Origin of the sequence: Psychrobacter sp. AOP7-B1-24, assembly GCF_052376215.1 — a bacterium.
Taxonomy (GTDB): domain Bacteria; phylum Pseudomonadota; class Gammaproteobacteria; order Pseudomonadales; family Moraxellaceae; genus Psychrobacter.
In genome coordinates, this window is sequence record NZ_JBQSVL010000022.1 from 1 (window position 1) to 41862 (window position 41862).

The 41862-nt window shown below is 43.1% G+C and carries 26 protein-coding genes; 12 read left to right on the plus strand and 14 right to left on the minus strand.

Translation table 11 applies throughout. The features are described 5' to 3' along the window. Positions 1–261 precede the first annotated feature (261 nt). Positions 262–738: a ribosomal protein S18-alanine N-acetyltransferase gene (gene rimI / locus ACT3QP_RS06605; RefSeq protein ID WP_444524923.1), complete on the plus strand. Its 477-nt coding sequence runs from the start codon at positions 262–264 to the stop codon at positions 736–738. 67 nt (positions 739–805) lie between these two features. Here the strand turns inward: rimI and ACT3QP_RS06610 are convergent, their stop codons facing one another. The 3 genes from ACT3QP_RS06610 to trxB are packed head-to-tail and all read right to left on the minus strand — an operon-like array spanning position 806 to position 3066. After that, positions 806–1195, minus strand: coding sequence for a MerR family transcriptional regulator (locus ACT3QP_RS06610; RefSeq protein WP_444524924.1), 390 nt, complete (start codon positions 1193–1195; stop codon positions 806–808). A 50-nt stretch (positions 1196–1245) separates the two neighbouring features. Beyond that, positions 1246–2043 (minus strand): leucyl/phenylalanyl-tRNA--protein transferase, encoded by a 798-nt coding sequence (gene aat, locus ACT3QP_RS06615; RefSeq protein WP_444524925.1) that lies wholly within the window; start codon positions 2041–2043, stop codon positions 1246–1248. Next, on the minus strand, positions 2044–3066 hold the full coding sequence (gene trxB, locus ACT3QP_RS06620) for a thioredoxin-disulfide reductase (RefSeq protein ID WP_444524926.1): 1023 nt from the start codon (positions 3064–3066) through the stop codon (positions 2044–2046). A 739-nt stretch (positions 3067–3805) separates the two neighbouring features. Between trxB and ACT3QP_RS06625 the strand changes: the two genes are divergently transcribed. Continuing rightward, positions 3806–7123 carry a DNA translocase FtsK 4TM domain-containing protein gene (locus tag ACT3QP_RS06625; RefSeq protein ID WP_444524927.1) on the plus strand — a complete coding sequence of 1106 codons (3318 nt, stop codon included), beginning with the start codon at positions 3806–3808 and terminating at the stop codon, positions 7121–7123. A gap of 462 nt (positions 7124–7585) precedes the next feature. On the opposite strand, the gene ACT3QP_RS06630 is transcribed toward ACT3QP_RS06625, so the two are convergent. The 8 genes from ACT3QP_RS06630 to dapC all read right to left on the minus strand — a co-directional run bounded on the left by ACT3QP_RS06630 (position 7586) and on the right by dapC (position 16847). After that, positions 7586–8464 carry a DODA-type extradiol aromatic ring-opening family dioxygenase gene (locus ACT3QP_RS06630; protein ID WP_444524928.1) on the minus strand — a complete coding sequence of 293 codons (879 nt, stop codon included), beginning with the start codon at positions 8462–8464 and terminating at the stop codon, positions 7586–7588. Between the two features lie 114 nt (positions 8465–8578). Beyond that, on the minus strand, positions 8579–9067 hold the full coding sequence (gene rlmH / locus ACT3QP_RS06635) for a 23S rRNA (pseudouridine(1915)-N(3))-methyltransferase RlmH (protein WP_444524929.1): 489 nt from the start codon (positions 9065–9067) through the stop codon (positions 8579–8581). A 204-nt stretch (positions 9068–9271) separates the two neighbouring features. Further along, positions 9272–9805 (minus strand): DUF421 domain-containing protein, encoded by a 534-nt coding sequence (locus tag ACT3QP_RS06640; protein ID WP_444524930.1) that lies wholly within the window; start codon positions 9803–9805, stop codon positions 9272–9274. Positions 9806–9909: 104 nt separating this feature from the next. Then, positions 9910–10392 (minus strand): ABZJ_00895 family protein, encoded by a 483-nt coding sequence (locus ACT3QP_RS06645; RefSeq protein ID WP_444524931.1) that lies wholly within the window; start codon positions 10390–10392, stop codon positions 9910–9912. A 199-nt stretch (positions 10393–10591) separates the two neighbouring features. Continuing rightward, positions 10592–12616: a D-alanyl-D-alanine carboxypeptidase/D-alanyl-D-alanine-endopeptidase gene (locus tag ACT3QP_RS06650; RefSeq protein WP_444524932.1), complete on the minus strand. Its 2025-nt coding sequence runs from the start codon at positions 12614–12616 to the stop codon at positions 10592–10594. Between the two features lie 108 nt (positions 12617–12724). Beyond that, the gene (locus ACT3QP_RS06655; protein ID WP_444524933.1) at positions 12725–13330 is read right to left on the minus strand and encodes a 3'-5' exonuclease; all 606 of its coding nucleotides are present in this window, start codon (positions 13328–13330) and stop codon (positions 12725–12727) included. A 17-nt stretch (positions 13331–13347) separates the two neighbouring features. After that, complete coding sequence (locus tag ACT3QP_RS06660) at positions 13348–15318, minus strand: DUF294 nucleotidyltransferase-like domain-containing protein (protein WP_444524934.1); 1971 nt, start codon at positions 15316–15318, stop codon at positions 13348–13350. Between the two features lie 296 nt (positions 15319–15614). Beyond that, positions 15615–16847: a succinyldiaminopimelate transaminase gene (gene dapC, locus ACT3QP_RS06665; protein WP_444524935.1), complete on the minus strand. Its 1233-nt coding sequence runs from the start codon at positions 16845–16847 to the stop codon at positions 15615–15617. 157 nt (positions 16848–17004) lie between these two features. On the opposite strand from dapC, the gene ACT3QP_RS06670 reads away from it, so the two are divergent. Further along, positions 17005–17676: a hypothetical protein gene (locus ACT3QP_RS06670; RefSeq protein WP_444524936.1), complete on the plus strand. Its 672-nt coding sequence runs from the start codon at positions 17005–17007 to the stop codon at positions 17674–17676. Positions 17677–17815: 139 nt separating this feature from the next. On the opposite strand, the gene glnD is transcribed toward ACT3QP_RS06670, so the two are convergent. Beyond that, on the minus strand, positions 17816–20563 hold the full coding sequence (glnD, locus tag ACT3QP_RS06675) for a [protein-PII] uridylyltransferase (protein WP_444524937.1): 2748 nt from the start codon (positions 20561–20563) through the stop codon (positions 17816–17818). A gap of 163 nt (positions 20564–20726) precedes the next feature. Beyond that, complete coding sequence (map, locus tag ACT3QP_RS06680) at positions 20727–21518, minus strand: type I methionyl aminopeptidase (protein ID WP_444524946.1); 792 nt, start codon at positions 21516–21518, stop codon at positions 20727–20729. 689 nt (positions 21519–22207) lie between these two features. On the opposite strand from map, the gene ACT3QP_RS06685 reads away from it, so the two are divergent. The 9 genes from ACT3QP_RS06685 (at position 22208) to ACT3QP_RS06725 (ending at position 37338) form a co-directional block, all read left to right on the plus strand. Continuing rightward, positions 22208–22693, plus strand: a complete 486-nt coding sequence (locus tag ACT3QP_RS06685; RefSeq protein ID WP_444524938.1) for an META domain-containing protein — start codon at positions 22208–22210, stop codon at positions 22691–22693. Positions 22694–22951: 258 nt separating this feature from the next. Continuing rightward, positions 22952–23953 carry a Xaa-Pro aminopeptidase gene (locus ACT3QP_RS06690; protein WP_444524939.1) on the plus strand — a complete coding sequence of 334 codons (1002 nt, stop codon included), beginning with the start codon at positions 22952–22954 and terminating at the stop codon, positions 23951–23953. A gap of 110 nt (positions 23954–24063) precedes the next feature. Beyond that, positions 24064–24723: an OB-fold-containig protein gene (locus ACT3QP_RS06695; RefSeq protein ID WP_192518247.1), complete on the plus strand. Its 660-nt coding sequence runs from the start codon at positions 24064–24066 to the stop codon at positions 24721–24723. A 217-nt stretch (positions 24724–24940) separates the two neighbouring features. Next, positions 24941–27019: a flotillin family protein gene (locus ACT3QP_RS06700; RefSeq protein WP_192518248.1), complete on the plus strand. Its 2079-nt coding sequence runs from the start codon at positions 24941–24943 to the stop codon at positions 27017–27019. 411 nt (positions 27020–27430) lie between these two features. Beyond that, positions 27431–33601: a DNA repair ATPase gene (locus ACT3QP_RS06705; protein ID WP_444524940.1), complete on the plus strand. Its 6171-nt coding sequence runs from the start codon at positions 27431–27433 to the stop codon at positions 33599–33601. A 116-nt stretch (positions 33602–33717) separates the two neighbouring features. After that, the gene (locus tag ACT3QP_RS06710) at positions 33718–33888 is read left to right on the plus strand and encodes a DUF2256 domain-containing protein (protein ID WP_444524941.1); all 171 of its coding nucleotides are present in this window, start codon (positions 33718–33720) and stop codon (positions 33886–33888) included. Positions 33889–33939: 51 nt separating this feature from the next. Then, a complete protein-coding gene (locus tag ACT3QP_RS06715) occupies positions 33940–34092 on the plus strand; it encodes a DUF2256 domain-containing protein (RefSeq protein WP_444524942.1) in 153 nt (50 codons plus the stop codon). A 214-nt stretch (positions 34093–34306) separates the two neighbouring features. After that, on the plus strand, positions 34307–35887 hold the full coding sequence (locus tag ACT3QP_RS06720) for an AAA family ATPase (RefSeq protein ID WP_444524943.1): 1581 nt from the start codon (positions 34307–34309) through the stop codon (positions 35885–35887). Then, positions 35878–37338, plus strand: a complete 1461-nt coding sequence (locus ACT3QP_RS06725; protein WP_444524944.1) for a VWA domain-containing protein — start codon at positions 35878–35880, stop codon at positions 37336–37338. The genes ACT3QP_RS06720 and ACT3QP_RS06725 overlap by 10 nt, the downstream gene beginning before the upstream one ends. 228 nt (positions 37339–37566) lie before the next feature. Here ACT3QP_RS06725 and metH read toward each other — a convergent pair whose 3' ends face one another. Further along, positions 37567–41373: a methionine synthase gene (metH, locus tag ACT3QP_RS06730; protein WP_444524945.1), complete on the minus strand. Its 3807-nt coding sequence runs from the start codon at positions 41371–41373 to the stop codon at positions 37567–37569. Positions 41374–41862 lie beyond the last annotated feature (489 nt).

The window sequence follows — 41862 nt, forward strand, 5'->3', positions numbered from 1 at the left end:
CGCTATTCGTGAAGGCGGCCGTACTGTAGGTGCTGGTGTTGTTGCTAACGTACTTGACTAATGATTGATCCCATCAGTGTATGCTGATGTCGGTTAAGCCGTTAGTGAAAAGCCATCCTCTTAGAGGGTGGCTTTTTTTATTGATATAATTAATCAATTATCAAAGAGTGCTACTATCAAAGAGTGACAGTATTAATCTTGCTAGAAGATTCTCATAGAGTAAATCAACGATAATACAATTTTTACAGAAAAAGAGAGCTGATGTTTACTACAAAAATATTGGGATCTGAGTCGGATGATCACGCAGAAGTTATTAAAGCAGTTGCAATGATTGAAGCTATTGTACAATTGCAAGAGCCATGGAATGAACAGACTTTGAATGATTTACTGACACAAGATAGTATCAGTTTGATGGTCGTAAGTGCTATAGGTAGTGATGAAACGGTTGGTTATTGTTTGTACCAAGTAATATTTGAGCAAGCAGAAATTCTACGTATTGCTACTCATCCAAATAACCAACGGCAAGGTATTGCCTCGCAAATTTTTGCCAACTTAAATACAGTGTTAATGAATGATCAGGTAGAGAGCTTATTGTTAGAAGTACGAGCAGATAATATGCCCGCGATAGCTTTATATGAACAACAAGGGTTTGCTGTGATTCATAAGCGTAAAGGATATTATCAGCAATCGTATCAACCAGCAGTTGATGCTTTAATCATGCAGCATGTTTATCGTTAGTGGCATGTGATTTTAGGTGGTTTTATTGCTTTTAGAAGGTTTGTTCCTCCGTTTCGGTAGGATAGCTTTAGTCGCTGTTTGCCAGCATAGATTGAAGCTCTTTGATATGTCCGGTCAATAGCTCAATCATGATGCTAGTATTTTCTTGTTGTTTTTGGACTTGCTCCAGTTTGTTTTGATGAAAATTTAACTGCTCATCGAGTCCCATTTTTCCAGTATAGAAATCATTGAAGCCATCTTTAATTTCATTGAGAGTGAAACCTACCGTTTGTGCGCTTTTGATTAGTTTAATACGTTCTACACATTCTGGATGAAATTCGGTATAAAATCGAGATCCTGCTTGACGCTTACGCGATTTTAGCAAACCCAACTGATCATAATGGCGAACGGTATCCTTAGTAGTATTGGCTTTTTTTGCGAGTGCACCAATTAACAGGAATGATTTATCAGATGCCATAGTAGTCTCATAGGTCTATAGGTAAGAGTTTATTAATAGCCATGATGCTCTCATCGTAACTTGAGCTGCCAAGGTTCTGTATTCTCTAGTAACGATACTGCCAATGGTTTATGCGAATCATTTTGCCATCTGACTGAATGACCAGCTATTAAACTGTCTAACTGAATTAAAAAATCAGTGCGCGGTAAGGTGACAGCACCTAAGCTCATCAGATGCTCGTTCGGTAATTGACAGTCGACAAGCCCTACATGGCTTTGCTCACATAAGCGCATTAAGCCCCAAAATGCCAGCTTTGAGGCATTGGACGTATTATGAAACATAGACTCACCAAAATACAGGTTACCTATCTTTAAACCATAAAGTCCACCAATTAGCTGTCCTTTATCATCCCAAACTTCGATACTGTGTGCAAACCCTTTAGCATGCAACTCAGTATAGGCTTGAATCATGTCATCATGAATCCAAGTATGTTCGCCTTCAGGCAGTCCGTCATTACGGGGCAAACTACAGGCATGTATTACGTCATCAAATGCTTGATTGAGTGTCAGTTGCCAACGTGCGCGACTGGCCTGTTTGCGTAGTGATTTACTCGGTGTATAGTCGGCGGGCACAATCACACATCGTGGCTCAGGGCACCACCAAGCGATAGGCTCATCTTCATTAAACCAAGGAAACAACCCCTGTGCATAAGCAGAAATCAACGTTTCTGGTGCCAAATCCCCACCTATAGCGATGATTCCTATTCCTTCAGGGTCGATAGAAATAGGGTCAGGAAAGTCATAACGCCCAAGACTTTTTAATGTCTCAGGCGTGATATCTTTGTTATTTAGTTGAGAGAAATTAACCATTTAGGCTTCTTTATCAGCAGTTGATGTTGATGCATAAGTATGATCATGTGCGATGGTCTCTCCTAATGCATCCAAGTATTTTTCAGCATCAAGCGCAGCCATACAGCCGGTACCAGCAGAAGTAATAGCTTGACGGTAGACATGATCAGCGACGTCACCTGCGGCAAACACACCCTCAATACTGGTTTGAGTGGCGTTACCTGCAAGGCCACTTTGGACGACCAAATAGCCATCTTTCATGTCTAGCTGACCTTTGAATAAGTCTGTATTGGGCTTATGGCCAATCGCCACGAACATACCAAATACGTCTAACTGTTTAGTGCTACCATCTTCAGTAGATTCAATAATGACACCATTGACGCCTGAATCATCACCAACGACCTCTTTGACGTGGTGGTTCCATTCAATCTTAACATTGCCATGTTTGGCTTTTTCAAACAGTTTGTCTTGTAGGATTTTTTCTGAGCGCAAGCTGTCACGGCGATGCACTAGTGTCACCTCTGCTGCAATGTTAGACAAATACAAGGCTTCTTCAACAGCAGTATTACCACCACCAATGACAGCGACTTTTTGATTTTTATAAAAGAAACCATCACAAGTGGCACAAGCGGAAACACCCAAACCTTTAAACTTGGTTTCTGACTCTAGTCCTAAATACTGAGCCGATGCACCAGTCGAGATAATCAAGGCATCACAAGTATAGCTGCCGTTATTACCAGTCAGTTCAAAAGGGCGTACATTTAAATTCACCGTATTGATATGATCATAAACCAATTCTGTACCAAAGCGTTCAGCATGTGCTTTCATGCGCTCCATAAGGGCAGGGCCTGTCAAATCATGGGCATCGCCTGGCCAGTTATCAACTTCAGTCGTGGTTGTCAGTTGTCCACCAACTTCCATGCCAGTGACCATGACTGGTTTTAGGTTGGCGCGCGCAGCATAAACGGCAGCAGCATAACCAGCAGGACCTGAGCCTAAAATAATGAGTTTTTCGTGGCGTGTAGCGGTGTTGTCAGTTGTCATGAGTTGTTCCTTGCTAAATATAAGAGTTAAAAATGTGAAGAATCAATATAATCAGAATATTCTAAAGTTCGTCATTAGGATATGTTCTTATTTTAAAAATGGTGATAAAAATGAGATAAATTGTTGTTAAAAAAGAAAAATAGCACCGATAATATCGGGATATTGACTAGCTATTTGACGATGTTTAGGCAAATTCAGCCGTTTTTAGTCCATTGGGGTGACTATCGATTAAATTGAAGACATGCCCTAATACCGTTTTTATCATTGTTGTGCGATAGTAACATAAGGGTAGTGGTCGAAAAGTGCAAGTTTGCTAAAACAAAGATGGGTATCATTAGAATCAAAGCACGTTTGCCTTGAAATATTATAGCGATGAAACATGACTATTTTATAGCGTTTCTACAAATTTATAGCGTTTCTGCAAAATTTATAGCAATTATTCTGTTAGCTGTATGTCTAAAATATGGTTTTTTGTTTAAATTCGATATTGACTGACTTTCTTGGACTCTTTCTTGATAAGACTGTCGCCACTACGGCTATGTATTTGTTATTATAAGAAGTTATGCCAAGCGTGGTATGAGTCAAAAACAGTTGCTAACGATAGCTTTTATTTATGGCTTTTAAGACGATCAATATCTTTGCAATACTTCGCTAACCATTTTATATCAGCACTTTATGTCAGCATGATTAGGATTAGTCATGTATTGACGACCATCTTTAATAACAAGGCAGATCTTACGTGATATCAGCACCGCTTATTGAGTATTTAAAAAAAGGAATATTTACCCTTATTGGGTTAATACTGGCCGTTTATCTGTTTGTCATTTTAATGACCTATACAGGTAATGACCCTAGCTGGTCACATATCAGTAGTGATATGACCACGATTAATAATGTGGGTGGCGCATCGGGTGCTTGGTTGTCTGATTTGCTCTATAGTTTTTTTGGTTTTGGTGCATGGTGGCTGTTAGCATTTTTGATTTATGAGTCCGTCCTTATCTGGTGGGACAATAAGCCAACATTTTGGTTGATGCGTTTGATTGCTTATGTCTTCTTGTTATTAAGTGCCAGTGCCTTGTTTGCGCAATTGGTTGCCTTGGTTCAGCAAGTAACAGATGCAACAGTGACAAGGCTTGAGGGTGTGGCTGGTGGTATTATTGGACTTGAGCTACAGTCGCGATTGGCTCAGCTTTTATCGCAGTGGGGGAGTGTGATCTTCTTGACTGCTTTCGTTATTATTACCGCTACCTTTGCCTTTAATATTCACTGGCTTACGATTTATCAAAAGGTTACAACGTTGTCATGGCTTGGTTCAGGAGTAAAACAAAAAGATATCACATCTGATACTCGATCAACATCTCAAGCAGATATGATCTCTGAGAAAAATAATGAAGGCAGAGAGAAAGAGAAGACCAATAAAGAAACGGCGGAATACGAGCAGTTGCCACTTGAGTTACAGTCTGCGGATAGCGCTCAAACATTGGATAATAAAGGTCGGTTTGGTAATGTTTTATCAGACTTCTTAGCGACATCAGGGCTTGCGGATAGCGTGAAAGCCTCTGTGGTAGCGGCAACACAAACAGCGATGTCTAGCGCTTCTAGTAATGACAATAGCGAACATTTTCAGACGGCAGAATCGATACCTAGCAGCACTGTAGATAATACAGCTCACCATGCGAATGTATCGTCGATGTCAAATGCAGCAGCGACTTCGGTTCGTAAAGTTGAACCTAGCTTTGCTTGGAATGATGCCAATACCGTGGATGACTTGTTGGCCAGTGAGCAAATGACTTATCACGCTGATATTGTGAATGATTCGGCTTCTACTATATCGGTACCTAATAATAGTAACACTGAGTCGCTAAATATGGCAGATTCAGTCTCTACAACGATGTCAACCACAGAAATATCTGACGCTCAACCAACGATTAGTTCAGAGACAAAACCGATTCAGTCGCCAATTGAGGCGTCAGAATCAACAACAGAGAGTATTGATACATTGGCAGATGCTTGGCTAGCAGAGCATGCAGGGGCTGTAACACCTATCGTTGATAAATCTATGACAGCGCTGCAATCAGATAATATGGCTAAACAGCCAGTACGAGAGGCATCTGTAGAATCTGAGCGAGACTTGTCCAGTGAGACTCCGATTAATAACGCTACTGCAGCTACCAGTATAACACCGCCATCTTTTGATAAATTATCTAATGATCAAGTGGAAGTATCTAGTAACGTTATAGCGTCGACTGTGATTGAAAAGCCTATCACTGAACCAGTACGAGCAGTCAGCGAGCCGGTGTCTGCTGCGGTCGATATGACGCCAACCAACACGCCGCCTGCCAATCCAACCCTGCCACCAGCCGCCGCGCCTGAAGCCACTGTTGCACCAGCCGCGCCTAAAGCCAGCTTTGGTTTTGCAGTGCCCGAGGGCGATTCCGGCAATCACATTACCGACATGATGCCAGACAATGACACCACTGCCGATAATGATACCGCGCCTGTGATGCCGCACATTAGCGACGATGCCGCGTTTAGTACCAAATCACGCTCAATGCAAACCGCCGCTTATCGCAGCAGTTTAACGCCGATTCCTGAAATGTCGATTTTAGACAACCCAGACCCAAACCGTCAGCCAAGTTACACCGAAGAAGAGCTGATTCAGCTGTCAGAATTACTGGAGATTAAGCTGCAAGAGTTTAATGTGAAAGCGGCGGTGGTTAATGCGATTCCGGGGCCAGTCGTTACTCGTTTTGAGGTCGAACTTGCAGCAGGCGTTAAAGCCAGTAAAGTGACCGGTATCTCTCGTGATTTAGCACGCTCGCTATCGATGGCATCTTTACGTGTGGTTGAGGTGATACCAGGCAAACCTTATATTGGTATTGAGGTGCCAAACAAACAGCGCGAAATGGTGCGTCTTATCGAGCTGCTCAACACCGAAAAATTTAAAGACCCCAAAGCGCAAATCAGCATGGCCATGGGTAAAGACATTGGTGGCAATCCTATCATTACCGACCTTGCGCGTGCACCGCACATGTTAGTAGCAGGTACGACAGGGTCTGGTAAGTCAGTATTGGTCAACTCAATGCTGTTATCGATGTTACTCAAATATGAGCCTAGTGAGCTGCGACTTATCTTGATCGACCCTAAGCAGCTAGAACTTGCCAACTATAATGATATTCCGCACTTACTAACGCCTGTTGTAACAGATATGACAGAGGCAGCGAGTGCACTATCCTGGTGTGTCGCAGAGATGGAGCGCCGTTATCAATTAATGAGCTTGCTCAAGGTTCGTAAGCTGGATGAGTTTAATAAAAAAGTACGGGCTGCTGAACAATCAGGTAATCCAATGCTTGATCCATTATGGCGTCCAAATGACAGCGTTAGCATCAGCCAAGCACCGAAGCTTAAAACGTTACCGATGATTGTGATTGTCGCGGATGAGTTTGCCGATATGATTATGCAGGTTGGTAAACAAGCAGAAGAACTAATCACGCGCTTGGCACAGAAATCTCGGGCAGCAGGTATTCACTTAATGCTAGCGACCCAGCGTCCATCAGTGGATGTTATTACTGGTTTGATTAAGGCCAATATTCCAGTACGTGCCGCACTGCGTGTGAACTCAAAAGTCGACTCACGGACGATTTTGGACAGTGGTGGTGCAGAAGATATGCTGGGCAATGGTGATATGCTATTTCTAGGCCCAGGCCAAATTGAACCAGATCGGGTACATGGCGCCTATGTCAGCGATGAAGAAGTCAACCGTGTATGCGATGCATGGCGTGAACGTGGCGCTCCTGACTATATTGATAATATGGCGGGTAATTTTGAATTATCGAGTCCTGGTGGTGGCAGTTCTGCTAGTACATCGGGTGAAGATGATGACCTTTATAATGATGCCGTGGCATTTATTATGGAAACTCGTAAAGTATCGGCTTCTAGTATTCAGCGCAAATTTAGCATCGGCTATAACCGTGCAGCGCGCATCGTCGACTCTATGGAAGAAGCAGGGCTGGTCAGTTCAATGGGCAAAAGTGGTAAACGTGAGCTGCTAATGTAGTGATGGATATACTTTATATGGTCAATAAAAAGTAAAACCAATACGACTGTATTATCATGCTACTGGTACAAACTTTACTTGCGTACTGTATTTACAAATGCTGCGAAAAACTCAACCCAGTAGCACGGTAGCGATTTTCAAATACTTTGACTATAGCGCTGTATATATAGTCGGTTCAATTTAAAAATAGTACAAGGCAGGCGAGTGTCGATGTGTACGTGATACTTCAAGCGAAACGCTGAAATACTTTGATAGTGGAGTGATTATAATACAGAGTTCAAGCTGAATATTAGTGGATATAGCAACCACTCAATACCTGTATAGCGCACTGAACATGATTTGAATGAATATCATACCAATAAAAAAACAGACAACATCTATCACCGTTACTTTAGTTGTCACTAGAAAACCCAGTTTTTTGAACCAATTAATTGCGATAAACGATCTGTAGCACACCTATACTCAATCAAAGCGATAAATATCCATCCCCAAACTGTGATGCGCCATGCCCTCATGAATAACAGACACTCGCTGACCTGCCCCTAAAGCAAAAAATAACGGCAATAGATGTTCATCACTTGGGTGAACGTTATGATAATTGGGATACTGCTGCCAGTCTAACGCTGTTGGAATATCGGTTTTAAGCTGTTGTAATAGCCACTGCTTAAAGTCTTTTGCGGCCTCGTCAATCGTGTCAGATTGCCACTGCATGGCTCGTAAATTATGGGTAATACTGCCTGAGCCAATCACCAATATTTGCTCGTCACGTAAGCACGCCAGTTGCGCCCCTAACTGGTAGCAAGCCACGCTGTCGTAATGCTGCGGCAGCGATATTTGTACAATCGGCACGTCTGCCTCTGGGTACAAGTGTTTAAGCGGCGCCCATACCCCGTGGTCGCAGGCACGTAACGGGTTGACACTACAAGTAATACCACGTGCCGTGAGCTGTTGTGCCAATGATTCTGCAAACACTGGATGACCAGCAGCTGGGTATTGTATTTCGTACAGTTCAGGCGAAAAACCTGAAAAATCATGCCATGTTTTTGGTTGTGGGTTGCTATTGGTTTCAAGCTTAGATGATTGCCAATGTGCCGACATAATAACGATGGCGCGAGGTTTGGGTAAATTGTGCCCAATACGTGCCAGCGCACTGGTGGTGGCTGATTGCTCAAGCGCCAATGTGGGCGCACCATGCGATATGAATAAGGCAGGTAAGCGCGCGGCATTTTTGAGTGCAGTAGGCACATCACCCCACGCAGCCTCAGCATTGATGGGGGTTGTGGCATCAGTCAAGCTTGGCTGATGGCTTGCTTTAAGCGTGGGGATGTTTGAATAAGTCATGTAGCGTTTATTAGGGCGGGTAATGGTTTTTCAATCCAGTTTTTAATCAATTTAAAGGCAGCATGGCATTTTTACATCAGCATGCCCACCTCAAAACCATGAATCAAACACGCCCTAATTACCACGGTGATAAGGGTGATTATTATTAATACTCATTGCTCGGTATAGCTGTTCCATAAGCACAACACGTACTAATGGATGCGGTAAGGTGAGTGCCGATAACGATAGCTTAACGTCTGCCTTTGCCAATACTTCTGGTGATACACCATCAGCGCCGCCGATCACTAATGCAATATCATCTCCTTGCTGCATGGCATCGGCAAGTTTGTCTGCCAAGCCTTCGGTCGATATCGCTTTACCTTTAACATCTAACACCCATAACTGCTCGCGGGTGGCAGCGGCATTGGCGGCCAGTATGGCCTGACCTTCTTGCTCACGGTATTGTGCCAAGTTGGCATCGGACGGGTTTTTGGCACGCTTGGCTGCGCTTAGCTCAATGATTTCGGTGCTGAGCATGGGTTGAATGCGTTTATAGTATTCATTAAAACCGGTTTGTACCCAGCTTGGCATTTTATTACCAACGGTTAATAATCTTACTTTCATGAGGGCTGTCCTATAAAGTTTATAACAGGCTTGCTGTTGCTAATTGATGACACGACCTAACCGCGCTATTTTTTGTTTGACTGCCATTTATCTCATTTTTATTGCCGTTTTTAAAATGAGAATACGCACTAGGGTCTGTTTGATATTCAAATGTGGTGCTGGCAGTGACTATTTTTAGACAATATGCAGTGAAATTTTTGATGCTTAGTCATTCATGAGTGGCAACAAGGTTTCAGACACCGTGCCATCTTTTACGCTGTTTTGGGTATTAGGAATGATAGTGAGTTTGGCATCAGATTCAAATACAATCGCTTCAACATCAGCAAAGCTATTTATGCCATCTGCCCGCATGGCAGATTCAAGTTCTTGCCGCGTTAAGCGTTCATCACGCATGGCATCATATAAAAATTGGCCTTGGTAAAAAACAATACGAGGCTCGGATAGTATGACATCGCTAAAGGGCGGCGAGATAGAAGCGTACTTGGTGACCAAAAATTGTAAAACATACAGCGTAATAATAGAGGCTGCGCCTTCTACAAAAGGGATGTCTTTTAGTAAAATAGTGCTGGCACCCAGTGAGCCAATCATCACCGTCACAATCCAATCAAAATTGTTTAGCTGAGAGGTTGAGCGCTTGCCCGATATTTTTGTGGTAATCACAATGAGCATATAAACCATGACAGCGGTTAAAACGATGCGCCCAAGCTTGTCGATATTATCAAAAAAGATGATGTCCATCGTGTTGACTCCTCATTGTTTTGAAAACTGGGTTTTTCATGCCGGATTTCAATGCTAGTTTTTCATGCCAAATTGTGCCAAACCGTTTAATGGCATCGCTGTATTTATTTGGGCGCTAATAAGCGATTAAACCCCCATAACCCTAACCGCGCGCTAATCAAGGTCAGCACTATCATCATAAGCAGGGCGCCAAGTAACGGCAAGGGCTGCTGTGTGGCCATGTCTGTTAATACTTCGCGGCTAATTGGCGTAAACAAGAAAAACCATAACCCTGCCATATACAGTACGTTTAACAACCACATGGCGGCCACGTTGCCAACGGTTATGCGGTTCATCTCACTAATGGTGAGTGTGCGCTGTTTATATTTGATGAATTTGTGTGCCGCAATATAAGCGCCAACCAGCACCGACACCGTCATCACAACGTGTGGGCTGAGCGTTAGTTTGATTTGTATAGCCATAAAAATAGCGTTGGCTAAAATGTAACCAATCACAAAAAACCCCACATACAATGGCAGCTTGAATGCTGACGGCGTGCGTGCCTGCGGTTTATTTTTTTTACGTAAGCTGGCGGTAGCGTGTGGCATAAAATGGCCTATATCAATGTAAAACAACAAGGGGTTGGTAAGTTATTATCGTGCGGGCGTGTCATCGTTGCTAGCCATTTTAAGACTGCTGTTTAAGACCACTGAATGTATCCATGTGATTGTTGACGACACGCCTTAGCATGAGTAGATATGCCCTATCATATGGGCACGATTATACAGCCACTATGTTGCACTATTTTTAGTGCTGTGCTGTCCAATCTAACATGGCATCTAATACGGTTCTGGCCGCGTATATATTGAGCGCCTGATCGGTGTTAATCAGCCCGACCACGGTATAATCTTGCCCCGATTGCCCTTTAACATAACCGGCCATTGAGGTCACGTTGTTTAAGGTGCCGGTTTTAATCCACGCCCGCCCAATAGCAGCCGAGTCAGGTAACCGCTCGCCATGGGTGGCAATGGTGCCATTAACGCCTGCCACCCCTAAAGAGTCTACATACACCCCAAAGCTTGGGCTGTCGTATGCATAGCTTAGCAGCTCGCTTAAATTGGCGGCACTGATGGTACACGTACGGCACAGGCCAGAACCGTTGGTGAGGTGTGGTGGCGGCGTTTTTAAATGCGTCTGCCACCACTCATTAATGGTTTGTAGCGTTGCAGGGTAATTGGTGTGATGCGGGCTGCCAAAGTTATATAGGCTGGTGGCGCCTTGTATGGTAACAGGTGTGCCTACATTAGTAGCAGTTGCTTGGCTAGCAGCGGTTACCTGACTGGTAGCGTTGGCCGCCACTGAGGTTGCGTGATACGCTCCAATAGACAATGCCACTTGTTCGGCCATGACATTGTTTGAAAAATGGTTAATGTCATAAATTTGCTGTGCCAATGTGAGCGACGGGTAGCTGACAATAGGCAGTGGCGATAATGGTAGCGCGGCTAGGCTACCTGCTTTATGAGTATTAATTAAAGTGCTGTAAGGGCGTTCTTGGCTGATGACTTGACCACTTAGCGTGTTGCCTAGCGCGTGCCATTTGTCTGCCAGTACGCGAGCGGCAAAATCTTTGGCATCAGGATAGGCAATATAAAAAACATGCTCGCCGCAGCTACTTGGCAGCTCAGAATTTATCTGCAGCCGATTGGTTTGCCACTGCGGGTTTAAGCTGTAATTGGCAGATGCACACGCCCCTGTACGAGTATCGACCACACTTGGCAGCTGATAATTGGCCAATTGCGGCGTATAGGTTAATTGCGCTTGCCCATTGTTTAACGGCTGGCTTTTAATACCGATACTGCTAAAGTTAACCAAAAAGCCATCTGGGCTGGCGTTATAAGGGCGTAGCGGCGCATTATCAAACGCGGCGGGGTCTTTAGCCACTTGCTCAAAAATTGCCGTATCTACAATAATATTGCCATCAATATGTTTAATGCCTGCTTGTTTTACATGGTAAAGCAGCTGATGTAGCCGCTCGTGCGTCATTTTTGGGTCGCCGCTGCCCTGAATCACCAAATCGCCGTATAAGCGGTCGCCTACAATAATACCGGTATGGTACACCCGAGTGAGCCAAACAAAATCAGCGCCTAAGGTGTCTAGCGCAATAAAGCTTGGCACCAGTTTCATGGTGCTGGCAGGTGTGCGCGCCGTGTTTGGCTGGTGGCTAATTAATGGCGAAAACGAGATATGAGTCGAGCCCGTATTGGTGTTTTTGCCGTTTGCATCGCGACTCTCATGCGGGTTGATAGCCGCTTTGGGTTGGTCGTCAAGTACATCGGGAATGCTTTCTACGCTTTGGTAGGTATAAGCATCATCGGTATAGGCATGTATTTTTTTCTCATGTTGCTCAATGGTTCGCCGTTCAATGGTCACTAAGGCGCTTTGTTGGGTAATGCTATTGCTATTGTTTTTATTACTGTTTTGATGATTGTCTTTTTGAGCGTTTGGCTGGCTGTCATCAGTATGGTTTTGTGCACTATTTGCCACAGCTTGTTGGCTGCTATCAATCACTTGAATGGGCGTAGGTAAGTGGCTGTCATTTTTATCACCCACCGGGGTGATGACCATGCTGATATCCGCTTCTGTTAAATTGGCGCGCGCTAAGGCTGCCTGAATCGCCTCTGGCAGTGCTGCTTGCGCATATAGTGGCGTTACTGTTAAGGCCAGCACCGCCAATGACTTACTAGCTTGACTGAACGGTCGTAGATGATGAAGTATTGGTGAAATTTTAGTAGCAATGGCAGAGTAACGAGAGCGTTCAGAAATAGGTCGCATGAGCATCTTTTAGTAAGTGGTAAAAGCCGACTATACTAACATGAGTTAAGGCTTTCTCGTAGATGCAGAGGCATGTTAACAGTTTGATTTTTTCGTCAAACAGCGTGCTTAGCGTACGTGCAAAAACGCCATTGCGGTCATAATGGCATCGTTGTAAGCATCATGAGCACCCAGTTCAGGAATATTGTAATGGGCTAAGATATTGGTTAGATGCTGATGTTGGCTAGAAAGACCTTGAGTATGACCACTCATACGGCGACTGTATAAATGACGTACATCTATGATTTTATTTGGTAGTGTCGAGCCCATATACTTTTTAACCAATGGGTTTAAAAAAGCGGTGTCAATTTGCGGGCAAAAACCCACTACAGGGCGGTTGTTTATAAATGGTAGCAATAGCGCTAACATCTCCTCATAGCTCATACCATGTTCAACATCAGCGGTACGTAAACCGTGAATTATAATCGTATCGCGGTCTGGCATCACAGGTGGTCTGCAGACTAAATGCAGACCATTACTTGTGTCGATCGTATTACCATTGATATGAATAGCCGCAACCGATAATAAATGGTGTTTTTTAGGATTAAGTCCTGTCATCTCGCAGTCAATAGCGACCCACTGCTCAGCCATAGGTTGGCTAAACATCGATGCCAGTTCTGGACGTTGTAGTTGAGTCTTTTGCCAAGTGCAAGACAACTGCTGTAGCCAACTCATAGTGGTTGTTCATCCATTTATGAAATCTCTAATTGATAGTGCTGGCGTAGTTGAGCTTTAAAGCTTTTTACCACAGCTAGACACTCTTTTAGCAAGTCACGCTCAAGCGCAGTTAACGTCATTGGATTTACTTGCCGAGCATACTTATCGTCAGTAGAGAGCGCAACGGATAAGCGCTGCGCCATAAAAAACTCTAATGCTTCTAATAAAGTGTCGGCACGCTCTTGTGTCAAGGCTTGAGTTTGTACCAAGGCTTTGAGTCGGTTTTTGGTGCTGGGTGCTTCTAAAATGTTATTTTCTAATGCCAAGGTTCGGATACCATGAACCAGCGGAAAGATACCGGCTTTTTTTAGATCAATATCTTGCGAGTTTGACTTGCTACCCAGTAGTGGGACAAACTTTTGCCACCATTGGTTTACGTCACCAAACTGCAGTGCGGCGCGTGCGAACTGACGTACAAACATAGGGTCTGACTGTCGGTGGGCTACTTTTAAATGTTGGCGTATTTGCATCAGGAGCGACTCATCACCGCAGACGTATTCAGCATCGAAGATGGCAGATAAATAAATGCCATGCATCGGATCAGTATTTCTAAACCAGAGACCAATTTGAGCTTTAAAGCTGCTAATAGGTTGCCGCCACATAGGGTTGGTCATCATGATATTACCATCACATAGAGGATAGCCAAGGTTTGCTAAATGATGATTAAAAGAATCGGCAAACTGTGCTAAATCAGGATGTGTGTATCCGTCACGTATGATGAGCGCATTGTCTTGGTCAGTACGCATGATTTGCTCACCACGACCTTCTGAGCCCATGACGATGAGGCAGGTATTGTTCATGACCTCATCTGGTACGATAAGTTGCCAAAGCTTGGTAAATACTTGTGCATTGAGCGTTTGTACCATGCGACTGATATTGCCGATTTTGACGCCATTTTGATGCTGTGCACGAATATAACGACCGATAAGTTCGACTGCGGTATCTAGACTAGTCACATCTTTTGCTTGTTCAATTTGAATACTGATGAGCTGTGAATGATGGCTGATATGAGCGAGCATGTCGCTTTGTCCAAGGATACCTATAACTTTACCTTGATAATCTAGTACAGGCAGTCTATGGATACGATAGCGAGTCATGGTCAGTAGCGCATCGCCAATCTCATCATCAGACTGGATGGTGCGCAGGTTAAAATTGGCATAATCTTGACATGGCGTAGTGGCAGGGTTTTGCTGTTCGCTCACGGCGCGGCAAATATCGGTATCGGTTAAAATACCTAGTAGATGACCTATACCGTATGATGTCTCTTGTACATCTTCTTTTATCGTTTGTACATGATTTGAAGGTCTGACCAGTACGTGCTTTATTCCTATTTGAGTCATAACGCTAGCAGCGTCATACAGGCTATTATTGGCATCAACGATATGTACTGGAAGTAAACGGACATCAATCACTGGTTGCAGCATGATCTGCTGCACTTCTTGTTGATTGGTATAGATGGTTGGATGAGCTCCTGTGTTATGACGACGCTGGTGTAGTGCTTTGAGCCGCTCAGGAAGCTTGTCTGATAGCATTTGGCGAACTAGATGGTTTTGAGCGCTGATTTTGTCAACTGTGCTACCAGCTACTTGGAGAAGCAAGGTATCTTCGGCTGCTCGAAATTGATAAGTTCTAGCTGTATCTGCAAGCCCTGTCGCCTCTTTGGTGAGAGTGTTATCAGTCAGTGACTCAGGCTGGCGACGGCTATCGAACCAATCATTGTTATTAAGGTGATCAGAATGATTGCTACCTAAATAAGAGACGACAAACTCACCGTCGAGTAATTGCTCAACATGTCCTTTAATGACTACATAAAGGTACTGTAAGTCTTCTGCAAGCAAACTTTCATCTTTAGCAAGATAGCGTATTTGCGTGTTTTTTCTGATGCTTTGGCGTTCAGCCAAACTGAGTACATCGAAGGGCGGCTGGGTAAAATCAAGATGGGGCATGGCATCATCCTTGATGACCTAGGTAAAAGATAATTTACTATAGCACTATAATCAGTCCCAAATAAAAGAGATACAACCACGCGATACGGATTACATTTTACTCGTTTGCTGTGCCTACGCAGACAGAGGCGGCGCAAAATGTAATCCGTATCTCTGTATTTATTTTATAGTAGATCGACTATATTATAGAAAAAAACCTCTGATAACCATATTTATATTGTGGCTATTAGAGGTTTCTATGATTCTTGAAAATTAAGGCATGTAAAGCGACTGTTTGACGCAACTATTTATAGACGCTATGCACCAAGCAATTTTTGAATACGGCTTATCGCTTCACGGCTTTCATCGACACTAGCGACCAGAGCAACACGTACATATCCGTACCCAGGATTTTTACCATTTATTTCACGTGAGAGGTAGCGCCCTGCTAATGCATGAATATTTGCCTGCTCGTATAGCGCTTTGACAAACAGCTCATCATCACCATTGAACTGCTCAGGCGCTTTTATCCAAAAATAAAATCCTGCATCAGGCATCCGTAACTCTAATAGCTCACCAAGCTCAGACATCCATAAGGCAAACTTTTCTTGATAGAGTGAGCGATTATTTGCCACATGTTTTTCATCTTGCCAAGCAGCGATAGAAGCCAGCTGATGCGGTATCGGCATCGCACAGCCCTGATAGGTACGATATTGTAAATAAGCCTGCAAAATATTGGCATCACCGGCTACAAAACCCGAGCGTAAACCTGGTAGGTTTGAGCGTTTAGATAAAGAATGAAAAACGATGCAGTTTTTAAATTTATGACGACCCAGTGTCGCGCAAGCCTGTAATAAGCCAATAGGTGCGCTATCAAAATACAGCTCGCTATAACATTCATCGCTGGCAATGATAAAGTCGTATTGATCTGACAGACGAATCAGATACTCCCAATCATCCATTGTCATGACAGAGCCAGTTGGATTGTTAGGACTACAAACGAATAATAGCTGAGTACGCTCCCACACTTCTTTGGGTACTGCTCGGTAATCTCCTTTAAAGTCATTATCTACTGTGCAGGGTATAAAGTAGGGTGCTGCTTGTGCCAGTATCGCTGCGCCTTCGTAGATTTGATAAAACGGATTGGGCATCACAACCACAGGAGGCTTGCCTGATACAGACAACGAATGGTTTGCTGTGTCGATGACTTTATGATCGACAACTGCTTGTACCAAGCTAAAAATAGCCTCACGCGTACCCATTACCGGTAATACTTCGCTATTGGCATCGACATGATTTAAGAAAAACCGCTTTTCTAGCCAATGAGCGATGGTCTGACGCAGTTCAAACATACCGTTGGTGGTTGGATAACGACTTATTTTGTCCAAATTTTCTTGTAGTACGTCCAGTACAAATGCTGGTGGCTCATGTTTTGGTTCGCCAATGCCTAGTTTGATTTCACTGTAGCTATCGGCTGGCGTGCTATTGGCAAGTAACGCTGCCATTTTTGCGAAAGGGTAAGGATGCAGATACGTTAAGTTGTGATTCATAAGTAGGGTAACTATAATAGACAATTAATAATAAAGTTATAAAGAAAAATTACATTCAAGCAGTGTAGCACTTCTCTTGTTTTTTGTCTTTTTCTTAATAGCAGTACAATAAGCCGCTGTCAGCCTTGATGATAGTTTATGGTAAGGATAATTTGATATGCCTAGTGTTACACAACCCGATAGTCCAAACGCTAAAGATATCAATGATAAAAATTCTGACGATAACTTATCGCGAGATAAACTATATGAGCTATTAAAACAGCGTGAACAATGTTGGTGGCAAGCGCGTCAGCAGCTCATTAGCCGTAAAGAGAGAAAACTGTTTTGGTACGGTGAAAATAGCTTGATGATGTGGTTTTTATGGCAGTTGGTCAGCTATGTCATCGTGGCGATGTTATTGATGCTGCTCAGTAAGTTGTTGGGCATGATGCTGCCTGTATGGCAGTACATTGCCTTGTTTGCTGTGCAGACAGTGATTTTTATTGTCATGTTGTCACTAAAAGGTCGCATGGCTAATATTTTGCAACGCAAGATTGATAAAGATGAGTTGCAACGTGAAGAAGCGCTGAATGAGATGATTATCTTGGCAGAAGACAGTCTTTATCCAGACGTACATGCCAATTCACCTATTTCCTTAAGACAGCTGTATGAGTATTTTGATCAAAGTTTTCATTTGGCCAGTTTACATTGTTTGTTACAAAGAGAGGTCGATACTGGGCGTATAATTCTGACGCAAAAACAGACTGAAGCAGAGGTTCTACCGCCAGACCTCGCTGATGATGAACTTAATGAACATGCTAGTGAGATTATATACAAAAGTACTTTATAGGAATTAACTTTGCTCTGAGGTGCGCCTTAGATGTTAAAAAGATTAGATATTAAAAAAATTAGACAGAAAAAGCATGACACTGATTGTTTTATCAATGTCATGCTTTTTTATTATGTTTTTATTAACTCTTGAGTGATATTTAATAAAGAGGGCAGTCTTTTTGCACACTTAGGCTGGCAAGCAGTGCTGCTTTCAGAGATTCAAGTCTGTCAGTAGATAGCGGCTTATCGTTATGATCACTGATATAAAACATATCTTCTGCACGCTCGCCTAAGGTGGTAATACGGGCAGCATGTACCTCAATTTTCTCTTCCAAAAATACTTGTCCAACTCGTGCCAATAGTCCAGGCTGATCCAGCGTTTCCAAGCTCATGACGTGTTGATCTGAGGCTTCATTGAATTCAAAATTGATAACCGTGGTTACCTCAAAGTTTCGAAGCTGACGTGGAATCCGCTTGTTTGTGATTTTTAGTACTGTTGGATCTTTAAAGGCACTAATCAAACGTTGTTTGAGGTCCTTTTGGCTGTCTTCGTCAATTAATAGTGTACCGTTAGGATCTAGTAGCACATAAGAGTCCAATGCAAAATCACGGGTAGCAGTGATGATTCGTGCGTCTAAGACGTCCAGATTCATCTGATCGAACACTGCCATGGTAACCGCAAATAAGTTTTCTTGATCTTGGGTGTAAACAAATACCTGAACGGCATCAAGTGCCAGCTCTCTATGCTCACGTAGCACGACTAGCGGTGGACTATCTGTATTGGATGCAAGTCCAATGGGGGGGTGATTCAAGATAGCCTCGGTATGCCATAAAATATCCTCAGCGATCTCACGCAAGAAATACTCATCACCCAAATCATCCCATAACCTCAGGACTTCATCGCGATTCATATGCTGATTGTTCACATTATCTAGCATGGTTAAGGCTTGTTTACGTGTGGCACTGATCATATCTTGGCGGTTGGTGGGTGCATCAATATCAGCACGCAAAATACGACGAGTCTGTGAGTATAGTTGTTTCATTAGAGTGGCGCGCCAACTGTTCCATAATTGTGGATTGGTGGCATTCATGTCAGCGACGGTTAGCACGTATAGATGATTGAGATGGGTAACATTGCCTACCAGATCCGAGAATATGGTCACAATCTCTGGGTCTGAGATGTCTTTTTTCTGAGCGGTCATCGACATTAATAAATGGTAACGTGTCAGCCAACCAACCAAGTTAGCATCCGCCAAACTCATGCCATGAGTCAAGCAAAACTCAATGGATTCGGTTTGACCGAGCTCACTATGATTGCCACCACGTCCTTTAGCAATGTCATGGAACATTGCTGCCAGTACCAAGATTTCTTTTCGTTCGATACGTTGAAAGATAGAGCTGACCAGCGGGAAGTCTTCATAAAACCGTGGGTCAGTGAAACGATGTAGGATACGAATCAAAAACAAGGTATGTGCATCAACGGTATAACGATGAAATAAGTCATACTGCATCAGCCCCGTCACTTGTGAAAATGCAGGAATATAGTTACCTAAAACGCCGTAACGATTCATCGTACGAAGGCGATGAAAAAGATAGTTTTGTTCTTTTAGATTGGCTAAAAACAGTGCCTGGTGAGCGGGGTTGTCACGGTAAACTTGATCGATACCACGTGCAGCAATTTTTAGCGCGCGTAGGGTATGGGTGCGGACGTTTTTAATATTGTGCTGACCCATCAATAAAAACATCTCTAAAATAGCGTCAGGGTGCTGAGCAAAGACGCGATGATGCGCCATGGATATTTGATCACCGATTTGGTTAAAGCGTGCATTGATAGGATGTTTTTTTGGACGCTCATCATCGGTCAGTCTTGGTTCTATAATCGTTTCGTAATAATGATTGGTTAGCATCTCGGACAGCGTTGATATCTGCATGGCGCAGCGATAATAATCGCGCATAAAGCGTTCTACCGCGGCATTAGGTTCATCATCTGGCTGAGTCTCATAGCCCATCAGTTGGGCAATCTCACGCTGATAATCAAACAGTAACTTGTTTTCGTTACGACCGGTCAATACGTGCAAATAGTGACGTATTTGCCAGAGGTAACCTTCTGCAAAATTTAGCTCGTCAAACTCTTTTTCCGTCAAAAAATTTTGCTGCACCAAGTCATATAATTTGCCAACTCGAAAGTAGCGTTTGGTTACCCAACCGATGATATGAATATCGCGTAAACCACCAGGCGCCGTCTTGATATTTGGCTCAAGATTGTACTCTGTGGCATTGTGCTGTAAGTGGCGTGCCTTAGCCTCTTCAATTTTCACTTCAAAAAACTGACGGGGCGACCACTGCTCATTGACAATTTTTACTGGAACATCTTGCAAGTCTTCATTGCCAATCAACAGTCGAGCTTCTAACTGAGCACTGGCAATGGTGTGATCGAGTGCCGCTTCTAAGGCATCTTCAACCGTACGCACAGAAAGTGCAGGATCCAATCCTATGTCCCATAGCAACGCTACCAAGCGATCAATCTTTCCACTAGTATCAGTGTCAATTTCATCAGGAGATAGTAGTAAAATATCGATGTCTGAATACAGAGACAACTCGCCACGCCCATACCCACCAGTAGCAAAAAAAGCCAAGTCAGTTTTATCTAACTCAAAAAATTTAAATAAAGCAATCAGTAACTCATCGATGGCACAGGAACGAACCTCAACCAATTGACGAATATTGACACCACGCTCAAGTGCTCGATTGATGTCTTCATTAATTTGAGTCAACCATTTAGGTATCTCCAGTAGCCATTTTTCGGCCGCGTCGTTATCCATTAATACTGATGTATCTGTTGCTGCATCATCAGGTAGCAAAGGTAGGGACGTTAGGTCAATAGAAGTGATATCACAATTAAACATAAGTGTTATCCAGTTAAGAGTTTAAAGGCAGCTGTTTGAGCTTAAGGTTGTTTTATTATTTGAAGGACATGGTTATTAGAATTATAAAAATCAGTAAGCATAATACTTAATTCATCTTGATTATAGTCTAAAAAAAAGACCGCCTAAGCGATCTTTTATTATATTACTGAGTTAAAAAGCTTAAATCTTCTTCAGGGCGGGCAGTAAATACTTCACAGCCATTATCTGTGACGACCATCGTGTGCTCCCATTGAGCAGATAGCTTACGGTCTTTGGTAATGGCCGTCCATTCATCTGGCAAGATTTTGGTTTGCCATTTGCCTTCATTAATCATAGGCTCAATGGTGAATGTCATGCCCGTCTTTAACTCAAAGCCAGTGCCTTTTTTGCCATAGTGCATAACTTGTGGCTCGTGATGGAATTCATTACTGATGCCATGTCCACAGAACTCACGCACAATACTGAAACGCTCAGGCTCGACCACTTCTTGAATGGCAGCACCAACATCGCCCAAACGCGCACCGTCTTTGACGACACTCATACCTGCATAGAGGGCATCTTGTGCCACTTTACAGATACGTTTGGCCATAATAGAGCCATTGCCAACGATCCACATTTTTGAGGTGTCGCCATAATAACCATCTTTAATCACGGTCACATCAATATTAATAATATCGCCATCTTTTAGCAGTTTTTTCTCACTTGGGATACCATGACAAACCACGTGGTTGACCGAGGTGCAGATTGATTTTGGGAAACCATTATAGTTGAGTGGAGCAGGGATGGCACCTTGTACATTGACAATATAGTCATGAGCAATTTGGTTTAACGCTTCGGTGCTAACGCCTACTTTTACGTGCTCGTCCAACATAACCAACAAATCACTGGCAAGTTTACCGGCGACACGCATTTTTTCTATGGCTTCTGGAGATTGGATAAGGGATTTTTTAGTCATCATAATCGTACTTATAGTTATGGAATGAATAGGGTGGATTATAGCATAAATGCATCCATTACTGCTTTGGAAGATTGGTTGGCAAGTCTAACCGCTTATCTGCCTGCTTTTAAAAAGTGTTAGCAGCTCGCGCTATATCTGGCAAGCTAGGTTAGCAAAAAGCTTTCAAGCAGTACTAGGGTCTGTTGAACATTCAAATATTAGGACTGCTGATCGCTAAAATCGCATCAAACTAGGCGTAAACCGACGATAATGTCGAGACCTTGGCTAGGTTTATAACAACGTTTGGGGTGGTTTTAGCATCAGCCTTTCAGGGCAGGGCTATTTTTTGCCAATACATGGTGAAATTATCTAACCTAGAACGACTAGGTATCAAAAATTTCACTGCGTATTGTCTAAAAAATAGCTACTGCCAGTACCACATTTGAATGTTCAACAGACCCTAATGATTGTTGCAATCATATACTCAATCTATAATGACAATCAGGTATTCGTTATGCATAATGGTCTACATTATTTTGGTCAATGAATAAAGCAATAAGTCCATTATAATAAAGCGTGTTGAACATGCAGCAATAGTCGTTGTCAGTGCTATGGTTGAATATCAAACACGCGCTAACGATAACGTTCATTGAGCGTACGTAATATTGTTTTTTAATCTGTTGAATAAAATCACTATAGGAGTTTATATGAAGAACATAACTAGCATGATGATGGCGGCAACACTGGCGATAGGCACACTGGCTGCTGGTTGCCAGACCACAAGTATTACCGCGCCAGTCACTCAACCAGTCACATCAGACCTCCTGCAAGCCAATAATTGGCAACTGGTCGATGCTAAGAATACTAATGGTGAACGTATAAATTCTTTGTTTATTGATGAGAGTAAACCACTTACTTTAAAATTTATGACCATCGAAGGTAACAATCGAGTTGCGTTTATAAATACTTGTAACAGCATGGGTGCAGGCTATAGTGTGACAGATGGTGAGGTAATCCTCAGTCAAGGTATGAGCACAATGATGGCATGTCCTGAGCCTCAGGCTAGTTTTGATGCGGCAGCTTTAGCGACTGTAGATGGCAAGTACAGTATTAATAACAATGTCAATAATACGCCTATTCTGACTATTAAGAACGACAGCCAAGTTGCGCACTTTAAAGCCGTTTCTGAATAAATCTACCTATAAATGACTCAGTCATTACAGGTAGTTTGGGTACAACGAGTATTATCTAAAATTATTGTTTAACACGATATATCTGTTTAAAAAAGCCTCACGAATAGTGGGGCTTTTTTTGTCTAAAATCAAAGTTAAATGTACGTTACACTAGTGTAACTTTTTATATCTAAACACTATCGTGTAGCGTAGCTATCGATAACTTATAAATGTTTATTTATAACAAATCTATCTATGAACGACTATTGGACTTGTCTTATGCTAAAAGCTTTTGTATTAAAACCAACGATAAATGTGCGTCTGACAAGCAGCACCGTTATCATCGCTGCGATTAGTGTTTTAGCGGGCTGTCAGACATTGCCGAGTAGCGTATCGAAAACATCGGTAGATATGACTGCGAGCAACCCACTAACCGCTCAAATGCCAATAATAGATCGCCAAGGGCGTATTGCTTATGTAGAAGAGCATGGCATGGGTGCCGCAAAAATATCGACGCTTTATAGTATCCGTCCCGACGGTAGTGATCGCCAATTAATTGATCAGTTAAAGGGATATATCTATGCGCCTGCGTGGTCAGCTGATGGCCAAATGCTTGCTTATAGTAAACAAGTCGCTCGTCAACACCCCTATATTTATATCTATGATCAAAAAAGCAACACTAAAAATCTGGTGGTGACTGCAGAAGGCAGTAACTTGTCTGCGTCATTCTCACCTGATGGTCAAAAGATGCTCTATAGCTCTACCATTGATGGTAATGCAGATATTTATGAGATGCATCTCAGCGACGGTAGTACCAAACGGTTGACGACACTGCCGAGTACAGAAGTACAGCCAAGTTATGCGGCAGATGGCAAAAGCTTCGTTTATACCAGTGACAAAGTACGTGCTGGACGTCCAAGTATCTATCGATACCGTTTCGATGATGGACAGGTCAAGCGTTTATCCACGGGCAGCTATGCCGCCAGTCCTCAGCTCAGCTCAGATGGGCAGCAATTGGCTTATCTTGATGGCAGTAAAGCTGCAATTATGACATTGGCTACAGGTCAGATACTATTTCTAGCAGAAACAAGACTCGATGAGCCTGCACGATTGTCCCCATCTGGACAGTATGCAGTCTATCCGATGAGCGCTTCTGCAGTGAGTAATCAAGGCTCTATTAATATGGGAAATTTGGTTATTCAATCACTAACGGGTAACACCAATTTTACGATTAGCAGTGAGGCTGGCGGGGTCATTCGCTCTCCCGTTTGGGGCCGATAATGACGAAATCTATATATTATATAGTGAGATATCTATATAATTATTAATAAAGAAACATAAGTTGATTCTGAAAACCTAGGTTATAGGTACATAAAAGGAGAAAGCGTGTAATGCAAGAGTCGTTTTTAGTATTCATTACTAACATCAGTCTATACCCTACGGTGATTTTTACTGGATTGGTGATGTTTGTGACCTTGTATTGGATAGTTTCCTTACTAGGTATGGCAGATATGGATACAGTCGATATAGGTGATGCAACTGGAGACGGTGGTGACTTAACTTCATCGGGTTTTGTCTCTGGACTTTTACTCAAATTTGGTTTGTATGGCGTACCTCTCATCATTATTCTTAGTTTAATCAGTTTGATTGGTTGGTTGTTAAGCTATTTATACACCAGTTTTTTACACCAAAATTTTGATTCTGGTCTTTGGTATTACGTCTTTGGCACTGGTGCATTTGTTCTTGTCTTGGTGGTATCTATGTGGTTAACAGGTCTCATTATTTCACCCATTCGCAAAAACATTGCCAGAATTCCTAAACGTAATGCTTCTAGCAATATAGGTAAAATTGCTGTGGTACGCACACTTAGCGTGACACATAAGCATGGCGAAGCAGAGCTTAATGATGGCGGTGCAGGGTTGATACTAAAGATACGCTCAGATATCGATGATAATTTGCTAAAGCAAGGGGATAAAGTGATGTTGGTTGAGTATTTAACAGATGCCAATACTTATCGAGTTGCTGTTGTGGAAGATAAAGAAGCATTGTAAAGGTATGAATAGCACTATCTATTTGGAAGAATGAGATTAACAGTTTTAAATTTGATTATAGTCGGTTCAAGGTGACTCAGATATAGCGACGGTGATTAGCAGGGCTGCAAAGCGCACGTGCTATAAAAAGCACGGTAAACACTAGGTTTAGCACGCTTGCCACCGTATCTGATTTACATGGAGTTGATTATAGAATGTTTTAATTAAAGGAATGAATATGGACATACTCATTATCGTCGGCGTGGTGGTTGTGCTGGCGTTTGTTTTCGTCATGGCAGCGCTGCTGATGCTCAAAGCCTTTTATGTAAAGGTTGAGCAGGGTAAAGCGCTGATTATTAACGGCGTTAGTAAAATAGCCGTACGTTTTGATGGTGGTTTTGTTTGGCCAGTTATCAATAAAAAAGAATTGATGCGCATATCGCTCATCACATTAGAAGTGGACAGACGCGGTAAAGAAGGTTTGATTTGCGCAGACAACATGCGTGCTGATATTACCGTGGCATTTTATTTACGCGTCAATGAAACCGAAGAAGATGTGCTAAAAGTCGCCAAATCGGTTGGGGTAGATAGAGCATCAGATAAAGTCGCTGTTAATGAGCTGTTTAATGCAAAGTTCTCTGAAGCATTAAAAACCGTTGGTAAACAGATTGATTTTGTCAAACTTTTCGAAAATCGCAGCGAGTTTCGTGACAGTATTGTCAAAGAAATTGGTAATGATCTAAATGGTTATGTCCTAGAAGATGTTGCGATTGACTATCTGGAGCAAACGCCAAAAGTATCATTAGATTCAAGCAATATCTTGGATTCTGAAGGTATCAAAAAGATTACCCAGTTGACGGCTACGCAAAATGTTATTACTAATGAACTTGAGCGTGATGAAGAGCTAGCGGTTAAAAAGAAAAATGTTGAAACTGTTGAAGCCATGCTTGAGCTTGAGCGTCAACAAGCTGATGCAGAAGCCAAGCAGAAGCGTGAAATCTCGTCAGTGATTGCACGCGAAACTGCCGAAACTCGCAAAATTGAAGAAGAAGAGCGTAAAAAGTCTGAAACCGCTATTATCACGGTTGAGCAAGACTTGGCCATTCAGCGTGAGAATCAGCAGCGTGAAATAGAAGTGGCTGGACAGAATCGTCTGCGTGCAGTCGTGATCGAAGAAGAAAAAGTCACGCGTGCTCGTGATTTAGAAATCGTCTCTCGTGAGCGTGAAGTTGACTTGCAACGTATCGAAGCTGAACGCGCGATTGAGCTTGAGAAAAAAGAAATCGCTAACGTCATTCGTGAACGTATCGCAGTGGACAAAACCGTTGCGCAAGAAGAAGAGCGTATCAAAGAAGTTCGAGAAGTTAGTGAAGCGGATCGAAATAAGCAAACACGCGTCTTAGCAGCAGAAGCCGATGCCGAAGAGCTCAAAGTACGTCAGGTCAAAAAAGCCGAAGCAGAAGAGTTGTCTGCTAAGCACAAAGCTGTTGAGATTACGACGCTTGCTGCCGCTAATCTTGAAGCATCAGCCAAAGATTCAGAAGCCAAAATTAAAATGGCCGAAGGTATCAAAGCAGAAGAGTCGGCACATGGTTTCGCCGAAGCCGCTATTCAAGAAGCCAAGGCTTCATCGCTTGAAAAAGAAGGCATTGCTAAAGCCAACATCATCAAAGCGACAGGACAAGCCGAAGCGCAATCAGAACGTGAAAAAGGCATGGCAGATGCCGAAGTTATCGCTGCTCGCGGCGAGTCTAAGGCAAAAGCTGAGCGTGATATCGGTATGGTAGACGCAGAAATCATCGCAGCTCGCGGTGAATCTACCGCCAGAGCTGAGCGCGAAAAAGGCATGGCCGATGCTGAAATCATTGCAGCTCGCGGTGAGTCTAGTGCCAAAGCAGAACGCGAAGTTGGATTGGCAAAAGCCGAAGTTACTCGCGCGCACTTCCAAGCCGAAGCAGATGGTTTGGTCGAAAAATTCAATGCCATGGGTAGCATGAGCAAAGAAGCACGTGAACACGAAGAGTTCCGCATGGGGCTTGAAACTGCCTTGCAAGAAGCGCTTGCCTCTATTGACGCTGGTAAAGAGATTGCGAAAGAAAATGCTGAAGTATTGGCAGTGGCGCTACAGAAAGCCAAAATCGATATTGTTGGCGGCGAAGCGCATTTCTTTGACAACTTTGCCAAGTCACTGTCTATCGGTAAAGCCATTGATGGCTTAGCGGGTAAGTCAGACACATTGAGCGGTATCATCAATGGCGTGATGGCCAGTCAAGCTATGAAATCTAACCAGCAAAATGATGATAAAACGACTTACTAATAGGGTCTAAATGCCTAGTCTTAACGGGTAAGTATTAGTGAGTAAGTTTTTTACCAATAAGCAAGTTTTTATCGAACAGTATAAATAAGTAATATTCTCTGAAATTCAAAATCTGTCGTTTAGGCGGCAGATTTTTTTGGCTAACTCACGGTGATTCAGAACGATGAATAACGATGAGTTGGCTAATCTAAAAAAACAGCAGTGACGACTCGTTTTCTTAGATTAGCCAAGTGCTTCTTTACTTTCAATGATCCTTTATTGCCCAAAATTCTCTTATAGTGGATTCAGTTTAAAAGAGATACAAGGCAACCGAGTGCAGATGTATATGTGATACTTCAAGCGAGGTTAACGCTGTAGCTCTTTTATAAAGGATTGACTATATTATGTAAAAACAGAAACGGACGAGTAACGATGGCGGATACGCAAACTTCAAAGAACTCAGATAGCAACGATAATAGCAACGACAATAATAATGCTAATCAAGCAAACCAAACCGATCAGGCAGTTGCTTCAGGCAATGCTTATGAGCTCATCAAAAAACGTCTAACGGAACAAGGCGGCCGTTTAGGGCAGCAGACGCAGACGCTAAATAATGCGCGTCTCGAAGAGTTTGGCAGCACCCAGATGCAAGTCATCGCCCGTACTCGTATTCGTACCGAGCACAACTGTGTGGCGCAGGATATGGTGCAGGTTGGTGATTATCTGCTATTTGGTTATAACGTCTTTATGGGGCTCAAGCGTGCGAGCAATATTAAGGATGTATTGTCGCTATATCGTCTGAACGAGCCAGCTGGTAACGAAGAAGAGTATCAGCTCGAAGAAGTCGATTTAAAGGGTACTTTTTTAGATCAAGATGCCTTTGTCCAAGACTTCAATGAGTTATATCGCTATTACAAGCAAACGCGCCTGATTCAAATAACAGTGAAAGACAGCAAGCTACTGTTGGCGTTTCAGATTGGTGAGCGCATCACTGATATTCGAGTGTTCCGTTTCGCATTAGATTTTAGTCAAGGTACGCCAGAGTCGGCGCAAGTCGCTTATGTGGATAATCGAGGCGAGCGTGATATCGAGTTGCCACCTGCTTATGATTTCGACTGGATTGAGACCACCCGTGATCAGATGATCAATGGCAAATACCCACATATGAATATCTTGGATACGATATTTGTGGAAACGGTCGGTGGCGATCTGACCATCAAAATTGAGGACAATACGCAGTCCGGCCAGGGGATTTATAGCGAACCGGTCAATGATCGCACCCAATCGCTGACGGATGCTGAAATTGCGTATGCCAAAGTGGGTAGTCTAATACTGCTCAAAATATTGCCCTATCGTGAAGAAGACTACCGTTATTTTGTTTATAACACTTTGACCGAAGCGGTGCTGCGTTTGGATGCGATTGGACAGTCGTGTGTCCAGCTACCAGAAGACCACGGCATCATGTTTCCGGGTGGTTATTACCTACAGACCGGTGAGTATAAGCTGTTTGAGGCCAATAATGTTGGCGCTACCGACCTGCGCTTTAAGCGTAAAATTGTATCGCCAAATGGAGAAGACGTTCTATTCTTATTCTATGACAGAGACTTAGGCGTTACAGGTCTGTTTCCTTATAATTTGATTAAAAAGCAATTGGCAAACCCTATTTACTGTAACGGTATGGCGTTGGCAGAGGATGGGCGTTTGGTGCTGTTTAGCGACCAAAGCGAGCCATCTCGCATTCATCCGATGCAGATATGGCACACGCCTTATGCCTCACACGAGTATGTGAGTGAGTTGCCTGAGAGCACCAGTTTTTATGGCAAAATTGGTAATAAAGAATTGGTACGCGGTATCTCAGACCTTTATAGCATCACGCGCCTCATTGACAATCAAAGCGTGTCACAGAAGCTCTATGAAGAGCTGACCAATAATACCAGCCGACTCTTTGACAGCTATTACTGGTTGTCTGAGCCTGAGCTGAGCGAAGTCGCCAGCAGTATTAAAGAAGTGACGGCCACGGCTGAACTGGTCATTGACGAGTTCGCTAAAGTACAAAGCATCCAAAAGCAAACCCAAACCGCATTAAGCGATGCTGATACGCAGCAAAGTGAGATTTTGCGGCAGATACGTGTCACTAGTTTTGAGTCTGCCAGTGATTATGTCGATCAGTTGTCCGCATTAAGACGCCAAAAAGGTCGCTTGGTTAGTCTGGAAGACTTGCGTTATTTAGATGCCGATAAGCTACAAGCATTGCAGACACAGTTAGAAGAAGCAGAAAGCGAGCTCGCTGAAAAAACCGTGATGTTTTTGAGTGGCGAAGAGGCGCTATCAAGCTACGAAGGCATATTGGTCGATGTCAGTGAGCGCTTAAATACCGCTGAAACCAATGCTGAATTAAAACCTGTACTAGAGAAAATCGATGAGACCGCACAAGGTTTGGATTTACTAACTGAGCTGTTGGGCACGTTGGATGTAGCCGATGCCACGGTGCGTACGCAAATTATCGACGACATATCGACTATTTATGCCAGCCTAAATCAAAGCAAAGCCAAGCTCAATCATAAGCGTAAAAACTTAGGCTCGGCTGAGGCTGTAGCGCAATTTGGTGCGCAGTTTAAGCTGTTTGGGCAGTCGATTGCCAATGCGTTATCCATTGCCAATACGCCTGAGAAATCAGATGAGCAAATGGCAAAGTTGCTAGTACAGTTAGAGGAGCTTGAAAGCCAGTTCGCTGATCCAGAGACCAACAGTGGCGATCAGTTTTTGGCCGATATCATCAGTAAGCGTGAAGAGATTTACGAGACCTTTGAAAATCACAAGCAGCAATTGCTCGATGCTCGTAACCGTAAAGCGCAAAACTTAGGTGATGGCGCGCTGCGAATGCTCGAAAGTATCAAGAAGCGGACACAAAGCACTGGCGTCACAGGCTTTACCGAGGAAGAAGCGCTCAATACGTATTTTGCGGCTGATGGCCTGGTACAAAAAGTCCGCAACATCGCAAAAGAGCTACAAGCGATGGACTTTAGCGTCAAAGCAGATGACATCGACGCGCGCCTAAAAGCCATTCAAATCGAGAGTTATAAGAGTCTAAAAGACAAGTCGGATTTGTTTGAAGATGGTGGTCAGATTATCAAGCTGGGCAAGCACCGTTTTTCAGTCAATACTCAGCCATTAGATTTGACTTTATTGAGCCGTCAGCAGTCAGATGGCAATCGTGTATTAAACCTGCATCTAACGGGTACAGACTATTATGAAGTGCTTAATAATACTGAGCTGAACGCCTTGCGTCCGTATTGGGACATGAATATCGCTTCTGAGTCTGACAAGGTATATCGCGCTGAGTATTTGGCATACAGCATCATTGAGAGTGCCAAAAACAGTCAGGACGGCTTAACCGAAGAGCGTCTATATCAAGCATACGATGCGACCATCATTACCCTCGATGTGAATGGTGATATTGACAATGACAGTCCATTGTCCAAATTGGTCAAAGCGTATGCTACTCCTCGCTATCAGCTAGGTTATGATAAAGGCATTCATGATCATGATGCGACGTTATTACTGATGCAGATATTGCCGACGCTACGTGAGGCAGGGCTGCTGATTTATACCCCGCAAGTACGAGCATTGGCGCAGTTGTTTTATTGGCAGCTCAATATCGTACAAGCGCTTGGCTTAGACAGCTTACGCCAGTTCGGTTACGACGCTTGGTTAAATGAATCTGTGCTAACGCGCGCGAGTAACTGGACAGATCGAGCCGCGACTGCCGAGCAGTTACGCCGTGCATTGGGTAGTGATAAGGCAAAATCGCTATTGGTTGAAGACATGAGCCAAGTGATGCGTGATTTTGTGAGCACTTATAACGACGACAGTAGTGATGAAGTTGTCAAAGAGCCAACCGTAGAAACAGATGCAAATATAAGTGACGATCACAGTGCTAGTATCTTTAAACTAAGCTATGTGCAACTGGCCTGCGAGTATCTGGTTAGTGTCATGGGGCAGTCAATGCAAGCGGCTACCCCTAATGCCAGTACGCATAAAATACACTGGCAAACCAGCCAACAAGCGCAGCAGTTGTGTGAGCAGCTAAGCCAAACGCTAAGCGCTTCATCAGCTAGTATGCAAGCGACTGCCAGTTTTGATCAATTACAATCTTCAATCGGTAAGCTTGGCTTTCAGCCAAAATCAGCCTATGAGCTATTGACCACATGGTTTCATGCGTTACTTGATAAGACTTACGGTAATACTGACTCGGCCAATGCAGCAGCGGATGGTATCGATGAAGACGGCGAGCTCAGTGAAGAGCAGCTGGCCGAGATTGCAGAAAAAGAGGCGTTACGCAAACAGCAGCTAGAAAGTGGCCGTCATTATGTGCCGGAGGCGATTGCGGTATTACTCACTCAATTGAACGATGCCCAACGTGAAGCTTTGGTGCAGCGACTGATTGACTCAGGTGCTAGCTTTGGTAAAGGGGCTTTTAATAAAGGGCAAGGTAGTAAAAAAATAGATAATCAAGGCGCAAGTGGAACACCATCGGCCTTGTCATTTTCTTCAATCAGCTCATCGCCAGTTTCATCGACTACATCATTGACCAGTATTAACAACCCGCTCAATCAAGTGCAAAGTTTTGAGCGTAGTACGGGCAAGGTATCGCTTGAGATTCAGGTGAATAACTTGCTAGGTGAGCATCCACGCATTCATCAGCAGACTCTAACCTTTGCCGTCGACGACTTCTTAAATCGTCTGCATCATCATGATACTCAAGTTATCCCTGCCTATAGACGTTATCTGGCCATGCGCTCAGAGATTTTGCATGACTCAAAAGAGACGTTACGGCTAGACGAGTTTATGCCGCGTCCATTGTCCTCATTTGTACGTAACCGTCTGATTAATGAGAGCTACCTGCCTCTCATCGGTGACAATCTTGCCAAACAGATGGGTACAGTCGGTGAGGATAAGCGTACCGATTTGATGGGTATCCTGATGATGATATCGCCACCAGGGTATGGTAAGACGACCTTGATGGAGTACGTGGCAAATCGTCTTGGCCTTATCTTTATGAAGATTAACTGTCCGTCACTCGGTCATGATGTGACGTCTTTAGATCCCGAAAAAGCGCCCAATGCCACCGCACGAGAAGAGTTGAATAAAATCAACTTAGCCTTTGAGATGGGCAATAATGTCATGCTCTATCTCGATGATATTCAGCATACGCATGCGGAATTTTTACAGAAGTTTATCTCACTCGGTGATGGTACGCGCCGTATCGATGGCGTCTGGCAAGGTAAAACCAAAACCTATGACATGCGTGGCAAAAAGTTCTGCGTGGTCATGGCTGGTAACCCATATACCGAGAGCGGTGAGGCATTTAAAGTGCCAGATATGCTCGCCAACCGTGCCGATATCTATAACTTAGGCGATATCATGAGCGGTATGGAAGAGGTGTTTGCCCTCAGTTATATCGAAAACTCGCTGACTTCTAATACAGTGCTAGCACCAATGGCCAACCGTGATTTAAGCGATGTGCATCGTTTGATTAAAATGGCAAAAGCGGACAATGCCAACCTTGCCCAAGCCCAAAGCAGCGAGCTGACCTATCCGTATAGCACTTCAGAGATTAATGAAATTGTCGCAATCTTGCGTCATATGTTTAAAGTGCAAGAAGTTATTCTTGATGTTAACCAAGCCTATATTGCCTCCGCTTCGCAAGATGATAAGTACCGTGTTGAGCCGATATTTAAGCTGCAAGGCAGTTATCGTAATATGAATAAGATGACCGAAAAGCTGTCGGCGGTCATGAATGAAAGTGAGCTGAACCAGCTGATAGATGATCACTATCTGGGCGAGTCGCAGCTATTGACCCAAGGCGCGGAGAGTAATTTACTCAAGCTTGGTGAGATGCGCGGCATCTTGAGTGAAGAAGAGACGGAGCGCTGGGAGCAGATCAAAGCCGATTTCTTACGTAACAAAGCGATGGGCGGTGAAGATGGTGATACAGGTGCGCGTATCGTCGCGCAACTGGTCGACTTGGCCAGTGGCTTCAATGCCATCAGTAGCCAGTTTGAAACCTATTTATCAAAAAATGACCCAGAGAAAATCGCTCGCTTACGTGAAGCAGGGCAGCAGTCACAGTTAGAGGCTCAACGAGAATCGCAAAAAATTCTCGCCGATAGCGTCATTAATAATGCGAAAGTGGTCAGCGATAGTATCGATAGTGGCTTTGAGAAAAGCGTGAATCAATTGCTGCAAATATATAAGCATGACCATAAAGCAGAAGGCGAATATCTCAAGCAAAACCAATATGCACAAAAACAACTCATGGTGCAGCTGGTCAATGCGGTAGAGCAACTGGCGCAAAAAATGGCAGATAGCTTGATTAGCAATAATGACAATCAGGTAAATAATAGTCAGCTAGTAGAGAGCGATGTACCTGATGTGCAGCAGCAGACGGCACTGATGGCAACTGCTCTCAAAGACGCACTGGCGCCATTGACGATGCGCATGGATGAGAAGCTGGCGATTGATACCAGTACTGATCAATCTGGCAAGCTAATCGTCAATAGTCTTAATCGTCTAAACAAGATATTTGACGACTATGATTAGTAGTCATCATTAGTAGCTATGATTAATAGTCATGATTAGTAATTATGACTATTAACCGTGCTTAGTAGGCGATAGTGACACATGACTGATGTCGTAAACGAACCAATGAGAAAGCTATGGCGCACAAAAAGAAGAACGTTCGCAAAAAACTTTGCCCTGTCTGCGAGCGCGAGTTTAGCTGGACTAAGAAGCTGGATAAAAACTGGGATAGCATGGTCTATTGCTCCGACCAATGCCGCCGCGTTAAAAAGTATGAAGGGCTTGATTATCAAAAAGAAGATAAGTAGGCAGTAAACATTAATCATAGATATTAGATATACGGCACAAGAGAGCAGACGATGGCACATAAAAAAGTAAATTTACCGCAAAAAACCTGCTCCGTCTGCCAGCGCTCATTTACGTGGCGTAAGAAATGGGAGAAAGATTGGGAGCAGGTGATTTACTGTTCTGAGCGGTGTCGGCGGGCTAGGAAGAATCAGAACGTAGAATAGCCAGATTAATATGCGCTAAAATTAAAGTAAGTTCTGCTTAACATTTCTATTTTACGAAATCACTGGCACACTTATTATTATCTATCGTTATTTTAATTACATGAATGGTTTACTTAATCCTCATTTTAGAAAAAATGATAACTCAAGTCGTGATCATATAGCAGCTAAAACTTTAAATAGATTCTTAATACAATCAATGGGACATTGAAGAAATATGGTGAACAAAACTCAAAAACTAAACGATGCAGATTTAAATATTCAAGCACGTATATCAAAGCTATTGGAAGAGTTAACTGCTGATATGTATGAGCGTAATCAAACCATGGCAATTGCTTTGCTAGGTGCTATTACAGGACATAACACTTTCTTATTAGGTCCACCTGGTACAGCAAAAAGTCTAATATCAAGAAGACTGACAGCTGCCTTTGAGGTTCCTAAATATTTTGAATATTTAATGAATCGTTTTAGCACACCAGAAGAGATATTTGGTCCTGTGTCTATCAAAGAGTTAAAAGAAGATCGTTATATTCGCCAAATTGACGATTACTTACCAACCGCAGATTTCGCATTTTTAGATGAGATTTGGAAATCTAGTCCAGCAATTTTGAATAATTTATTGACTATCATTAATGAGCATACTTTCAGAAATGGTAAAGAAATCATCAAAGTACCATTGAAGTCCTTGATTGCTGCCTCTAATGAAGTACCACCACCAAACCAAGGGTTAGAAGCACTTTATGATCGTTTTGTAATTCGGTTATTTGTACCACCTATCGAGCAAGAGAATAATTTTAATCATCTAATAAACAGCAGACCCAGTTCTGAAAGCCCATCTGTTAGTCCTGACCTAATTATTAGTTATGATGAGATAGAAGAATGGCGCAATAGCCTACAGTCAGTGACGTTAAGCGATGATACCTTATTGGTGATCAAGTACATACGACAAAAGCTGATCTCAAAGTCAGAAGAGCTGGAAGTTTATGTATCTGATCGCCGTTGGCAACGAGCCGCAATGCTACTAAAAGCTTCAGCGTTTTGCAATGGGCGTACGGAGACGAATCATAGCGATGCGTTATTGCTGAAATACTGTCTGTGGACGACAATGGATAATCGAGGAGCGGTACAAAATATTGTGACGAGTACAATTGAAAGTTGTGGATTTGATACTGATATTAATCTAGCCAAACTCGATCAAGAGAAGGAAACACTGGATAATGAGGTAAATAAAGAGCTTTATTACTCTAAAGATATTTATGATGTAGTTCAACTGAATAACGATAAGGATTACTTTGAAGTTACTGCCACATTTACACGCAAAGGATACGAGAGATATCAGGACGAGAGTAAAATTTTTAAACTTTATATTCCTGCTGATAAATTTAAAACTCATGAAGAATTTAATGTAGTCGATGAGTCAGGTAACTTATTTAATGATATTCAAGGAACATTTGGAGGTCAAGGTAGCTGTGAGTTAACATTTAGTAATCGCGGATATAATAACTATAATAGTTTTACTTTTCGTCCAAATATTTTGTGTAAGAAAGGTGATAAAAAGAAAAACATAAATAAAAGGTTAGTTAGCTCATTAGCAAAGTCTGTAAAAGATATCCGCCAAGAATTAACCGAAGTTCTAAAGCAAGTAGAAGAAAAGTCTATCAAATATAAGAAACATCTTGCTAGTCCTTTTGTGACGGAAGAAGAGGTTGGTACTGCTATAACAGGAATAACTAAACAGGTAGAGCAGCTTAAATTACGAATTGCAGACTGTGAGCGTCTGGAGGCGTTATGTCGCTAGACCTCTCAACCCACGGTAAAAATATCATTGAAGAAGTTGTCAAAAAAAAATATGCGTATTTATACAGTCAAAATGATATATCCCGACAAGTCACTGCCCAAATAGAGGAGTGGCAATTTAAAACTAAATTAGAAATCTTACAACAAGATATATTTTCTGAGCATCAGAGTAAATTAACCCAGTGGCTTGACTGTTATACCAAAGACTCAAATGAATTGAACCCGAAAGCTGTCGAAGAGTATCTAAGTTTCTGCTCAGAGGTTGGTGTTCCTGCAAACTTATCCTATTGGAAGAAAGCTTTAAAAGAGAACAAAGACACCTCAAAGCAAACAAGTGACAAAAAGCCGCACTTTCAACTTTTGCTACATGAATGGCAAAAGCATCTGGATGTCGCCCAAGCACGTTGGCAATTAGAAGAGTTACAATCACGACGCGACCAGTTTTTAGAGCAGCTAATTGAATGGATGGAGTTAATAAAACAGCTGGACCAAAACCTATGTGAGTTCGGATTTGAACTAGGTGTTTGGTTTGATGACAGTTTAGGTAGCTTAAGTAAGCAGAATATTGATGTTCTCAAGCGTTGGTTAAATTACTTACAAAATGATGAGGGCGTTAAGAAAATAGCGGACTTATTGGGTAAAATGCGCCAAATAGAACACACAAGTGAAATAGAGCGTGTACAGCAAACTATCGAGTTACAAACACCAATCGTCGATACCAATTCGAAAGAAGAGATTATTGGTTTACGTTTAGCCAAAGATTTAGAGCATGCGCTACCGTCTGAACTTGCTTTAATGTCAGACCCAGATACAGCAATTCTTTTTGATTTAAAGTATCTAGAAGCGAAGTTGCTTTGCTTTGAGTTACAAGGGCTGACATATCAGAAGACAGAAGTAGAAATAACTGTTGAAGTAGAAAAAGAGACAGAAGAAAAGCTAGGTCCGATGATACTATGCATTGATACAAGTGGTTCCATGCAAGGTACACCAGAAAGCATTGCAAAAGCAGTTACTCTTTTCTTGGGGGTTAAAGCTAAAAACCAAAATAGACCATGTTTTGTTATTAATTTTTCTACTAATATAGAAACGTTTGAAGTAACTAGTGTAACAGGTATAGCTGAATTGACAGGTTTCCTTAGTCAGTCATTTCATGGGGGTACGGATGTTGCTCCAGCACTTCGTTATGCGATAAAACTATTAGAAACTGAAAAATATGAAAAATCAGATGTATTAGTAATATCTGATTTCGTGATGAGCGACTTGCCAGAAAGCTTATTGAAAGATTTAGAGCAACAAAAACTGAATGGCAATCAGTTTAATTCATTAGTGATAGGTGATCTGTTTATGTATAACCGCGTAGAAAATTACTTTGATAATGAGTTTATATATAACCCTAAATCACACCAAATACAGGAATTACTTCAATTTACTGCGCTGCAGAAGAGTAGGTGATTTCTAATATTATTGAATTCTGCCGCCAGAAACTCAGCTAAGTAGATTTTTAGTGAGTATAGTCAACGGTCAGTGTCAAACTACAATGGTTAGCAGAAGAGAAGAAATGTTACGGTCAAACACAGTTGTTTGAAGTGTGTAAGCAGATACAAGCAAAAGCGAGATTGGTTACTTAAGCAACCAATCTCGCATCAAATATTTCTCTAAAACGTTTTAATCCAAACTATCTTACAAATTCGGATTCAGCCACTTCTCAGCCGTTTTCATATCCCAGCCTTTACGCTCCGCATAACTCTCTAACTGATCACGACTAATCTTACCGACATTGAAGTACTCACTATCAGGGTGCGAGTAATAGAATCCGCTGACCGATGACGCAGGCCACATCGCATAGCTTTCGGTTAGCGTTGTACCGATAGCATCTACCGTACCAAGCCAATCAAACAGTTTGCCTTTTTCGGTATGCTCAGGGCAAGCAGGGTAGCCAGGCGCAGGGCGGATGCCCACGTATTTTTCTTTAATCATCTCATCATTAGTGAGTGACTCAGTCGGCTGGTAACCCCAATATTCTTTACGGATCAGCTCGTGCAAATGTTCCGCGAATGCTTCTGCTAAACGGTCAGATAATGCCTGTACCATAATCGCATTATAGTCATCACCTGCCGCTTTATATTGTTCAGCGAGTGCTTCTGTACCCACGATGGAGACGGTAAAGCCGCCCAAATGGTCAGTATGCGTCTCTGATGGCGAGATAAAGTCAGCCAAGCTAAAGTTCGGCTTGCCGCTTGCTTTGTCGCTTTGTTGACGTAAGTGCTCGAACTGATAGGTTGGGCTGCCACCATCATTAGGTGCATTGTCATATACAGTGACCGTGTCTGCACCCGTACGGCGAGCGGGCATGATTTTAAATACCCCTTTAGCGACGATTAATTTTTCATCAATCATCTTTTGCATCAGCTCATTGGCATTATCAAACAGATCACGCGCGGCTTCACCCACCACATCATCTTGCAAGATTTTTGGGTATTTGCCTGCCAGTCCCCAAGAGATAAAGAATGGCGTCCAGTCAATATAAGGCAGCAAGTTAGTGATGGGGTAGTCATCCAATATCACTTGCCCCAGTTTATTTGGCACTGGCGGCACATAATTATCCCAGTCACCTTTAAAGCCCATTTTAATTGACTCAGCATACGATACTTTGGCCGCTTTTGGTTTACGCTTAGCCAGACGCTCGCGTACCTTGGCGTATTCTGTGCGGGTCTCATCGATCAGCGCTTGGCGATGCTCTTTTGAGAGCAGCTTGGTCACCACACCGACTGAGCGCGAGGCATCAGTGACATAGATGACGCCATCGTTTTGATATTGCGGCTCAACCTTAACCGCAGTATGCGCTTTAGAGGTTGTCGCGCCGCCAATCATCAATGGTAAGGTCATGCCGCGCTCTTGCATTTGCTTGGCGACATAGACCATCTCATCGAGACTTGGGGTAATTAGACCAGATAAACCAATGATATCAACTTTTTCTTTGATCGCGGTATCGAGGATGGTCTCACAAGGTACCATCACGCCCAAGTCAATGATGTCGTAACCGTTACAACCGAGTACCACGCCCACGATGTTTTTACCGATATCATGCACGTCGCCTTTGACGGTCGCCATCAGGATTTTACCTTTGACTTCGCCTTCGACCTTTTCGGCTTCGATATACGGGTTGAGCCAAGCGACTGACTGCTTCATTACGCGGGCAGATTTGACCACTTGCGGTAGGAACATTTTACCTGCACCAAATAAATCACCGACGATATTCATACCGTCCATCAGTGGGCCTTCGATGACTTCTAGCGGCTTGGGATATTTCTCCCATGCCTCTTTGGTATCCGCTTCGATAAAGGTAGTGATGCCTTTGACCAGTGCATGCGCGATGCGATCTTCTACTGTGCCTTCACGCCAGCTCATATCGACCGTACTTTCTTTTTTCTTACCACCATCTTGGTAATGTTCAGCGGCGGTCATCAGGCGTTCAGTGGCATCTTGGCCAGTTTCACCTTGGTTGCGGTTGAGCATGACATCTTCGATGGCGTTACGGGCATCGATAGGAATATCATCATACAGCTCAAGCATGGCAGGGTTGACGATACCCATGGTCAAACCGTTTTTGATCGCGTGAAATAAGAATACCGAGTTGATCGCTTCACGGATTGGGTTACCACGGAAACTAAACGACACGTTAGACACACCGCCCGATACCATGGCATTGGGCAAGTTTTCGGTAATCCATTTAGTGGCGTTAATAAAGTCGGCACCGTAGTTATTGTGCTCGGTGATACCGGTAGCGACGGCAAAGATATTGGGGTCAAAAATAATATCTTCAGATGGGAAGCCAACTTCGTTCACCAACACATCATAGCTGCGCTGGCAAATTTCAGTTTTACGCTCGTAAGTATCGGCCTGCCCATCTTCATCAAAGGCCATCACGATAATGGCGGCACCGTAACGCATACACAGCTTGGCTTTTTCGACGAACTCAGCGTGGCCTTCTTTTAATGAGATTGAGTTGACGACAGATTTACCCTGCGTGCGTTTTAGACCTTCTTCGATGATGTCCCATTTAGAGGAGTCAATCATTAGGGGCACACGGCTGATATCTGGCTCACCTGATACGAGATTGACAAAGTGAATCATGGCTTGCTTGGAGTCGAGCATGCCCTCATCCATATTGATATCGACGATTTGTGCGCCGCCTTCGACCTGATCGCGTGCCACATCAAGTGCTTCGGTGTAGGCTTCGGTTTTGATCAAGCGTAAAAACTTTTTAGAACCTGTCACGTTGGTACGTTCACCGACATTGACAAATAAGCTGTCAGCGGTGATGGTAAAAGGCTCAAGTCCTGACAAACGGCAGGCAGGGGCGATTTCAGGAATCACACGTGGTGGATAGTTTTTCACCATGTTAGCGATTTGGCGGATGTGTTCTGGCGTGGTACCACAACAGCCGCCGACGATATTTAAGATACCGGCTTTAGCAAAGCCTTCTAGCAATGCTGTCGTTTCTTCTGCCGTTTCATCATACTCACCAAACTCGTTGGGCAGACCAGCGTTTGGATGCGCTGAGACATAAGTGTCAGCGATATTGGACAACGTTTGGATATGCGGGCGTAGAGCATCGGCCCCAAGCGCACAGTTAAAGCCAACGCTTAACGGTTTGGCATGGCGAACTGAATTATAAAACGCCTCAGCCGTTTGACCTGATAATGTACGGCCTGACGCGTCAGTAATGGTGCCTGAAATCATAATAGGCAGCTCAAAACCAATGTCATCAAACACGCCCGTAATAGCAAAAATCGCTGCTTTAGCATTGAGCGTATCAAAAATGGTCTCAATCAATATAAGATCAATACCGCCTTCAATTAAAGCCAATGTCGCTTCACGGTAGTTGAGTACCAATTCATCAAAGGTAATGTTACGAAAAGCAGGGTCGTTGACATCTGGTGACAGCGAGCAGGTACGTGAGGTCGGGCCAACCACACCTGCCACAAAGCGGGGCTTGTCTGGTGTCTTGGCAGTAAACTCATCGGCCGCCGCACGTGCAATCTGCGCAGCCGTTTTATTCAGCTCTGGTACCAAATATTCCATATCGTAGTCGGCCATCGACAGACGCGTACCGTTAAAGCTGTTGGTTTCGATGATATCGGCACCAGCACCAAGATGGTCATCATGAATCTCTTTAATCATTTGTGGCTGCGACAGTACCAATAAATCGTTATTGCCGCGTACATCTTGGCTGATATCAGCAAAACGCTCACCGCGATAATCGGCTTCTTCTAGTTTATAGGTTTGAATCTGCGTCCCCATCGCCCCGTCTAACATCAAAATTTTGGATGCCATTTGCTCGGTGATACGTGCCCGAGCTGTTAATTGCTGCTCTTTATAAGGAAAAACAGCAGGTGGCGTTAGGACAAAGTCATCAGTAGATTGTGATGAGCTAGAAGTAACATCAGTTTGAGAAGAAGTATGTGAAGTTGTCGTTTGAGTCATAGGAGCGCTGCTTATATCGTCAATGTTATAAAAGAAAGGAATAACAAACGGGATGCAAATTCTTATCAGTTAAATAGAGTGGGAAAGTCGTATTATTTTAGCATGAAAATCGCATAGCACGAGGAATAGTGCTGACTCTGCTTCGGTAATGTCGTCGACAAACTGTCTGTTTTTTTTAGTTAGTTAGAGTCCATGGCATAAAGTAGGTAGGCACAAATGAATAACTATTCACTCAAAGATTACATAAAGCTTTGCTTGTATAAACCAAAGTCAAACATGACTCTTAAAAGTCAGACAGAACTTACACCGCTGCTACAAAAACAGCGTAAAGGTATATTGATAAACTTTTTTGAGATGTTAATTTGATTTCAGAAGAATTAGCATTGCGTAAGTAATACTTACTAATGAATGTTAATGGCTTTTACCAAAAACGTTTTTACTAAAGCCGTTTTTAACAAAAAAGTATGCACGTTTGTACCGACGTAATAG

Coding starts and splice junctions, on each gene's coding strand:
- ACT3QP_RS06715 (WP_444524942.1), top strand. CDS start 33,940: ATGGCACATAAAAAAGTAAATTTACCGCAAAAAACCTGCTCCGTCTGC.
- ACT3QP_RS06610 (WP_444524924.1), bottom strand. CDS start 1,195: ATGGCATCTGATAAATCATTCCTGTTAATTGGTGCACTCGCAAAAAAA.
- glnD (WP_444524937.1), bottom strand. CDS start 20,563: ATGTTTAATTGTGATATCACTTCTATTGACCTAACGTCCCTACCTTTG.
- ACT3QP_RS06690 (WP_444524939.1), top strand. CDS start 22,952: ATGCTAAAAGCTTTTGTATTAAAACCAACGATAAATGTGCGTCTGACA.
- ACT3QP_RS06650 (WP_444524932.1), bottom strand. CDS start 12,616: ATGCGACCTATTTCTGAACGCTCTCGTTACTCTGCCATTGCTACTAAA.
- ACT3QP_RS06630 (WP_444524928.1), bottom strand. CDS start 8,464: ATGACTTATTCAAACATCCCCACGCTTAAAGCAAGCCATCAGCCAAGC.
- map (WP_444524946.1), bottom strand. CDS start 21,518: ATGACTAAAAAATCCCTTATCCAATCTCCAGAAGCCATAGAAAAAATG.
- aat (WP_444524925.1), bottom strand. CDS start 2,043: ATGGTTAATTTCTCTCAACTAAATAACAAAGATATCACGCCTGAGACA.
- trxB (WP_444524926.1), bottom strand. CDS start 3,066: ATGACAACTGACAACACCGCTACACGCCACGAAAAACTCATTATTTTA.
- ACT3QP_RS06655 (WP_444524933.1), bottom strand. CDS start 13,330: ATGAGTTGGCTACAGCAGTTGTCTTGCACTTGGCAAAAGACTCAACTA.
- ACT3QP_RS06645 (WP_444524931.1), bottom strand. CDS start 10,392: ATGCCACACGCTACCGCCAGCTTACGTAAAAAAAATAAACCGCAGGCA.
- ACT3QP_RS06710 (WP_444524941.1), top strand. CDS start 33,718: ATGGCGCACAAAAAGAAGAACGTTCGCAAAAAACTTTGCCCTGTCTGC.
- ACT3QP_RS06700 (WP_192518248.1), top strand. CDS start 24,941: ATGGACATACTCATTATCGTCGGCGTGGTGGTTGTGCTGGCGTTTGTT.
- dapC (WP_444524935.1), bottom strand. CDS start 16,847: ATGAATCACAACTTAACGTATCTGCATCCTTACCCTTTCGCAAAAATG.
- ACT3QP_RS06695 (WP_192518247.1), top strand. CDS start 24,064: ATGCAAGAGTCGTTTTTAGTATTCATTACTAACATCAGTCTATACCCT.
- rimI (WP_444524923.1), top strand. CDS start 262: ATGTTTACTACAAAAATATTGGGATCTGAGTCGGATGATCACGCAGAA.
- ACT3QP_RS06705 (WP_444524940.1), top strand. CDS start 27,431: ATGGCGGATACGCAAACTTCAAAGAACTCAGATAGCAACGATAATAGC.
- ACT3QP_RS06670 (WP_444524936.1), top strand. CDS start 17,005: ATGCCTAGTGTTACACAACCCGATAGTCCAAACGCTAAAGATATCAAT.
- ACT3QP_RS06660 (WP_444524934.1), bottom strand. CDS start 15,318: ATGCCCCATCTTGATTTTACCCAGCCGCCCTTCGATGTACTCAGTTTG.
- ACT3QP_RS06725 (WP_444524944.1), top strand. CDS start 35,878: ATGTCGCTAGACCTCTCAACCCACGGTAAAAATATCATTGAAGAAGTT.
- ACT3QP_RS06720 (WP_444524943.1), top strand. CDS start 34,307: ATGGTGAACAAAACTCAAAAACTAAACGATGCAGATTTAAATATTCAA.
- ACT3QP_RS06685 (WP_444524938.1), top strand. CDS start 22,208: ATGAAGAACATAACTAGCATGATGATGGCGGCAACACTGGCGATAGGC.
- metH (WP_444524945.1), bottom strand. CDS start 41,373: ATGACTCAAACGACAACTTCACATACTTCTTCTCAAACTGATGTTACT.
- ACT3QP_RS06640 (WP_444524930.1), bottom strand. CDS start 9,805: ATGGACATCATCTTTTTTGATAATATCGACAAGCTTGGGCGCATCGTT.
- rlmH (WP_444524929.1), bottom strand. CDS start 9,067: ATGAAAGTAAGATTATTAACCGTTGGTAATAAAATGCCAAGCTGGGTA.